The 57,671-nt window shown below is 38.5% G+C and carries 48 protein-coding genes, 1 tRNA gene and 3 rRNA genes (1 of these 52 running past the window's edge); 29 read left to right on the top strand and 23 right to left on the bottom strand.

Going from position 1 to position 57,671, the window contains the following annotated elements:
- The 5 genes in view from LVD47_RS16530 to LVD47_RS16510 are tightly spaced (at most 39 nt apart) and all read right to left on the bottom strand, a layout consistent with a single transcriptional unit that may run on beyond the window.
- On the bottom strand, nt 1-210 hold the 5' portion of the coding sequence (locus LVD47_RS16530; RefSeq protein WP_236978905.1) for a PKD domain-containing protein. It extends 1,383 nt beyond the left edge of the window; only the first 210 of its 1,593 coding nucleotides appear in the window; its start codon is at nt 208-210; its stop codon lies beyond the left edge, outside the window.
- Between the two features lie 7 nt (nt 211-217).
- Complete coding sequence (locus tag LVD47_RS16525; RefSeq protein WP_236978904.1) at nt 218-1,009, bottom strand: hypothetical protein; 792 nt, start codon at nt 1,007-1,009, stop codon at nt 218-220.
- 39 nt (nt 1,010-1,048) lie between these two features.
- On the bottom strand, nt 1,049-2,527 hold the full coding sequence (locus tag LVD47_RS16520; RefSeq protein WP_236978903.1) for a SusD/RagB family nutrient-binding outer membrane lipoprotein: 1,479 nt from the start codon (nt 2,525-2,527) through the stop codon (nt 1,049-1,051).
- A 2-nt stretch (nt 2,528-2,529) separates the two neighbouring features.
- On the bottom strand, nt 2,530-5,880 hold the full coding sequence (locus LVD47_RS16515) for a SusC/RagA family TonB-linked outer membrane protein (RefSeq protein WP_236978902.1): 3,351 nt from the start codon (nt 5,878-5,880) through the stop codon (nt 2,530-2,532).
- 20 nt (nt 5,881-5,900) lie between these two features.
- Nucleotides 5,901-6,938, bottom strand: a complete 1,038-nt coding sequence (locus LVD47_RS16510) for a FecR family protein (protein ID WP_236978900.1) — start codon at nt 6,936-6,938, stop codon at nt 5,901-5,903.
- Nucleotides 6,939-7,099: 161 nt separating this feature from the next.
- On the opposite strand from LVD47_RS16510, the gene LVD47_RS16505 reads away from it, so the two are divergent.
- The 5 genes from LVD47_RS16505 (at nt 7,100) to LVD47_RS16485 (ending at nt 10,507) form a co-directional block, all read left to right on the top strand.
- Entirely contained in the window at nt 7,100-7,729 is a 630-nt protein-coding gene (locus tag LVD47_RS16505) for an RNA polymerase sigma factor (protein WP_236978898.1), read from the top strand.
- 121 nt (nt 7,730-7,850) lie between these two features.
- Nucleotides 7,851-8,567 carry an SGNH/GDSL hydrolase family protein gene (locus LVD47_RS16500; RefSeq protein WP_236978896.1) on the top strand — a complete coding sequence of 239 codons (717 nt, stop codon included), beginning with the start codon at nt 7,851-7,853 and terminating at the stop codon, nt 8,565-8,567.
- A gap of 116 nt (nt 8,568-8,683) precedes the next feature.
- A complete protein-coding gene (locus tag LVD47_RS16495) occupies nt 8,684-8,878 on the top strand; it encodes a CsbD family protein (RefSeq protein WP_236978894.1) in 195 nt (64 codons plus the stop codon).
- Between the two features lie 30 nt (nt 8,879-8,908).
- On the top strand, nt 8,909-9,394 hold the full coding sequence (locus LVD47_RS16490; RefSeq protein WP_236978892.1) for a YciE/YciF ferroxidase family protein: 486 nt from the start codon (nt 8,909-8,911) through the stop codon (nt 9,392-9,394).
- Between the two features lie 399 nt (nt 9,395-9,793).
- The gene (locus LVD47_RS16485; protein WP_236978890.1) at nt 9,794-10,507 is read left to right on the top strand and encodes a DsbA family oxidoreductase; all 714 of its coding nucleotides are present in this window, start codon (nt 9,794-9,796) and stop codon (nt 10,505-10,507) included.
- Nucleotides 10,508-10,514: 7 nt separating this feature from the next.
- Here the strand turns inward: LVD47_RS16485 and LVD47_RS16480 are convergent, their stop codons facing one another.
- The gene (locus tag LVD47_RS16480) at nt 10,515-11,942 is read right to left on the bottom strand and encodes an aminotransferase-like domain-containing protein (RefSeq protein ID WP_236978888.1); all 1,428 of its coding nucleotides are present in this window, start codon (nt 11,940-11,942) and stop codon (nt 10,515-10,517) included.
- Nucleotides 11,943-12,040: 98 nt separating this feature from the next.
- Here LVD47_RS16480 and LVD47_RS16475 point away from each other — a divergent pair, with 98 nt between their 5' ends.
- The 18 genes from LVD47_RS16475 (at nt 12,041) to LVD47_RS16390 (ending at nt 27,084) form a co-directional block, all read left to right on the top strand.
- Nucleotides 12,041-13,111 carry a branched-chain amino acid aminotransferase gene (locus LVD47_RS16475; RefSeq protein ID WP_236978886.1) on the top strand — a complete coding sequence of 357 codons (1,071 nt, stop codon included), beginning with the start codon at nt 12,041-12,043 and terminating at the stop codon, nt 13,109-13,111.
- Between the two features lie 13 nt (nt 13,112-13,124).
- Entirely contained in the window at nt 13,125-13,571 is a 447-nt protein-coding gene (locus LVD47_RS16470; RefSeq protein WP_236978884.1) for a GNAT family N-acetyltransferase, read from the top strand.
- A complete protein-coding gene (locus LVD47_RS16465; RefSeq protein ID WP_236978882.1) occupies nt 13,561-13,998 on the top strand; it encodes a GNAT family N-acetyltransferase in 438 nt (145 codons plus the stop codon). Before LVD47_RS16470 ends, LVD47_RS16465 begins: the two co-directional genes overlap by 11 nt.
- A 1-nt stretch (nt 13,999) precedes the next feature.
- Nucleotides 14,000-14,740: an SDR family oxidoreductase gene (locus LVD47_RS16460; RefSeq protein ID WP_236978880.1), complete on the top strand. Its 741-nt coding sequence runs from the start codon at nt 14,000-14,002 to the stop codon at nt 14,738-14,740.
- A gap of 96 nt (nt 14,741-14,836) precedes the next feature.
- The gene (locus tag LVD47_RS16455) at nt 14,837-15,304 is read left to right on the top strand and encodes a cytidine deaminase (RefSeq protein WP_236978878.1); all 468 of its coding nucleotides are present in this window, start codon (nt 14,837-14,839) and stop codon (nt 15,302-15,304) included.
- Nucleotides 15,305-15,464: 160 nt separating this feature from the next.
- Nucleotides 15,465-16,724: a homocysteine S-methyltransferase family protein gene (locus tag LVD47_RS16450; protein ID WP_236978876.1), complete on the top strand. Its 1,260-nt coding sequence runs from the start codon at nt 15,465-15,467 to the stop codon at nt 16,722-16,724.
- Between the two features lie 76 nt (nt 16,725-16,800).
- Nucleotides 16,801-17,370, top strand: a complete 570-nt coding sequence (locus LVD47_RS16445) for a pentapeptide repeat-containing protein (protein WP_236978874.1) — start codon at nt 16,801-16,803, stop codon at nt 17,368-17,370.
- 80 nt (nt 17,371-17,450) lie between these two features.
- Entirely contained in the window at nt 17,451-17,633 is a 183-nt protein-coding gene (locus LVD47_RS16440; protein WP_236978872.1) for an SRPBCC family protein, read from the top strand.
- A 265-nt stretch (nt 17,634-17,898) separates the two neighbouring features.
- Nucleotides 17,899-18,180: an SRPBCC domain-containing protein gene (locus LVD47_RS16435; protein ID WP_236978870.1), complete on the top strand. Its 282-nt coding sequence runs from the start codon at nt 17,899-17,901 to the stop codon at nt 18,178-18,180.
- 1,118 nt (nt 18,181-19,298) lie between these two features.
- Nucleotides 19,299-20,552, top strand: a complete 1,254-nt coding sequence (locus tag LVD47_RS16430) for a glycosyltransferase (RefSeq protein WP_236978868.1) — start codon at nt 19,299-19,301, stop codon at nt 20,550-20,552.
- An 85-nt stretch (nt 20,553-20,637) separates the two neighbouring features.
- Nucleotides 20,638-21,885, top strand: a complete 1,248-nt coding sequence (locus tag LVD47_RS16425) for a glycosyltransferase (protein ID WP_236978866.1) — start codon at nt 20,638-20,640, stop codon at nt 21,883-21,885.
- Between the two features lie 19 nt (nt 21,886-21,904).
- Nucleotides 21,905-23,176 (top strand): glycosyltransferase, encoded by a 1,272-nt coding sequence (locus LVD47_RS16420; RefSeq protein ID WP_236978864.1) that lies wholly within the window; start codon nt 21,905-21,907, stop codon nt 23,174-23,176.
- On the top strand, nt 23,166-23,567 hold the full coding sequence (locus LVD47_RS16415) for a DUF7793 family protein (protein WP_236978863.1): 402 nt from the start codon (nt 23,166-23,168) through the stop codon (nt 23,565-23,567). Before LVD47_RS16420 ends, LVD47_RS16415 begins: the two co-directional genes overlap by 11 nt.
- Before the next feature lie 21 nt (nt 23,568-23,588).
- Complete coding sequence (locus LVD47_RS16410; protein ID WP_236978860.1) at nt 23,589-24,401, top strand: AraC family transcriptional regulator; 813 nt, start codon at nt 23,589-23,591, stop codon at nt 24,399-24,401.
- A gap of 158 nt (nt 24,402-24,559) precedes the next feature.
- Nucleotides 24,560-24,940, top strand: a complete 381-nt coding sequence (locus LVD47_RS16405) for a VOC family protein (protein WP_236978859.1) — start codon at nt 24,560-24,562, stop codon at nt 24,938-24,940.
- A gap of 76 nt (nt 24,941-25,016) precedes the next feature.
- Nucleotides 25,017-25,976, top strand: a complete 960-nt coding sequence (locus LVD47_RS16400; protein WP_236978858.1) for a hypothetical protein — start codon at nt 25,017-25,019, stop codon at nt 25,974-25,976.
- A 507-nt stretch (nt 25,977-26,483) separates the two neighbouring features.
- Complete coding sequence (locus LVD47_RS16395; RefSeq protein ID WP_236978857.1) at nt 26,484-26,705, top strand: lipopolysaccharide assembly protein LapA domain-containing protein; 222 nt, start codon at nt 26,484-26,486, stop codon at nt 26,703-26,705.
- Between the two features lie 100 nt (nt 26,706-26,805).
- Entirely contained in the window at nt 26,806-27,084 is a 279-nt protein-coding gene (locus tag LVD47_RS16390; RefSeq protein ID WP_236978856.1) for a GNAT family N-acetyltransferase, read from the top strand.
- Between the two features lie 287 nt (nt 27,085-27,371).
- Here LVD47_RS16390 and LVD47_RS16385 read toward each other — a convergent pair whose 3' ends face one another.
- Nucleotides 27,372-27,647: a hypothetical protein gene (locus tag LVD47_RS16385; protein WP_236978855.1), complete on the bottom strand. Its 276-nt coding sequence runs from the start codon at nt 27,645-27,647 to the stop codon at nt 27,372-27,374.
- Nucleotides 27,648-27,926: 279 nt separating this feature from the next.
- A complete protein-coding gene (locus LVD47_RS16380) occupies nt 27,927-28,115 on the bottom strand; it encodes a hypothetical protein (RefSeq protein ID WP_236978854.1) in 189 nt (62 codons plus the stop codon).
- A 187-nt stretch (nt 28,116-28,302) separates the two neighbouring features.
- On the opposite strand from LVD47_RS16380, the gene LVD47_RS16375 reads away from it, so the two are divergent.
- Nucleotides 28,303-28,668 carry a hypothetical protein gene (locus LVD47_RS16375; protein ID WP_236978853.1) on the top strand — a complete coding sequence of 122 codons (366 nt, stop codon included), beginning with the start codon at nt 28,303-28,305 and terminating at the stop codon, nt 28,666-28,668.
- Nucleotides 28,669-29,171: 503 nt separating this feature from the next.
- Here the strand turns inward: LVD47_RS16375 and LVD47_RS16370 are convergent.
- Complete coding sequence (locus LVD47_RS16370; protein ID WP_236978852.1) at nt 29,172-29,642, bottom strand: Lrp/AsnC family transcriptional regulator; 471 nt, start codon at nt 29,640-29,642, stop codon at nt 29,172-29,174.
- Between the two features lie 218 nt (nt 29,643-29,860).
- Between LVD47_RS16370 and mnmG the strand changes: the two genes are divergently transcribed.
- The 4 genes from mnmG (at nt 29,861) to LVD47_RS16350 (ending at nt 34,524) form a co-directional block, all read left to right on the top strand.
- Nucleotides 29,861-31,726, top strand: a complete 1,866-nt coding sequence (mnmG, locus tag LVD47_RS16365; RefSeq protein WP_236978850.1) for a tRNA uridine-5-carboxymethylaminomethyl(34) synthesis enzyme MnmG — start codon at nt 29,861-29,863, stop codon at nt 31,724-31,726.
- Nucleotides 31,727-31,738: 12 nt separating this feature from the next.
- The gene (locus LVD47_RS16360; RefSeq protein WP_236978848.1) at nt 31,739-33,091 is read left to right on the top strand and encodes a vanadium-dependent haloperoxidase; all 1,353 of its coding nucleotides are present in this window, start codon (nt 31,739-31,741) and stop codon (nt 33,089-33,091) included.
- Nucleotides 33,092-33,267: 176 nt separating this feature from the next.
- Nucleotides 33,268-33,816, top strand: a complete 549-nt coding sequence (locus LVD47_RS16355) for a hypothetical protein (protein ID WP_236978846.1) — start codon at nt 33,268-33,270, stop codon at nt 33,814-33,816.
- A 102-nt stretch (nt 33,817-33,918) separates the two neighbouring features.
- The gene (locus LVD47_RS16350) at nt 33,919-34,524 is read left to right on the top strand and encodes a hypothetical protein (protein ID WP_236978843.1); all 606 of its coding nucleotides are present in this window, start codon (nt 33,919-33,921) and stop codon (nt 34,522-34,524) included.
- Between the two features lie 23 nt (nt 34,525-34,547).
- Here LVD47_RS16350 and LVD47_RS16345 read toward each other — a convergent pair whose 3' ends face one another.
- From LVD47_RS16345 to LVD47_RS16310, 8 genes are all read right to left on the bottom strand, one after another.
- Nucleotides 34,548-36,716, bottom strand: coding sequence for a TonB-dependent receptor plug domain-containing protein (locus LVD47_RS16345; RefSeq protein WP_236978841.1), 2,169 nt, complete (start codon nt 36,714-36,716; stop codon nt 34,548-34,550).
- Nucleotides 36,717-36,742: 26 nt separating this feature from the next.
- Entirely contained in the window at nt 36,743-37,810 is a 1,068-nt protein-coding gene (locus tag LVD47_RS16340; protein ID WP_236978839.1) for a hemin-degrading factor, read from the bottom strand.
- A gap of 111 nt (nt 37,811-37,921) precedes the next feature.
- Nucleotides 37,922-38,713 carry an ATP-binding cassette domain-containing protein gene (locus LVD47_RS16335; protein ID WP_236978837.1) on the bottom strand — a complete coding sequence of 264 codons (792 nt, stop codon included), beginning with the start codon at nt 38,711-38,713 and terminating at the stop codon, nt 37,922-37,924.
- Nucleotides 38,710-39,765, bottom strand: coding sequence for a FecCD family ABC transporter permease (locus tag LVD47_RS16330; protein ID WP_236978835.1), 1,056 nt, complete (start codon nt 39,763-39,765; stop codon nt 38,710-38,712). Before LVD47_RS16330 ends, LVD47_RS16335 begins: the two co-directional genes overlap by 4 nt.
- Before the next feature lie 12 nt (nt 39,766-39,777).
- Nucleotides 39,778-40,677: a heme/hemin ABC transporter substrate-binding protein gene (locus LVD47_RS16325; RefSeq protein WP_236978833.1), complete on the bottom strand. Its 900-nt coding sequence runs from the start codon at nt 40,675-40,677 to the stop codon at nt 39,778-39,780.
- Between the two features lie 34 nt (nt 40,678-40,711).
- Nucleotides 40,712-41,977: an HmuY family protein gene (locus LVD47_RS16320; RefSeq protein WP_236978832.1), complete on the bottom strand. Its 1,266-nt coding sequence runs from the start codon at nt 41,975-41,977 to the stop codon at nt 40,712-40,714.
- A 188-nt stretch (nt 41,978-42,165) separates the two neighbouring features.
- On the bottom strand, nt 42,166-42,660 hold the full coding sequence (locus LVD47_RS16315) for a gluconokinase (RefSeq protein ID WP_236978831.1): 495 nt from the start codon (nt 42,658-42,660) through the stop codon (nt 42,166-42,168).
- Nucleotides 42,661-42,808: 148 nt separating this feature from the next.
- On the bottom strand, nt 42,809-49,051 hold the full coding sequence (locus LVD47_RS16310; protein ID WP_236978830.1) for a CHRD domain-containing protein: 6,243 nt from the start codon (nt 49,049-49,051) through the stop codon (nt 42,809-42,811).
- Between the two features lie 486 nt (nt 49,052-49,537).
- Here LVD47_RS16310 and LVD47_RS16305 point away from each other — a divergent pair, with 486 nt between their 5' ends.
- A complete protein-coding gene (locus tag LVD47_RS16305) occupies nt 49,538-51,112 on the top strand; it encodes an alkaline phosphatase D family protein (RefSeq protein ID WP_236978829.1) in 1,575 nt (524 codons plus the stop codon).
- A 21-nt stretch (nt 51,113-51,133) separates the two neighbouring features.
- On the opposite strand, the gene LVD47_RS16300 is transcribed toward LVD47_RS16305, so the two are convergent.
- The 6 genes from LVD47_RS16300 to LVD47_RS16275 form a co-directional block, all read right to left on the bottom strand.
- A complete protein-coding gene (locus tag LVD47_RS16300) occupies nt 51,134-51,958 on the bottom strand; it encodes an aldo/keto reductase (RefSeq protein WP_439652027.1) in 825 nt (274 codons plus the stop codon).
- 220 nt (nt 51,959-52,178) lie between these two features.
- Nucleotides 52,179-53,726 (bottom strand): hypothetical protein, encoded by a 1,548-nt coding sequence (locus LVD47_RS16295; RefSeq protein WP_236978827.1) that lies wholly within the window; start codon nt 53,724-53,726, stop codon nt 52,179-52,181.
- Nucleotides 53,727-54,029: 303 nt separating this feature from the next.
- Nucleotides 54,030-54,103 (bottom strand) — tRNA-Pro (locus LVD47_RS16290).
- Between the two features lie 126 nt (nt 54,104-54,229).
- Nucleotides 54,230-54,343: ribosomal RNA gene (gene rrf, locus LVD47_RS16285) — 5S ribosomal RNA — on the bottom strand.
- A gap of 81 nt (nt 54,344-54,424) precedes the next feature.
- Nucleotides 54,425-57,316 (bottom strand): 23S ribosomal RNA (locus LVD47_RS16280).
- 284 nt (nt 57,317-57,600) lie between these two features.
- Nucleotides 57,601-57,671, bottom strand: a 16S ribosomal RNA gene (locus LVD47_RS16275); the annotation flags it as partial.

Genomic DNA, 57,671 nt, shown 5'->3' with positions numbered 1-57,671 from the left:
AAAAGTCCAATGATAGCTATCTACATTTTTAGAACCATTGATAAAATCTAAAATAGCAGGAGCTTCCAATGTATCGGAATTTCCGATCTTAAAATAGGTAGTCGCTTCTCCGAAAGTGAGCATTTCTTCATCTTTCTGGCAACTATTGAAAATAATTGCACTCCCAACAATAAATAGAAGAATAAATATATTTTTGTGCTTTAAGACCATAGTCGTATCAATTTAAAATTTCAAATGTAGATTCATCCTTCACAGAAATTTCTTTCTGATTCGATATTTCAGCATTTATGTTTATCTCGGAAGTTTCTATCATTTCGCCAGATGCCAAATACGTTTTCAAGACTTCCAGGGTCGTCCAGGAACGTATAGAATCTTTACCGGTCTCTGTTAAATTTCCGGAAAAACCTCCCATATTATCAATTTCAAAAAAAGAACTGTCTGAATCTGGAAAAAGGAACAATGCATCGGTCGCATTCAATTGATTCGCAAAATAACTTTTCACTTCACTCAGGACTAAAGGATCCAGTGCATCAATCACATCTTCTCCCTCCCAAACATTGACTTGATATTGTTCAGGTATTACCCATTCCTTATTAATTATATATGATGTCTCAACGGTTTGATAAAAAGTATCAAGGGAGTTTCCCTGATTTTCAATATCTACAATGATGGATTCAGGATAAAAAAGTGTATCTCCTGGTTGAAAAAGCTCCAATTTTTTTTCAACCTGAATTGAATCAGTTGTATAATTTAATACCCAATTCAGTGATAAATCGCCCACTTTGTATCCCTCTTGTATAATCTTAACATGTGAAATATCATCCTCTACTGCCCAAAAAGTGGCAACTACACTAACTGTATCCATGGGTCGACTATCCGGTATGCTGGCCAAGGTCAAAAAGGGATAATCTTTACCTGTCAAATCTCCCTGCTCTCCTAGAACATCCCTTTTCTCGCAAGAAGCAAAAATCAAAACTCCTATCAATGGTATTAACAATCGTATATTCATCTATTACAATTTTTTCTATTAATAATCATAGCTCACTTATCATAGAGTTGATTCTTCAGCCCACCAAACCATATTCACAAGCCAGAGGGGCTCTCTAGCCCCTAATCGTTCAATTTCATTGGGATTATATATATATTCAGTTTGCGGATCATATGGAAGCCTTTGTATATATTTTCCTTCATATAATTCCAATGCATTTTCCGGATACTCCAATCCAGTATACACATCCGGATTGTAATGATACCTACGCATATCAACCCAGGTCTCGGGCTGTAAATACAGTGCAATATACTTTTGCATCATAATATCAGATACCATAAGTTCATCCGAAGATTGAACTACAGCAGGGGAATCCATATACATACCTATAGAGTCCAATGTTACTCCAAGTCGTATGAAATTATTCCTAATTCCTTGTTCATAGGCGGCAAGTGCACGGTTCAAATCTCCGGCATAAAAAGCCGCTTCCGCTTCAATAAAATTCAATTCCTCTTCTGTCATGTAAATAATTGGCGAATCATCACTAGTCCAATAACCATTATACAAATCAGCAAAATCATTTTGTGAAAGACCGCTTAGTCCTTCACTGGAAGGAATAGAATAATAATTTCCATTTTCACCAGAAGAGGTCAATTTTTTGATACGCGGATCCAATTCTCCCGACAGATTAATAGCATTCATAAAAAAGTCCGTAGACACACTGTTGTTTAAATAATTGGCAACAAAGTCCCACTGAGGTCTTGCCCGTGATGGTCCCCAAAGATTCCTTTCCCAATCATTAACCGGGTCTTCCGAATAGATATACCTGGGGTCTTTCCAATGACTATAGGCCTTGTCTACAGCCGCTAAAACCTCTTCATAATGGCCTTCGAAATTGGCCGTATGAAGTAACATTCTTGCTTTAATTCCATAGGCAAACGAAACCCAATTAGCCATATTTCCCTGATACAGTAAATCAGCAGATCCATCCATCAACCGATCTCCTTCATCAGACATCTCCATATGTTTAATCCCTTCATCCAACCATTGCCCTATGTACTCATAAACCATATCCTGATCGTCATACGTAGGATTGTAAATACCGGTAAATGCATCGTCTACAGGCATTTCACCAAAAATATCCGTTGTTGTCAAAAATGATAAAGCCTTCATTGTCAATCCTACCCCTGTGTAATTATCAGCCCCTTCTTCGCGGGCAATTTCTATCATTTTCTGTGCATTTCCAGCTACATCAAAATAATTTTTCCGCCAAAGGCCTACACGCAGTGTATTTCGATAATCCCAACGATCTTTTTGCGAAGAAGTACCAAAAATAGTAGTGACATACCTGGTAAAATATGATACTGTTTCCCCTTGTTCGTAATGCGTAGAAGCCATATTTCCCTGAATAGCGGGCAATAAATAATTAGGAGACGTGGTTTCAGGTGTATCTACAGATTCATTGATATCCAAAAAATCATCACAACTCAAAAACCCCAAAAATACAAACACATAAATATATAACTTACTGCGTATCATAATTAAAATTTTACATTCAAACCAAAAGAAACAGACCTTCGCGCAGGGACTTGATAATAATCGACTCCCATTGTTCCAGCCCCACTAGCTCCTCCTCCGTTCGGTCCTGCATTATTCACCTGTGGGTCACCACCTGAATAATCAGATAACAATACCAGGTTCTGAAGGGAAATATTCAGGGATAAATTGGAAATATTAATTCTCTCTATCCATTTATTAGGCAAATAATACGAAAAGTCAACATTTCGTAAACGCATCCAATTAACGGTTTCTACAAAATTACTACCCACTAAACCATAGTTATTCGCAAAGAACTCGCGATCCAATACTACAGATTGGGTATTGGGAACAAAAGATCCATCCTCTTGCTCAACAACACCGTCAAAAATAAAATCTTTTCGCCGGTATTCTTCAAGCATGGAATGCAACCCGTTTTGTACCAAACTTCCCCCGGTGGCATTAAGAATGTCCGCTCCCACGGCTCCGTCTATTTGAAATGACACCTGGAAATCACGGCCTATATCAAAAGTATTCACCAAACCATACCAAAGGTCCGGCTCTCTGTTTCCTATATATTGCTTTTCATTATCTATCAGAGGATAGCCCTCTTCATCAATAAGGACATCACCGGCATCATTTCTCTGGTAATCAGTTCCTATAATGCTAAATAATGGCTCCCCTAGTCGGGAACTGGCAATTGCTATGGAAGATACCTGTCCGTAGGTAACTGGGAATTCTACAAGGTCTCCAAACAATTGCGTTAACCTGGACCGGTTCCCAAAAGCATTTAATGACAACTGCCATTTTAAATTATCTGATTGAACCGGTTTTACATTCAAAGCTATTTCCATTCCCTTATTTTCTACTGAACCGCTATTTACAGTTTGCAGAATAGCTCCAGTAACCGGTGTAACTCTGGGAGTAATAATTTGATCATCACTTATCCTATTGTAATATGTCACATCTAATCCCAATCGTCCTTCAAAAAAACGTAAATCCACTCCCAGTTCCAATTCCCTTGTAATCTCCGGTTTCAGGGCAGGATTACCGGCGAAAGCCCCGTTTTTCCAACCTCCTCCAAGGCCGAGATATTGTTCCAGTGTTTGCGTTAATTTATGGGGCGGTGCATCTTTTCCAACCTCGGCATAAGAAGCCCTGATTTTACCAAATGAAAGAATATCCAGACTTGAAGGATCCAACAGTTCGGAAAAAATAAAACCTACGCTATAAGAAGGATAAAAGAAAGACCGATTAATCTCGGGTAAGGTAGATGACCAATCGTTTCTCATGGTAACACCGAGAATCAACATACGTTTATAATCAAACTTGACATCACCAAAGGCTCCAATAACCCTGCGCTGGCCAGTGTACTGACTGTTTTGGATATCCTTCAGGTTATTAATACTATGCAGATCTGGATTCTTGAACTGAGTCCCGCTCACACTGGTTCGTTCGGCATAATCAGATTGGACATTATGGCCCAGCACAAGATTAAAATTAAAATCATCAACAAAAGAGTGATCAAACTTAGCGAGAAATGTTGATGTCCATTTATTACTGTTACGGTCAAATTCTGAGATGGCCCCTTCATAGGCACTCCCAGAGGACCCCCACTGTTGTACGGATTTATAATGTTGATTGTAAAAATCTCTTCCGATTCTGTAATCCAATTGAAACCAATCCGTCACATCATAAGTAAGGTGAATATTCCCCAACATTCGGTTCATTTCGTCATTTCTGACTTTGTTATAAGCCGTCCACCAGGGATTATCGGGAATAGTAGACAAATCCCCTGAGACGGGTTGCCAGATATTTCGTTCGGAACCATCTGCATTGGTATAATTGGACATTTCATCCCACCTGGGCCATCGATACACTGAAGACAACCACCCTCCTGAAGCTCCCACAATGCCATAATTATTTTCAACATTTATCACATTGGCTGTAAAGTTTACTTTTAATCTATCAGATAACTGTGACCCCAGTTTGACAAGCATTGACCTTTTATTATAATCGGTATTCGGGACGATACCTTTATCATTGAGGTTTGAACCCGAAAGATAATATGTCAGATTATCTGTACCACCACTCAAATTCAAGTCCGCTTTAAAAACGTTTCCAGTCTCAAAAAAGTCGTTTAAATTATCATATACCACATCACTTTTTCTATATTTTGGCCCCCAGTGTGAAAAAGTCCTACCACTATATAATCCACTAAAACCCGTGGTATAAAAATCCTGTTGGTCATGCAAATTGACAACATTAGACAAACCGTAATATGAATTAAACCCCACCTTAACTTTCCCTTTTTTACCACTTTTAGTAGTAATAATTATGGCTCCATTTGCTGCATCAATTCCATATAATGCGGCAGCAGAAGCTCCTTTCAAAACGGAAACTGAAGCGATATCTTCAGGATTAATATCCGATGCCCTGTTCATGGTGCCTGACTCTCTGGCATTTGAAATGGGAATACCGTCAACTACGATCAAAGGTTGATTATTTCCATCAACGGATGTTGCACCTCGCAAAATTATCTCTGTAGCAGCACCCGGGGCACCAGAAGTAGAAGATACTTGAATTCCCGAAACCTTCCCTTCCAGGGCACTTAAGATGCTTTCTTGTCTTCCTCTGCTTATTTCTTCCGATTGCAAAGCCTGAACATTTGAAGTCAGGAGTTTTTCTTCTTTTTCAACACCAAGAGCCGTAACCACTACTTCCTCGATCATGGCAGAATTAGAAGTCATTATAAGGTCATATGTATTTCTATTGCCAATTTTCACTTCGTGTGTTTCATATCCGAGATATGAAAAGACCAATACTGCATTTGTACCCTCCACCGAGATAGTATACATACCTTCATAATCTGTTGTCACACCATTAGAAGGATTATCCTTTTCATAAATATTAACTCCGATCAAAGGACTACCATCTTCGTCCACTACAGTTCCGGATACATCAATTCTTACCGGTTGTTTTTCTTCAGACTCCTTCTTTTTTCCAATCCATGTATTCCCCAGCTCAGGTTTCTTACGTTTTATGATGTATAGCTTCGCGTTTATTTTTTGATATTCAAGTTTTTGAAGTTTAAATATTTCATTAAGTACTTTATCCATATTTCCCGAATCCACTTTAAAAGACCGCTGTAACTTTAAGTCATCTAGTACTTCTGACTCATACGTAAAACGTATTTTAAAATCCGATTCTAATTGCTCTAGCACTTTTTTCAGGGGAGTACCTTCTTCAAAGGTTATTGAAAGCCCGGATTGATTATTGCTTTCAATATTTATGGTATACCCAAAATTGGAAAAAAGAATTATTCCAAAAATCAAACTCATTATTTTATTTCTCATAGCATCAGAGATTGTATCTTTTAATGGATTCTGTAAATTTTTTCTTTTTCGAGACTAATATTTACATCAAGAGTTATCTTCAACACTTCCAGCGCTTCATTCAAATCAGTAGCAGCAATAACCCCATTAACTTTTCTTTCCTTGAGGGTATCATTTACAGCATGAAATTCCACTCCATACTGCCTTTCCAGATCTGACAGAATTTTACTCACTTTTTGGTCTTCATATGCAAAATAACCTGTTTTCCACTCTGAAAACAATTCTATATTATCCACGAAAAACTTTTTTAACTCCCCCGTTGATTTCAATGACATTTGCTCACCCGGGGCCATTGTTACATTATTAACCTGCCCTTTATCATCTGCATATTTCATCTGTACTTTTCCTTCCTCAAGGGTCACTTCTGTAATATGATCAGCTGCAACAACATTAAACGCAGTCCCTAAAACCACTATATCTGATAGCGCAGAATGAACCGTAAAATTATTTTCAGTTCGATGAGAAGGAGTCACCTTAAAAAATCCTTCCCCGTCAAGAATAACAGATCGAGCCCCATTTCTATCAAATTTATCCGGAACTTTAAGCTTTGAATATCCATTCAGAGTGACGACCGTAGAATCAGGGAGGACAATAGTTCTAATTTCACCGCTTCCGGTATGATATACCTGGTACTTTACTTCTGAAGATTGATTGGTTAAAATCAACCACGAGACAGCCACCACCAAAGCCATTGCAGCGGCTGAAGCCATACTCCATATAAATATGCTCCTTTTTGTTCTTTTGCGTTTGCGCTTGACCGGAGGTTGCATATTTTTTGCATTCGCAAATTTTTTCCATTCAAGATCAACCTGATCACTATCTAATTCATTCACCTCATAGTATCTTCCCACTTTCTTCAAAATACGTATTGCTTCTTTGATTTCACCCTCATTGGGTGGAGAAGACGCTAAATATTCATTCCAAAACCCAGCTTTTTCACCCGATAAAACCCATCGGCGAAAGGTTTCTTCTTCCAGAAAATCATTGGCTGTGTACCGATTATATTTGTTATTTTTCAAGAACTTAATTTTGTTATTTCAATCGATCTTATATTCCATACAGTCAGTAAAAAGACTTAGTGTAACCCGAATTAATATTATTTTTAAAAAAATTCATTTTCAATTTTATAATTGGATTTATTAATTTCACCCTAATACATTGTGGAAATGATAGTATAATAGTGAAGAACAAAAGTGACAATGAAATTTTAAAATCCCTGCTGACAGCCTATTTAAAAGGAGATAATTCAGCCTTTGAAAGTTTTTACAAAAAGACTTATAACGACTTTTTTACTTATGGTCTTCATTTTGAACACGATAAATCTACGGTAAAGGACCTGATTCAGAATTTCTATTTAAGGATTTACAATAATCCTGAGAGATTTATCCCTTCTGGATTGCTTAAACCATATCTAATTCGATGTTTTAGAAATTACATACTTCGTCAAAAGGCTGATGAAAATAAGAAAAAAGAACATGACAAGATTTACCCTTCGAACGCAGATGTTTCCAGTCCCGAAGAAATAATTTGTTTAAATGAAGATTTACATAATCAAAAAGAAATGGGTAAATCCTTATTAAACCTTTTAAGTCCGCGTGAACGAGAGATTATTTTTCTGAGATATTACAAAAATTTATCAGCTAAAGAAGTAGCAAAAGTTTTGGATATTAATTACCAGGTAGTGAGAAATCTAACTTCAAGAGGAATCAATAAAATCCGTGAAAGGTTTTCATCCCGGGAAGAATTAATAATACAACTTCAAACCTTTTCTCAAAATTTGATTTTATTTATTTTCTTTTGGTTCATTTAAATTCTAAAACTTTATTTTCAAGGTGATATTTTTGATCAAAGTAGTCTTTCTGGAATCAATTATTGGTTTCTGAAAATTAGACTATCTGTAATTCTTTGTAATCAGCTAAAGGGGGAAGATCATGAAGCAGAGTTTCCTAATCATAATCACATTGAGTTTTCTATCGAATCCATTTTTTTTGATAGGACAAATTGCAAATAAAGAGAGTTATCTTGAAAGTATCCGAATTGAACTCCAGAAAAAATGGCCTCAAAATCAGACTATTAACCTGGTATTCCATGGCCATTCCGTTCCTGCAGGTTATTTCAAAACCCCAACTGTGAATACATTGGCAGCTTACCCATATCAACTCCTAAAACGAATTAAAACCGATTATCCCTACGCAGTAATCAATGTAATCAATACTTCCATTGGTGGTGAAAATTCTAAAAATGGTTCCCTAAGGTTTGAATCCGAAGTACTGAAACACGATCCTGACGTCCTATTTATCGACTATGCATTGAATGACAGGGACCTAGGAATAGAAAATGCTGAACGCTATTGGCGTGAAATGATTCAAAAAGCAATTGATAAAGATATAAAAATCATCCTACTTACGCCCTCAGCTGATCAAAGAGAAGATATTCTTAACTCCGAGAGCAAATTAAATAAACATGCAAATATGATTCGCGAATTAGCAAAGGAATATCAAATTGGTTTAATCGATAGTTACGATATATTTAAATCTCAAGTAAAGAAAGGCTTACAGATAAGTAAGTTAATGTCCCAGGTGAATCACCCAAATGAACAAGGACATTTATTGATAACTAGTGCACTTTATGACTACTTCAAGGAGTAAATATTATGTCCATCCTTCCTTTTCACACTTATTAATCTTTCGTTAATCAGACCTTTCGTCAAAATTATTTAGCAACATCCAACGTCTTTAACCCATATCATCAAAATGTAAAAGTCATGGAATCATTAGAAAATAAGATCAGAGGAAACTGGAATATGCTTAAGGGTAAGTTCCAGCAAAAGTACGGTCACTTAACACATGATGACCTAAAGTATGAAAAAGGTAAAGAAATTGAGTTAATTGGTAGAATACAGAGGCGAACAGGAATGTCACATTCAGAATTCAAGAATTATGTAAATAGTATAGTATAACTGATTTTCTTCAATTTAAAATATAATGTCATGAAGAATTTAAAAGAATTATTAGAGCACCAATTGAAGGACTTGTATAGCGCAGAATTGCAATTAGTTACCGCATTACCTGAGTTTATAACCGCTGCAAATGACTCCGAAATAAAAATCGTTTTAACCAACCATTTCAGGGAAACTAAAATTCACAAAGAGCGGTTGGAAAACATATGCAGCGAGCTCAATATAGACCCTACCGGAAAAATTTGTAAAGCTATGGACGGGCTTATTCGCGAAACCTATTCCTTTATAGCAGAAGAATCTGAAGAGGAAGTTCTGGATGCCGGGTTAATTGGAGAAGTTCAAAGAATTGAACACTATGAAATAGCTGGGTATGGTACAGCAGCAAGATATGCCCGGGAACTAGGGCTATCAAATATTGCAAGGGAACTATACAAGACATTTTCTGAAGAAGAAAATGTTGATCACCTATTAAATGGAATAGCAGAAAGTCGCATAAATCAAGCAGCGATTGCATAAAATCAATAAAAATTTATAGAAACCTGATTCTGAAAAGAGTCAGGTTTTTTTTTTGATCCTATCTATAATATCCTCCTTGTTGAATAATGTATAATCCACCCTGCATTAATTTTCCAAATCATAATGTCTCAAATATTATTATAAACAAAAAGGTTGTTACAAGAGTTACCATCAAAGAAATTGTAAAGTACAGCCGACGTCTAATTCCTGTCCTATTATAATATACTTAAATTGGATATTTTGTAAGATGGAAGGATAATGATCTTGTAAGGAATAGGATGAGAGAAAATAGTTAACGAAGGTGGTCTTAGGCAGAAAGTCTGTTGAATGAAAGGCTTTCAATTAAGGTGGTATTGTATAATCTCGTTAAAATTAATAACCAAGGCAAAAAATTAAATAATGAAAGTAGAAATTTGGAGTGATATTGCTTGCCCCTGGTGCTACATTGGAAAAAGAAGATTTGAATCAGCACTGGAACAATTCCCTGAGTCTGGGAACATAGATATAGAATGGAAAAGTTTTCAACTGGCTCCTGACCTGAAAACAGATCCTATGTCAAACAATCTAAAATACCTTTCGGACAAATACGGAGTAAGTATGGATCAAGCCCGTGATATGACTGACAGGGTCAGTCATATAGCGGCTACCGAAGGCCTGGAATATGACCTGGACAATTCTAAAAAAGCAAATACTTTTAATGCCCACAGAATGATTCACTTTGCCAAAAAATCCGGTAAGCAAGGTGAGGCCAAAGAACGATTATTAAAAGCATATTTTATAGAAGGTAAAAATGTTGATGACGTGGATACATTGATCTCTCTGGGCGAAGAAATTGGCCTTGCCGCTAAAGAACTATCCAAAATACTTGAATCATCCGGGTTGTTCTCTGAAGAGGTAAAATCTGACATTGCAGAGGCACGCCAACTTGGAATCGGAGGTGTTCCGTATTTCGTAATAGATAGAAAATATGGAATTTCAGGAGCACAGGAACAAGATATATTCCTGCAAACTCTAAAAAAAGCCTACGGTGAATGGGTAAAAGAAAATGGACCATTCGCTTTGGAAACTATACAAGGAAAATCATGCACACCTGATGGGGACTGTAACATATAATATTCTTTTAAATTTGTTTTGCCAATTTTCCCAACAAATGGATTGAATTTTCCACCGTTTCATTCCATACAAGTCCATAGCTTAATCGAAAACAATTGTGGTACTGATCCTGAAGGGTAAACATCCTACCTGGGGCTATGCTAATTTTGTGCTTTATCGCAGTTTCATAGAGCTTTACCGCATTGGACTTCTTGGGAAGTTCCACCCAAAGCAAAAATCCACCACTAGGGCGGCTTACCCTTGTTCCTTCCGGAAAAGAATCACTTATAGCATGCAAATACCGGAGTGAATTGGAATGCAAAGTATTTCTCAGCTTCCTGAGATGGTTTTCATACCTACCAGTTGCCAGGAAATGAGCAATGGCTCCCTGCACCGGCGTAGTAGAAGAAACCGAATGGTACAGTTTCGTGCGAATGACTTGATCCTTGAATTTTCCCGGAGCCACCCACCCTACCCTGTACCCCGGAGCCAGGGTTTTAGATATGGAACCACACCAAAGGATTATTCCGGTTTTGTCAAATGTTTTGCAACACCTTGGCCGGTATTCTCCAAAATAAATATCTCCATACAGGTCATCTTCAACAATGGGCACATTGTATTTTTCAGCTAATTCAACCGCACGGGCCTTGTGCTCATCCGGCATACAACTCCCTATAGGATTGTTAAAATTACTTACCAATAGGATTAATTTTATAGTCTTTTCCTTCAATGTTTTTTCCAATATATCCAAGTCCATGCCTGTCACCGGATTGGTAGCTAATTCCAAAACTCTCAAGCCAAGGCTCCTGGCCAGTTGGAGTATACCAAAATAGACCGGGCTTTCTACCACAATTATATCCCCTTTCTTGGCCAGTACAGAAATGGAATAGGTTAAAGCACTCATACAACCTGCAGTAGTGACAATATCTTCTTCCTTAAGTTCACCTTCCCAGTTAATAACTCCACGTGCAATCTGCCTTCTCAATTCACTATTACCCTGAATTTTCTCATATGATGTCCCGCTATGAGGCATCCTTCGCATCGCATACACCATCGACTTGTTAATTCGCGAAATAGGCAAAAGTTCCGGAGCTGGAACTCCCAGAGAAAACAAAAGGTTATCTTCCGTACCGAGTTCTGAATAAACCCTGGCAATCAAAGCTTCGGTTGTTTCTGCTCCAAAATCACTAACAGGGTTCGACGTTTTCGGCGTAGAAGGGAATTTTTGGTGGGTATATGATACAAAATAACCCGATTTCGGCCTGGATTCAATGAATCCTTTGCCCTCAAGTTCAGAATAAGCACGAATTGCTGTACTCATACTTACTGCATGAATCCTACATATCTCGCGTATTGAAGGTAATTTATCCCCGGGGTTAAGGACATTGTTTCGTATCTGGCGTCCTATACTATTCGAAATCCTCTCAAAAAGAAACTTGTCGTCGAATTTTTTCATCTCCCATCTGTTATGGTCAAATTTAATAAAACTGTATCTGTATATTATAGATTTTTAGTATCATTTTTACACCTGATGTTTTACTCAAAAAAAACTGTATGGAAAACGCTTTCAATATCTCCGTCAAAAAATCACAAGTGGACAATACCCAACGGTACGATTTTACAAATATACAATTCGGGACCAATCCTACTGACCATATATTTACGGCCGAATATAAAGATGGAATATGGAATAATCTCCAAATTGAACCATTTCATAATTTAACACTTAGTCCACTGGCTCTCTGCTTCCATTACGGGCAAGCCGTATTCGAAGGCCTCAAAGCTTACCGTTGCACAAATGGGAATGTCAACGTATTCAGAATCGATCGGCATGCGGATCGATTCAATCTTTCCTTGAAAAGGATGAGCATGCCTGAGGTGCCAAAAGAATTGTTTATTTCCGCCATTCTTCATCTAATTGAAACAGATCGGTCATGGGTTCCTTCCGATTTGGATTCATCCCTTTACCTCCGTCCCATAGCAATTGCCACCGAACCCCGTATCGGAGTAAAAATATCTGATGAATATTTATTTGTTGTTATGGCGATGCCTATGGGGCAATATTTTTCGAAAAACCTCAAAGTAAAAGTAGAAACACAATATATCAGGTGTGCAACCGGAGGGACCGGTTCGGCTAAGTGTGGAGGCAACTACGGGGGAGCTTTTTACCCCACTGCAAAAGCAAATAAAGAAGGATTCGACCAGGTGTTGTGGACAGATGCCCAGGAACATCTTTATATCGAAGAATCGGGAATGATGAATATTATGTTTGTCATCGACGGAATACTGATCACCCCTCCCCTTTCCGGAACTATTCTAGACGGTGTCACAAGGGATTCTCTAATCACTATTGCAAAAGATATGGGCATTGCTGTGGAAGAAAGAAAAATAAGTCATAAGGAATTGGAAAGTGCTTTGCAAACGGGCAAAAAAGTAGAGGCCTTTGGCGTAGGAACTGCTGCGGTTATCTCTCCCATCGAAAGTGTCAGTATCGGTGCCAAGACTTATAAAGTAAAAATTTCTGAAAAGGGGATTCCCTTTCGTTTAAAAGAAGAACTAAAGTCTATTAGGTCAGGTAGAAAACCAGATATCTATGGATGGAATACAATAATACATTCAGTCTAAAAATTCTATACGAATGCAAACAATTAACTTCAATTATTTCGATTATTTTTTTTCTTCTGACAAAGAAATAATGCAATGGGATGTAATCCATAATTGGCTATCGAATCATTCGTATTGGGCGCAGAACATTCCTTATAAAAAGGTAAAAGCTGCTGGAAAAAATTCCTTTCCTATAGGAATATTTCATGCCAAAGCGCAAATTGGATATGCTCGAATAGTGACTGATTATACCTCTTTCGGCTACCTCGCAGATGTCTTTATAATAGAAGAACACAGAAATAAAGGGCTTTCCAAGATTCTTTTAAACTGCATTTTGAATCTAGATTGGGTGAGGGAGTTGAAAAAATTTATGCTATTTACGGATGATGCCCATGGCTTATACCAACAATTCGGGTTTAAATCATTGGATCAGCCAGAAAAATTCCTAATCATCAGCAAATCAACACCATATGAAAAATGAATTTAAACTTCAATTGGCAACTTCTGAAGAAGACATAAAAAAATGCCAACAGGTTATCCTGGAATTGCGACCTCAATTAAAGGACCGAGATATTTGGCAGATTTATCAACAACAACGAAAAGAGAATTTTCAAATCATTTATATTAGAAGAGATGAAATCGGAGTGGCATTTATTGGATTCCGCATCCAAAATATGTTTCACAGTGGAAAAACATTGTATATAGATGACTTATGCACACTCTCCTCTTACCGCAGTAGAGGTTTAGCCGGGGAATTGCTGAAGGAAGTTTTTTCCATTGCTAAAAAAGAAAAATGTGATACAGTCTCACTGGACTCGGGACACCAACGCCATGAAGCCCATCGGTTATACCTCAATGCCGGTTTCGATATTTCATCTCACCATTTCCAACATATACTCAATCGTTAATATGAAAATCATTTTAGTCACGGGAGCCAGTCGTGGGATTGGAGCTGCCACGGCCTTATTAGCAGGAAAAAAAGGATACCATGTTATTGTCAATTATCTAAACAGTAAAACAGAAGCAAATCAACTTGTCTCTAAAATTTCTGCATGTGGAGGTACTGCCACCGCTATACAGGCTAATGTAACTTCCGAAACAGAAATCCTGGATTTGTTTTCACAGATTGACAAGATTGGACACCTCACAGACCTGGTAAATAATGCAGGCATACTGGAACCACAAATGAAGTTGTCAGGTATGACAGGGGGTCGCCTGGATCGAATTTTCAAGGCAAACGTTATCGGTCCTTTCTTATGCACCCGTGAAGCCATTAAACGAATGTCTACTCGATTGGGTGGTACGGGAGGATCCATCGTCAATGTTTCCTCTCAAGCAGCAATAACCGGCGCTCCTGGTGAATACATCGATTACGCAGCATCCAAAGGAGCATTGGATAGCTTTACCAGGGGGTTGGCCAGAGAGGTAGCTTCCGAAGGAATTCGGGTCAATGGAGTTCGACCCGCCTATATACATACCGATATCCATGCTGCGGGGGGAGAACCGGAAAGGATCAAACGACTAAGTTCCCGTATCCCATTGAAAAGAGGAGGAAAGCCAGAAGAAGTCGCAGAAGCCATTTTATGGTTACTTTCTGATAGATCTTCTTATTCTACAGGTACATTTATCGAGATTACAGGAGGAATGTAAGTCTTTATCCACTTTACATTACAAAAATAATAATCAACCGAGCCAGGAACCATTTCATTCCATTTCTCCTTTATTATATTCATCAACTACTAAGCTATGGCTCACCGCACCCTTACCATCGAATACGAAGAATTCAATGTACTGGAAAAACTTCCTGAAGATGAACAAATATTAGTTCACAGAGCCCGGGAAGCCAGAAAATTTTCGCATTCCCCCTACTCCAATTTCCGCGTTGGAACTGCCATTTCCACTAGAGAAGGGCACATTGTAGTCGGCAGTAACCAGGAAACTTCAAATCACAAAAGTAGCTGCGCTGAAAGAGTTGCTTTAGACACAGCAAGTGCTGCAGGGCTAAAAAACCAAATTGCTAAAATTGCAGTCGCAGGTAATCCGGGAATTAACACCCCAGCAGCACCGTGCGGCCAATGTCGTCAGGATATAAAAGAAGTGGAAGACCTCTCAGATAATCCAATAGTAATTATCCTCGCAGGGCAATCCAAAGTCATGAGATTTGTAGGTGTATCAAATTTACTTCCATTTGCATTCGGAAATAGGGATATGTAAAAATTTTAGGAGCCATTTTAAAAGTACTAAAGAATATTAGCAGCGACCATGATCAATACAATTAGAAAGTGAAATACAATTTTATTTAATATCTTAATCCAATTATTATACATCCTTAGTTGCGCTGATAATTCAATTAGAAATCAATTAAACACCCTAGATGCACCGAATAGAATCAGAATTAAAACACAGAATTCTAATATTAGATGGAGCTTTGGGCACCATAACACAAGAATATGGATTCTCAGAATCAGATTTCAGAACGAAAAGGCTTGTCAATCATAATACTGAATTAAAAGGGAATACAGAAATACTAAATCTTTCCCAACCCGATATTATTGAAAATATTCACCTGCAATACCTGGAAGCAGGAGCGGATATCATTACTACAAACACATTTGGTGCCAACTCGATTTCACAGGCTGACTATGGACTTTCAGAATGGGTTTATAAAATCAATTTTGCAGGTGCACAACTGGGCTTAAATGCAATAAAAAAATACAGAATAAACAACGGCACCAAGCCTATATTTCTGGCGGGTGCAATAGGTCCTACTACTAAATTAGCTTCGCTCTCACCCGATGTAAATGATCCGGGTTTTCGATCAGTGGGATTTGATCAATTGGTATCTGCCTATACCGAACAAGCCAATGCATTGATAGATGGTGGTGTAGACCTATTTTTATTAGAGACTATTACAGATACATTAAATGCTAAAGCTGCTATTTTTGGTTTAATGGAATTATTTGCTAAACTGGGTCGGGAATTCCCTATTATGATATCCGGAACCATCACTGACGCCAGTGGAAGAATACTATCGGGACAAACCCTCGAAGCCTTTTTAATTTCCATATCTCATGCCCCATTGATTTCAGTCGGGTTAAATTGTGCTCTAGGTTCCAGAGAATTAATACCTTATGTAAGAGAATTACATGAAAGATGTCCCTTTTATGTAAGTGCACATCCAAATGCAGGACTTCCCAACCAGTTTGGAGATTATGATCAAAGCCCTGAAGAATTTGCACAATTAATTCACCAATTTGCCCAGGAAAAGTGGGTAAATATAGTAGGAGGATGTTGTGGTACCACACCCGAACATATTCGTATGGCCTATTTGGCTGTAAAAGATATTGTGCCGAGGAGGGGTAAAAGTAATTTGACAAGTGGGTTGCGCCAGGGTACGCCCCCATTTATAATCGATAAAATAAATAATTGGACTACGTCAACATCCAAGCCTACATTTGAATTAAAAGAATTGATGAGTATTGTTTCCTACATTGATGACAAAGAATCCTTTATGCGCTTAAAAAACAAATTTGATGCTGAAAGAAATAAATATCATCCGGAACAAGCCTTGCTTCTAAACGCCCACATTTATGGCAGATATCAGTATCTAAGGACTGAAATCGGGCAACCTTAAGAATACCACACATTCAATAAAGGATATAATTATAAAGTTGAAGTTGCATACTTTTTTGCGGATAATAGTACCGGTTATGAAAACATTTTACGAAGATGAAAATTACCAAAACAAAAACTTTTCGACCTTTCCTTTTTCCAGAGGAAAATACGACAACTGTCTGTTTGAACAATGTAGTTTTAGCCAGGTAGATCTCTCCGAATCAAGTTTTATCAATTGCGTTTTTCAAGATTGCGATTTAAGCAACGTCATTCTAAAGAATACTTCTATACAGGATGTGGAATTTATTAATGGCAAGTTATTAGGCCTATCCTTTGAAGATTGCAATGACTTTATTTTTTCCGCTTCATTTGATAATTGTAATCTCAATTTTTCATCCTTCCATAAAGTCCGGCTTACAAAAACAACTTTTACAAACTCCCAATTAAAAGAAGTGGATTTTTCACAAGCGGACTTGTCGAATACTACCATCGTAAATTGTGCACTTGACCGCGCTGTTTTCGAAAATACTAACCTGGAAAAAACAGACTTCAGGGGATCCTTTAACTACACTATAGATCCGGAAATAAATAAAATCAGAGGTGCCCGATTTTCAATTCCCGATGTCATTGGCTTACTGGCTAAATACCAGATAAAAATAGAGTAAAATTTATAGTATCCCTAACGGTTGCTTTATATAATTACAATTTGGACACCCCATTTATCAAAATAATAAATCCACTAAAAATGAATCCTATTGTAGAAGCTCAAATGCTTATCCGCCAACCAATAGCCAGGGTATTTCAAGCTTTTGTTGACCCAGCAATAACCACCAAATTCTGGTTCACAATATCCACAGGAAAATTAAAAGAAAGCGAAAAATATACCTGGAATGGAAAATGTATGGTTTATCAAAAGACATATTCGTAGTAATACTAAATGACAATAAAAATATTTCCATCGAATGGAGTGATCCATAACAACCGTAGATTTCAGATTTACATCTATCTCAGATACAAGATCATATGTAGTCATTAAAAATTGTGGATTCCATGAATCAGGTGACGATTTAATCCAGGCTATAAAAGATAATACCGGCGGATTTACGACAGTTCGAGATGGCGCAAAAGCTTTCTTGGAACACGGGATTAATCTCAATCTAATAAGAGATAAATTTCTCAATAAATAAAACTTTATGAAAAAAATTGACATTGTCAACTATATTAAATCCCCTTCGGACAGAGTGTACGAAGCCTTAACCACACAAGTAGGATTATCCCAAATCTGGACCTCCAAACTCAAAGTAAAACCCGAGGTTGGATATACTAATGTATTTGACTTCGACGAGGGGTATATTACAAAGTTCCAGGTAACAAAACTAACTGAAAACAAAAGAATCTCCTGGACCTGTACTGAATCCAATGAAGAATGGGTAGGTACCGGTGTTACTTTTGACCTAACTGAAAAAATGGTATAACTACCCTTACATTTAGCCATTTCAACTGGCAAGAGTCCTCATAATTTTTTGGATGGTGTAATTACAATTGGTTAATGTTTCTTATGAGACTTAAAAGTTATTGTAAAAATGAATCATCATTAAAGTAATCGGATACTTGGATCAAAACTTGGGTAAAATTCTTAAGAAACATACTGGAACCCCGTATCGATTATTGGCAGATGTGGGTTATGGGACACCTCATTTTGACCCTGGAATCTAAAATTAAAATTCACAAATTTTAAAAAATTTCAAGGTAACAGGAAGGGTTAACATATTATTTGTATACCGACAATCTTTAAGATAATAGCTATCCCTCGGTCCTTTCTGATGAAAATATCAGCGACGAACATGAACTATATGGCTTTTGCATGATCCCACAACCTGTCGGACCAATGGAATGTAAAGTTTAGGGGATATTAATTTCCATCCTTTGATACTAAAAAAACGCTCTTACTACACCTACTACAGGAATTTTTGTACATACGGATATCAGGAAATTAAGAAAAAAAACCATCCTTACATGAAAATATATCGTACCTCAATCCAGAAGGTTTGGCAGGACTTAATGTATAAAATACCAATGAACAATTACTGCTTTTACCTGGATCCATTTAACCTATTACTTGTGGAAAAAGGGAATTATGGACCAGAGTAGTAATTTTCCTGCCCGGGCATGGAAGTACTTCCTTACCAGACTATGGTACAACCAGAATTAAAAAAATAAAAATTAGTACTTTCGAAACTGCAGTTGTTTATCGGGTTTCACCGCCGAACTAAAGCTGTTTACAAGAATATATATGCTCCCATTCCAAATCTAATTCTCACATAAAACCATAAATAAGATTTGTATCCAAATACTTAAGAAGAAAATATTCTATTTTCAATTAAATAACAATTCCAACCATCAACAGTATTCATAAAATATTGAATTTATTCCAACATATCGAATTCGACCATAGAACACCCCCTTCTATTAACCATAAAGGTTCATCACAATATTTTATCATAAAAAGAAGTATATGAAGTAGAATTAATCCAAACTATTTTATTCTTCTTTACTTTGAAAGCGTTTTCTTCAAAACTTTAAGTTTCAATATATGAAAATAGCGCTGGTTGCATTAGGTTCCCGAGGAGATATTGAACCATTATTATCAATTGGGAAAAAACTCAAAAATAAGGGTCACCAGGTCATGTGTGTATTTCCTGATAAATTTCAACATATCGTGTTGGAAGTGGGGATGGAGTTTATTTCATTGGGAACAGAACACACGGATTTAATGTATCAGGAACATGGAAAAGAATTTTTTGGTGGAAACAGGTCTTTGTTTTCCAAATTTCTATCAGCTATCCGATTCGGTGTTGAACATTCTAAGATCGAACAATTATTACTACTCAGACAATACGAAATCATACATAGAACAAGCCCGGATATAATCATTCACAACAGATTAGCTATTTACCCATTTATTTGGGGGCTTCAGGAATCAAACAGATCGATACTGATAGAGTACTACCCTTATACTATGCATTATGTAAAGGAAAATGCAAATATATCCCTCAACATAGACCTAGGTCCTGTTCTCAATAAATTTTCCTATAAACTCTTCAACATTGTTTTATCGGGTCAAATCAAAAAATCAATAAACCAATTAAATTTACCCATTGCCAAATCTAAAAAAGAGATCCAAGAATCATTTCAATCCGGTAAAACACTCTATAATTTTTCTGAAGTGCTATTTCCAAAACCCCAATACTGGGATGACAAAGCTAAAATTATGGGGTTCCAATATCGGGATAAATTAAATAACTGGTCACCTCCGGAAAAACTTGAAAAATTCTTATCTCAACATGACAGAATAATCTTTATAACCTTCGGTAGTATGCCCAATCCCCAACCAATAGAAAAGACAAAAATCTTCATGGAAATATTCGAGGCAAATGGTATTCCTGCAATCTTTTGCACCAATTCCGGTGGCCTGGAAAAGCCTGAACAGTATAATTCCCATCTTTTTTATTTTATCAAGTCTATTCCGTACGACTGGATCTTTCCAAGGATGTACGCAGTTATCCACCACGGAGGATGTGGAACTACTCATGAAGGCATCCTTTCGGGCTGTCCAACTTTAATAATCCCCCATTTTATGGATCAATATGTGTGGAATAAGATAATATCCAATAAAAAACTAGGGCCATTGGGAACCAGTATTCGTTCCTTTTCAAGAAAAAAGGTCGAACCATTAGTTAAAGATTTGTTTACAAATGAGAAATACAAGAATAATGCTGTATTAGTTTCGAAAGATATGCTGAAAGAAAATTTCAGGCCTGAGCTATATAATTTTATATTAGAATAATATTTTGAGCCATAATTATTCAGTACGCCCAGGAAATGCATTAATCATCTAATTTAAACTTTGGAGATACGTGAAAATTCTTATCATGTCTTTAGGCACACGCGGGGATATAGAACCGCTATTAGCAATCGGTGAAAAATTGATGAATACAGACCATGAAATCACTTTTGCTTTTTCCGAAAAATTCAGACCTTCATTTGAAAATAGTCAAATACGATTTATTTCTTTGGGCGAAAAGTTTATGGAGGTCATTGATAGTCCGCTAGCGAAAAAAGCATTTGGAGGCAGTAAATCGGGAATTTTTAAATTTATTTATCATTTGCGACTTGGTTTAAAGTTTGTAAAAATAGAAAAGGATACAATTACCCGGCAATATAATGCGGTGAAGGAATACAAGCCGGACCTAATCATTCACAACAGCATTGCCACCTATCCTTTTGTTTGGTCAATGGATCATCCCGGCCAAACTGTTTTAGTACTTCCCGCACCATATTATTTTCATCCGGCAAATGACCACCCTTATTATATTTTCAGGAAAAACTATGGATATTTTTTGAATCGACTCACTTATAAAATTGCCCTTCACTCAACAGCAATCTCCCTTAAAAAAGCAATGAATATTCTCAAAATTTCAAAAAAACCTACGAAAAGAGAAATAAAGAAAAAGTTGCTGTCAGTAAGGTCGATTTACTCTATATCCAAGTCCCTCTTTTCCAAACCCAATTACTGGAATAATAACATAGAAGTATTGGGCTTTTTCGAGCGAAATAAATCGGCCGAATGGTCTCCCCCTGACGAATTAACTGAATTTCTCACAATGCACAATAAGCTATTATTGATTTCTTTTGGCAGTATGACCAATCCGGATCCTCAACTAAAAACCAAAATAATCATTGAAATTCTGGAAAAAAATCAAATACCGGCAATATTACTTACAGGCTCAGGGGGAATGATCATCCCAGATAGATACAATAAAAAACAGTTTTACTTCAGCCAAAGTCTACCCTATGACTGGATATTACAAAAAATTTATGGAGTAGTTCATCACGGGGGCTCCGGTACTGTTCATAATACCCTAAAAAATGGTTGTGCATCATTGGCCATTCCCCACGTATTTGATCAATTTGTTTGGAATAAAATCATTGCAGAAAAAAAATTGGGCCCAAAAGGCATAAAAATAGGTAAACTCAATAGACAAAACCTGGAGCCTTTAATTTTAGATCTGTATAAAAATAGAAATTATAAAAAAAATGCGGAAAAGATCTCCATACAAATGAAAGCAGAATCGTCCCCAGAACAACTAATAAATTTTATTATCAATAAATCCTCTTAATTTGCGACAAATACGCAAAATGAAAATCTTACTTTTTTCCATCGGCACCCGAGGGGACATGGAACCTTTTCTTACCATTGGTGAAATTTTGAAAAACAAGGGCCACCAGGTCATTTGTGTTTTCGCCAATCAATTTGAAGACCTCGTTCGCCACTCGGGCCTGGAATTTATTCCTCTGGGACCGGAAACACTTGACCTACTGGAAAGCAAGGATGCCAGGATTGCCTTTGGAGGGAAACAACCTAAATTGATCCGGGTTATCTCTTCCATCAAAATGGGTTTCAAATTTTTAAAAATTCGGAAAAAAATTACTCAAAAAGAATTTGAAGTTGTACAAAAAGAATCTCCTGATTTAATTCTCCATAATGCTCTAAATATTTACCCGTTCATTTGGGGATTTAGGAATAACAGGTCCTTACTTGTCAGTGCCGTGCCCTTTATTATTCATTCTGTAAATGAACATCCCTACATCTCTTTTCACACAAATCTGTCCCCATTCCTCAACAAACTATCCTATCGTTTAACCAATTGGGGCTTAGCTTATTTTATAAAAAAAGGGTATTCCTACCTTAAAATAGAAGGTAAAAAGTCCAATCGGGCGATCAGAAAAGCGGTTTTGGATCAAAAAATGGTATTTACTATTTCCACTTCCCTGTTTTCAAGACCCAGATACTGGAAGAGTAACGTGCAAATTCTGGGATTTCACGAACGCAACAAAAGTTCTAATTGGTCGCCTTCTACTGAACTAATTTCTTTCCTCAGTCAACATAAAAAAATTCTATTTATAACCTTTGGGAGTATAACCAATCCCGACCCTGAAGGTAAAACCCGGATATTCATGAATATTCTAAAACAACACAATATTCCAGCTATTATCAATACTGCTTCCGGGGGGTTGTCGGAACCATCAAAGTATAATCATCAATTATTTCATTTTACTCAATCTATTCCCTATGACTGGATACTACCTCAAGTATATGCCATTATCCATCATGGAGGCTCAGGCACCACCCATACAGCTCTTAAATATGGGCTACCTACGATGATTACACCCCATATTTTTGATCAATTTACCTGGAATAACATCATTTCGGATAAAGCTCTCGGTCCCAAAGGAATTAGTATCAAAAAAATATCGGAAGAAAATCTGGAACCTAAAGTACTCGATCTATTCAACAATAAATCTTTTAAAGAAAACGCTGAAAGAATAGCTGTATCAATAAAAAATGAGGATTATGAAGAACTACTATATCAGTTTTTAATTGAACCGGGCCTTTCACATGAAATCTAAAATTCAAAAACCGTCATCTGAGAACTTAATTATCGGAGAGATTGCAGATTATTATCTGGACAAAGAAGGTATTCTGTACTCCTATTCCAAAAAGCCCAAAAGAACGGTACAAAATATTTCTCAAAACGTCGCATTGGTAAAAAAAATTACTAACAACAAGCAAGTTCCTCTTCTAATCTATCTATGCAATTCGCCTGTCCCTGATAAAGAAGCTCGCAAATTTTCTACACAACAACTTCCTGAAATATATAAAGCTATGGCTATGGTATCAAACCCGGGATTGTCACAATTAATTATGAACATTCTATTCAAATTTAAAACACCCCCAATACCTATTAAATCATTTTCTGATGATAAAAAAGCTAAAGCATGGTTAAAGCAATTTTTGTAAGACAGCTCCATTCTTAAATTCATGAATAAATTAAATTCCATAAAAGACCTTTTCAAACCGGTCCAACCCGCTATCAAAGCCGGGCAAAACCAGGTTTCTTATATGGAAACACCTCCAGACTTCCGGCTATCTGATTTTATTTACTGTTACTGGCAATTAGCGACCCAAAAACCATTAGATAAAAATTTTATCTACCGGGTGGTGACGGATGGGTGCATTGACATACTATGGGAAGCAAATTCTCCCCATCAAAATTTCATTACCGGCTTTTCCAACCAATACATGGAATTCCAACTCGAAACAACTTTTAATTATATGGGTATTCGATTCCTGCCTACCGCCTTTCCTCTATTATTCAATCTCCCTGCTTCGGAATTGACCAACCGGTTTGAAGACTTGTATGCTGTAAACTCACTACTTTCCATGCAAATTTCACAAAGTATAGAGGGTAGTAATATCTTAGAAAGTGTGAAAACAAAATTAGACAATCTTTTTCTCCTTATAATCCGGGATCACCAGACAATCTCTGACCCAAGGTTGTTCCACTCCCTAGAGATTATATTGCAAAACAAAGGACAGGTAGGTATCGAAAAGGACCTGGAAACAGGACTTAGCACCCGGCAATTGAGAAGATTGTTCAAGTTTTATATCGGTGATTCCCCCAAAACTTTCAGTAAAGTGGTCCGATTTCAATCATTTCTCAATCAAAACCCTACCAGGAAAAACATCCGGGGTAACAAAATCTACTTTGACCTGGGGTATTTTGACCAATCCCATTTTATTAAAGACTTTAAAAACTTCTATGGATTGCCACCTTCCCGGGCATTTGATTGAAAATGTCCGATTTTTACTATTTCAGTAGTAGTCTCTGTCCTACATTTGACATAAAAGTAATCATACACAAGATGAAATATATAATCACTCTCTTTATGTCACTGACCACTTACACAGCTATTCATTGTCAAATCAATAACACTCAAAACGTTAAAAAGATGAAATTAAACGCAGGAATTATCACAAAACAATTGGAAATCACGAAGGAATTTTACACCAAAAATCTCAATTTTGGCGTCACTTTTGAAAACGACTTTTATTTACTTCTACACACCCCTAATAAAAAGTCTGAATTAGCATTTTTGCTGCCTAATCATCCTTCTCAGCATCCAATATTCCATAAGCCATTTAACGGAGAAGGTATATTCCTGACCATCGAATTGGAAAACGTAGATGAATTTTATAAGAAGATCAAAGAGAAGAATGTAAAAATTATCGTCGAACTTCGGGACGAGCCCTGGGGCGACCGCCATTTTGCCATCAGGGACCCCAATGGACTAAGTATTGATTTTGTCACATATACACCACCTCAAGAATAAAAATAAATTATTTAAACAAATACTATCTTAATTTACATTATATTAAATTAATTTAGAATCACTTTATTTCAAATAAGTGAAAATTCCAAAACTACATATTATTCTATTCCACTTCTTATCCATTGTTTTTGGCTTTTTTGTTGGAATTGGAATCGCCCTGTTAGTTAAAGCAGGGGAAAACCAAATGTTGGCTGCTGCCGCTATAGTAATAGGATATGGTATAATTACGGCTGTTATTTCCTTTATAGTATCCTTTTTCCTGGCCTCTACACAAAATCAAAAGGTCATAGTAAGCTTGAATATCCTATGGACCCTTTTTATTTCTATAATAATCCTTACAATTTTCATTCGGAGAGAGCGTCCCAGGATAGAAAATGATCAAAACAAACTTCAAAAGAAGACGCAACCGGCACTAGGTATTTCAAAGGCTATCTCATTATTCCCCACCTATTGTTGGTTAAATACAAACCTTATCCCTAATAATACAGATCTCCCAATGGGAATGGGTATTTTCAAACCAAATTTAGCCCCGGAATATAGCTTGTACTTTTATGGGAATGTAAAAGAACAAACTGTTACGGACAGTATTAGTTTTACCATAAACAATAATGGTCACATTGAGATTTCATATGCTCCACCCTGGTTACTTCCACAAAACCTTAAATTAGACTACGGTATTTTGTTATTTAAAATAAAAACGATTTACAAAAGATTTTTAGAGATTGAAGTTAATTCAAAAACTCACCAAACAGCCCTCATAAACTCCAATGCAGGAAAGGTGCTTTTATGGCCATCATTTTTACTGGAAGTCCACAGTATAGAATTGCTTCCAAGCAAAAACAACTTTATTCGATCCAGACCCTTTGAACATTCAGACAAAATAAATATCCAACACACATTACTCTTGCCTTTAGCTATAAGGGGAAATTGGATGAAGGTTCAACTAGTAGATGATAACTATACAGCATTAGGAGAAGGATGGATCAAATGGAATGAAAAAGGTCAACTATTAGTCAAATATTCATTATTAAGTTAAAATATTCTTTAATAAATTACCAATGTCAAACAGAGATAACTTTTGCTAATTTACAAAGCACTAAGGCATTATAAAACCGGGATAAAATATACCAGGTACCCCAAGATCATAATGTGCCTTTATGTAACAGAATTCGTCGTTTTACAAAGTGACTTAACAGTAATTCTGCCGTCTTATTGAACGGTATGCTTTGATTGGCCCCATTCGAAGGATTAGGTCAAAAGGTCGTTGCCAAAAAGCAACCGCATCCATAGCAATTTTGTCGAATCCGAAAATTTTCGGTATTCAACTAAAGAAATCATCCACGGCAAACATAAATGGAATCTACCGGTCCTTAATGTAACGTGAGCTCGACGAATAATTGTTCCCTACCCTGGGTTGGCACCCTGGGTTAGGTATATTTCGCTTCCCGCCGAATTCATGTCGGGACAGGCACTTCAGAGCTCTTATTTTCTCTGTCGAACTTACGTAAATTTATTATTTCCTTTATTCTTAAATTTAAACACCATGAGGTATATTAAAAGATTTATATTATTTTTCTTAATTATTGTGGCTCTAATATTTGCTCTTCAAAACTATGATATAGTAACTATATCCTTTTTGAAATGGCAAAAAGATCTCTCCCTTACATTAACCATAGTACTTACGTATATCCTGGGGGCTATTTCCGGAGGATTACTTTTCTCTATGTTTAAATCACTTGTTAAATCCGGGAAGAAAAAAACGTAAAGTTTTCGAGTTTGAGGGTCGGGTTCAGATCTTTAAAATGTAGGTTTAGAGAAATCAAAATGGAGTAAAAAAGTGATTTGTAACATAATCTTGGAAAGAAATGAAAATAAAACACGATCAAACAGGGAGCAAAGGTGCTTTTACAGCAGTTTCTAATGGATCGGAAGCCGGAAAACTGACATATAGCAAAGCCGGAAGTACCAAAATCATCCTTGACCACACCGAAGTGGGTCCCGCATTTAAAGGGCAGGGAGTAGGTAGGCAATTGGTAATGAAAGCAATAGAATATGCTCGAGGCAATCAATTAAAAATTATTCCGCTATGCCCATATGCCAAAAGTGTATTTGAGAAAACTCCTGAAATTAGGGACGTCCTGTAAGAAGATCAATAACGGTGTCAAAGCGACATGGGGAGTAAGGGTTGGTCTTTTAAGGGGGCCCTTGACATGAGCCCAATGCCGGGTTCGATTCCTGTAAGACTATATCGGTATATGCTACCATATTTTCTTAGGAAATTGCGGTGATTACAACTAATTATTCTATAATCAATTGTCTTTGCACATTCGTTTTCCCCAGCCAGATCCTTCCATCATTCAGGTTAAATTCATACCGACTTACCTGATAGGTGAGTCCGGGGAAATCGAAATGGACACGGTAACGTCCTGGCTCAATTTCTCCATAGTTTTATATAATGTAGTATAATTTCCTTTTGTTCTCCACTACGGATCAATGAGAGCCACGCATGTTTCCATTCATCTTTCGAATTGGGTTTGATTATCGGTAATTCACCGGATATCCACTCCCCGTTTTCAACATTAAAAATATTCAACCCCGCCGTAAAATAGCCGAACAACCCAACCCCCATTTTGCCCGGATCCAAATGATAATAATTAATTGAATCATCGTTACGTAACTTCAAATTTAACTCTATGCCTCCTGACATATTTCTCCCTAATGAAGTAATTTCGCAAGTGAGCCCGGCATGAAATTTATTATAGCGCTTCAGAGCATCAATAATCCTGTTGTCCTCCCGGGGATCGGATTGACCTTCTAAATGAGGATAAGATATAGGAATTACATAGTTTGGATAAAAATCAGATTAGATCATTGGTTCAAAAGGATGGTAGGAAGAATACAAAGGAATATCACCCCAGGTATTTCCGCTATATATTTCCTTTCCATCCGCGTAGATCCTAAATCCTCCTTTCAAATTTTCCCGTAGTTAAATTTCATCTTCCGGGAAGATCAAGTGACTTGAATAGTCGTAATAATCTATACTTTCATGACCAAATGCTATATTCTCACCTATCCGGATCGAGAATCCTTCCGAAGAGAAAGCATCAGAATAAGGCTTCTCGCATCCCATCAACATCAACCCAATAAACAAGGTCGCTATACTACATAATCTCATAATAATTTGGTTTTTTCTTAAAATAAGACGGGCAAAAAACGGTCAAGATTGGTCCAAATTGCCGTTTTTCAGGCAGTTAGCTATTCATTGTACAGCAAACTTTTAATTTAACTCAATACATAAAGAATTAATTTAATATTTGGAACAATTTTTGCTTTCATTTTTCCTGCAATAAGTTGTGAATGAAATGCTTAATTATATTAAAAAATACGGACTGCATATTTTTACGATTATAGTCTTTGGACTTTTGATCAGTAAGGTATTTTCAGGTCAGGATTCACTGAGTTGGACCCTTTTATTTTCTGCAATTGCCTTAAATGCCATACTCTATATGTTTGACAAAGGCATTTCCATAATAGCCTGGCTAATATGTGTATGTTGTTTGCTGGGAATGACCATGAGTTTACCAATTGTTTTTTCCTGGTTTACAAATGGCATGCCGGCCTTCTGGACTGATTCCGAATTTGTTCCTCACGAAAGCAGGTTATGGTCATTTTGTTATTTCGGAATTAGTTGTTTCTTTGGGTTATTACAGATTCAGTTTACTTCGTAATGTTTTAAAACAGAAAATTATAAAAGTTTGACAAATCTGTTTCAGCCAATAGCAAAGATTCTATAGATCATATAAATAATCAAGTAGTGAATTGATTTACGCTATTTTAACCTAAGCTCAACCAAGAGTTATTTCTTGTACTGCATTGTGCAAATCAATGCCAGAATCGACGATTTCACTTGTTTTCCTCCCAGGGTTGGCACCCAGGGTTAATTATATTTCGCTCCTTGTGCCACCTCCAAAGCAAAAGTCGGCAGGCGGTCAGAGCTCTTATTTTTCACAGTAGAACTTATATTAATATAATACTGGGTTTTAGCAAGGTTTGTAAAAAAGGTGTGATTCATTCAATCAAAGCAAATAATAGTTTCAAATAAAGCATTATTTAATATAGTGGTTTATGCCTCACTTCCTTTTACCCCACTTCTAATGAAACAAAATATAACCAGGGAATTTTTCTATTGAAGTATTTCATTCGAATCCTTTAAATAGGTCAGAATATGGCCCTACAAATCAACTTCCAGATCTAATGCCGTCGTCCGCTTTCTTGTGGACAAAGCAAACTGCGTCTTTACTCTCCCTAAATTTTCAATATTAGATAACTTATTTAAAATAAATTCATTAAACTGATCCATATCCTTAACCAAAATCTTCAATAAAAAGTCTGAATCTCCTGTGGTATGATAACATTCCATTACTTCAGGAAATACCGTAATCCTTTCCACAAATGAATTAACCTCATGCAAGTTGTGAAGGCTCAAAGAAATCTGGACAAAGGCCACCATTTTGTACCCGAGGAGATCGCGATTCAACAGAGCTACATATTTGTCTATATACCCATTTTTCTCCAGTCTTTTTATCCGTTCAAACACCGGAGTTGATGAAAGGCCCAAATTGGAAGAAATTTCTTTAATGGTCATTCGTGCATTATTCTGGAGCATCTCCATAATTTGCCGGTCGAAATCGTCTATTTTCATAATGTAAAAATAGCGAAATAATTTTGAGATAGCTGATGATGGTCTTAGAGAAGGTTGACCTGATATCGAAGAGGACATCAGTGTTGATGGGATATTGAATGGGACACTTCACGTAAACCGGTTCGCAGGCACTAGATAAATAATTAAATCCTACTTTTATATTTAAATCCATCCCGAATTTTCAGTAACTTTGCCCCTCTAAATCAAAGTTTTAGTACATGTTTCCAGAATATGATGTCATAGTAGTCGGAGGAGGTCACGCCGGATGTGAAGCAGCAGTGGCAGCAGCAAATATGGGTTCAAAGGTACTTTTGGCCACTATGAATATGAATACCATAGCCCAGATGTCATGCAATCCGGCTATCGGTGGAATTGCCAAAGGCCAAATCGTGCGGGAGATAGATGCAATGAACGGATATACCGGAATCGTTACGGATCATACAATGATCCAATTCCGAATGCTCAATATGTCCAAAGGACCAGCTATGTGGAGTCCTCGGGCGCAAAGTGACCGAATGGAATTTGCTGCCAAATGGAGACATATGCTGGAACAAAATCCCAATATTGATTTCTGGCAGGAAATGGTTACCGGAATTATTGTAAAAGACGGTATGGCCAAAGGGGTATACACATCACTTGGCCTGGAAATCCCGTCAAAATCAGTAATTCTTACCAATGGGACCTTTCTCAATGGAATCATCCACATCGGGTCCAAACAGATGGGAGGGGGAAGAGCCGGAGAGCGTTCAGCTAAGGGCATTACCGAACAACTCCGGGAATTGGGTTTTGAAAGTGGCAGAATGAAAACCGGCACCCCCCCCAGGGTAGACGGCAGGTCTTTGAATTGGGATCGTATGGAGATTCAGCCCGGGGATGAAAATCCCGGTACGTTTTCCTTTACTAAAACACCTGAACTTTCTACACAACGGCCTTGTCATATCACCTATACATCACCAGAAGTCCACGAAGAACTAAAAAAAGGATTCAAAGATTCTCCTATGTTCAATGGCAGGATACAGGGAATTGGCCCCCGCTATTGCCCTTCGATCGAAGATAAAATCGATCGGTTTGCCGAGCGAAACAGACATCAATTGTTTATCGAACCCGAAGGCCGAAAGACATGTGAAATCTATGTCAATGGGTTTTCATCTTCTCTTCCGGAAGATATCCAGTACAAAGCTTTGAAAAAGATTGCCGGATTCGAAAATGTAAAAATGTTTCGTCCCGGCTACGCTATAGAATACGACTTCTTCCCCCCGCAGCAACTGCAACTTTCCCTTGAAACAAAATTGATTAGGAATCTTTTCTTTGCAGGTCAGATAAACGGTACTACCGGGTATGAGGAAGCAGGCGGCCAGGGACTTATAGCAGGTATCAATGCTCACCTGAAGGTCAACGATCAATCCCCTTTTATACTCAATCGATACGATGCGTATATTGGTGTATTGATCGATGATCTGGTCAATAAAGGAACCAATGAACCGTATCGCATGTTTACCAGCAGGGCTGAGTTCCGCATTCTTCTGAGACAGGATAACGCCGATCTCCGTTTGACACAAAAAGCAGCTGATATCGGAATGAAAAATATGGAAGACCGGCTCTTTTCCGTTCATGAGAAACAAAATGCTATCCATAAAATCGAAAGATTTAGTAAGGACTTTAGTGTCGATCCCGGATTAGTAAATCCTTATCTGGAATCCATCGGGAGTGCCCCTTTGCATCAGAAAATAAAACTCCATACCGTAATTTTACGGCCGAATGTATCCTTTGAAGATATAAGGAGATACCTTCCGGATGCTGACCGCTTCCTGGATAATTTTTCAAAAGAATATATCGATAGTGCTGAAATTGAAATGAAGTATAGCGGATACATTACCAAGGAGCAAGAACAAGCAGATAAACTAAAACGATTGGAACAAGTGCAATTGGGCACCGGCATTAACTATGAAAACATTTCATCCCTTTCTTCCGAAGGCCGGGAGAAACTCAAACACATAAAACCGTTGAATATAGGACAGGCAAGTAGGATTTCCGGTGTGTCACCAGCCGATATATCTGTACTTCTTGTACATATGGGAAGATAGAAAAATAATATAATGATAAAAATTGGGCCAATATTGTTTCTTGGACTTGTACTGGTACGTTGTACTCCCGACCACCAAGTATCTTCAATACAGGTAGACAATACCCAACTATTTCACAAGTCTGTCAAGCAATTAACGGATATCATTGTATATGATGTTTTTTCTCCGCCAGTAGCTTCCCGGGTATATGCATATCCCGCAATTGCGGCCTATGAAATCATTCAACAGGCATCTCCCACATTAACTTCCCTGGCAGGGCAAATTAATGGACTTACAAACATTCCACCCATAGATTCTACCACACAAATCAATACTTCCATTGCAGCTATTGAAGCCTTTACACTTCTCGGTCGCCAACTGGTATTTTCAGTAGAAAAAATGGATGCATTCCGGGATTCATTTCACAACGCCTGGTTGGAAATAGGCATAACACCAGGCCAACTGGAAGCTTCCCAAAAATATGCCAGGGAGGTAGTACAACATATTAATTCCTGGATGGATAAAGATTTCTATAAAGAAACCCGTACTTATCCCAAATTCAATATTGACGATAAAGATGCCTCAAGATGGGAACCTACCCCTCCCGCTTATATTGATGGTATAGAACCACACTGGAACAAGATACGGCCTATGGTCATGGATTCCGCCAGTCAATTTATCCCCCCTCCCCCTCCTCTCTTCAGTATTGAACCAGGTAGCGACTTTTACAAAGAGGCCATGATAGTTTACGATTCCGTTAACCAGATTGAGAAAGAATGCTATGACATTGCCAAATTCTGGGATTGTAATCCATTTGTTTCCCACCAAAAAGGCCATGTAATGTCCGCAACCAAAAAAATATCCCCCGGAGGGCACTGGATAGGTATTACAGGTTTGGCATGTAAGAAATCAGGTCTTGCAATTGATAAAACCATAGAAGCATATACACTTGTCTCCATAGGTTTGTTTGATGCTTTTATAAGTTGCTGGGATGAAAAATACCGCTCCGATTTAATCCGACCAGAAACCTATATCAATGAGTATATCGACGAGGATTGGAAACCAATATTACAGACTCCTCCTTTCCCTGAACACACAAGTGGTCACAGTGTCGTATCACGGACTTCTGCAATCCTTTTGACACAAATATTCGGGAACAACTTTGAATACATTGATACCGTAGAGGAAGAATTCGGACTGCCTGCACGCTCATACGATTCATTTTTGCAAGCATCCGAAGAGGCAGCTATCAGTAGACTGTACGGAGGTATCCATTACATGCCCGCCATTACTGAAGGCATCAAACAGGGAGAGAAAGTTGGAAAACTTATAATTTCCCGGGTCCATACCCAAAACCAACCGATCAATATGAGTACAATTCAATAATTCTATACCAGAATAAGCTATCCGGCTTTTATATTTATTCGGAAACAATTAAGCCTATAATAAAAATATCCTCTACAAGTTCTTGCTTTGTCGATGTATGTTAAATAAATTAAAAAATATCGATTTAAATTAGAAATCACCCTTTTTATTCCGTTTTTCAATAAAACCAAACAACAATGCTTTTATTTTGCAGGAACATCTTTCTACTTTTACTTCCCATCTTTTTATTTTTCAAGTCCAATGCCCAGGATTCTCCTGCAGCCATAAAAGAAATAGGATTTGGCACCAACAATTTTGATAATTTTTCAATACAATTCCGATGGGGTAATGAAGAAAAGTTAAAACGAATTTCGGGAAATCTGGACTTCGATGGAAGATTAGATCCCGTTATTGAGAATAATGGCTATGATTCTCAACTCGGATTTCATTTTAGTTCATTTAAACTTTTACCGTTAAAAGAAAAAATAGGTTGGTTTTACGGCTGGAAAGCAGGTATTAATGCAAACTTTGACCACAGTAAAAATCAAGAAAATGTTTATGTTGTATACAGAAGTAATACTCTAATTTCTCCCAGGGTCGGAGGAATTTTAGGAATCTATTACAAATTCACACCTGAACTGGTATTATATGGAGAACTGAACCCTAATATTTATTATAGATATACAATTAATACCACTAAGCGTACTGGTCCTTCAATTCCTGAACAAAAATCAAAAAGCACTTAGCATGGCTATGGGTTATCAGGCGTCAACAATTTTAATGTCATGCTTACCCTGGTATATAGATTTCTGTCAACAAATTAACTCACATATTAAACACTAACTATTATGAACCACTTATTTACAACATTGTCTTATTTATTCTTTGCCCTGGTACTTTCTATATCCCTCAATGCACAGAACGATCCAAGCCCTGTAAAAGAATTAGGTATCGGGTTATCTGGCTTAGATGATATTTCCCTTCAATATCGATGGGGAGATGAAAATAAACTTCATAACCTGGCAGGAGGCATTGGGCTTACCTTTGTATCATCCAATTCCTACGCTTCTGAATTGAACTCAATGCAATTTTCAGGGACTTACAGCATCTTACACCTAAACCCTATCAACCAAAACTTTGGATTTGTGATAGGCCCCAGTTTCGGAATAGGAATAAATAAATCAAGTAGTGAAACGTCTTTTACCAATAGCAGACGTTCAGTTTTTAGTTTTGGTCCCAGAGTAGGTGTAGTATTAGGTGGCTATTGCAAAGTAAATAGTGAATTTTATATATACGGAAGTATTAATCCAAATTTATTTTATAATTACGTTGATACTAACTATAACAGCACTGGAGACCCCGACAACAATTACAATTCATTCGGCATTTCCGGCCTCAACAATTCCGGTGCAATGCTAACCCTGGCATACCGGTTTCAAAATGGGACAAAATAGAAGTATTTTAATGAAGAAAAGGGTTAAAACGAAGTCTCAAACCGATAGTTCAATTTCAAGAAAAAAGACCGTCCCCAATTGACTACACGGTTTCCCGACACAGAAGAATGTCCTCCTCCCGAACCACCGGAAAGAGCTACTGATTCTACATCCAAAAGGTTTTTCACGCCAACGGACAAAAACAATTGATCGGAAAAGAAATTTCGACTCACTGAAGCATTAACCATATTCATACCACCGATAAAACCCTCCGATATCTCATCGTTTTCATTGAGATAAAATTGCTGTTGTTTGCTCGTCCATTTTTGTGAAACGGTAAAGTCTGTCATAATTAAAGGCCAATAAATACTCGCATTATTCTGCCATTCATACAAATTCGTAAACCGCTGTGTAGAATTTTCAGAACTAAAAATATTGTACAACCGGGTCAAAGCCCCTCCGGATCGCAACTTAAAATTCTTACCTAACTGATATTCGACTTTGAGGTTCACCCCATGGGTTTCATATTCCTCAAGGTTTCTATACGTATATTTGGCTGCTTCGTATTCTGCCAGAACAATACGGTCTTCGATATTATTGTTAAACAATGTAGTAGATACTTCTACTGAGTTTTGCCCCAAAAGCCAACTACCTTCCACATCAATAGAAAAATTAGTCGAAGACTCCGCCATTAGATCGGCATTTCCCAAAATGTGATGATTTATATCTATAAATCGAAAAATCATTTCTTTCAAAGAAGGTGCTCTGAAGCCCTTGGCAAATCCAGCCCTTATATTCCAATGCTTATTGATTTTCCACAATGCCTTCATGGAAGGAATGATGGGATGGTCAAAACGCGTATTATTACCGTAGCGTAAATTACCCGAAAGCGTGAGCTCATCAAAAGGATTGTATTTCATTCCCAACCACCCCGCTAAATTCGAGATCATTGAAGTAGACCCGTTCCCTTCTATTGATTCCAAACGATCTCCTTCAGCAGTTTCCCGCAAATATTCAACCCCAATTTGAGTACTGAGTTTATTTTTAGTGTTCCAGCTCAATATATTCCGGCTTAAAATACTTGTATACCCGGTTGTGTCATGGCTTCCCTCCACCTCAGCTTCTAATCCTTCATCAAAATCTTTTCTATATGTGACAAGATTCCTGTCGTACTGGTTAAATGCATTAGTTGATGTCAAATAAGCTTTACTTCCTAAATATCCTTTCATAGAAACCGAATGATCTGATCGCCTTGTAAGATATTGATCATCAAATGAATAGGGCTTAAATTGAGGACGTCTGACCTGCCCAAAACTCTGTACCTTCTCATCAAAATAACGGAAAGAGTACTGAAGCGAAAAAGAATCACTAAAGTTGTACTTCACAACAGCATCTCCCGAATACTGCCATTTGGGATTCCACGGATACTTCTTTGTTTGATAGGTGTTCCCATCAGGTAATAGAACTTCTTGAAGAAGTCTTAGACTATCCTCATCAGCAATCTGGCTGTGATACCTCCGACCACTCGCTGAAACATACAGGCCTCCTACATTTGTACCCAGGGACAATGAATTATCCAAAACGCCTACTGATTCAGCCATATTTCGCAATTCCACCTGTAGGTCCGAAAGCTGTGATGTTCTCGATATTATATTTATGACTCCGCCTGAGGCATTACTTCCATATTGTGAAGACATGGCTCCTTCTACTACTTCAATTCTTTTGACCCTATTCATCTGAATCTGGGATAAATCAATATTACCATCCAGTCTTCCAATAACCGGCACACCATCAATCATAATCTGTACATTTTCTCCACTGATACCCTGTATCGTAAGACCACTTCCCAAAATCAGATCTGTATTCACTTGCATATTGAGTTGGGTAGTGAGTACTTCCGCTAAATTGACCATTCCAAGCCTTTTGATCTCTTCTTCCTCAATAACCTTCACGTTGTGGACGGCATTTGAATAATGAGTGGGTTCGTACTGAGCCGTAACCACTACTTCATCTATATCAAGCTTCCAAAGAGTACTATCAGCCCCTTCCGGTAAAGATTGTTGTCCAATCAAATACTCGGGAGCCAAAATAATCAAAATCAATATTCCTCTGATAAACAAACAAAATAAATAATACTCTATACCGTAAGCTTGCCTACAGTCAATAGCCCTTACCTGTTTGAGTTTATTATAATATTGGTAATTATTGGTCATCTTGTATTGGTATATCTATCCCCTGCTTATTTTACAGATGCCCTGGAAATTTCTGCCATTAATTTCCTCCAGGATTCTAACTCGGGAATTCCGGGTTTTCTTTTTCCAAAGAAATAAGTAATCAATTGGCCCTCCTCATCAAACAATTCCAAACTGGTAACAATACCATCTTTTGTAGGTTTTTTGACAATCCAGGTTTCAGATATATCATTCGTTTTCAGGTGTAAATTAAATTTACTATCTAATACATTGTACCAGTCCCCAAAAACTTTGAGGTTCTTTACTGGTCCCGAATGGATTTGTACACAACCTTTACTATGTACAAAGCACATAATCGGAACTTTTCTTTCGGCCGCTAATTCCAACATGCGAACAACTGCATCCTTGTCTACTTTTTCTGTCATTCCTTCAGGGGCGATACGAACAGCTCTGGTTCTGTTCAATTCGTACTTTTTCAACATTCCAAAAAAATCGTGGGTATCCTGGAGATTTTTCCAATCGTTTTGGAAGGCTTCTATATCGACATCAGACGTTTCATCCGCTGAATCCTCCAAATTAATCTCATCTATTTGTTCAATAACTAGAGGATTTTGGTCATGAGCGATATATTTTTTTACTAAAGAGTTATATGCATCCAGATCAGAATCGGGAGTGGAAAATATTTTATGGACAGCTTCACCTTCTTTATTAAAAAATTGGAATGAATACAAATCCGCCATCTTCCCCCTTCGCATAATAACTGCCAATCCATGAACCCATTGATTCATAAAAAAACGGAGATCAATATCCTCATTTACTGCTACGCCCATATTCCCTTCACCCCCATAGAATGAAATGTTATTGTAAACACCTTTTCTTTCATGTACGCAAGATTCATTTCGAGTCAGTGCCATGACATACCCCATAGTATGTATCTCTTTCAACAATTCCCTCCAATCGCCATCCAGGACGATTACATCTACATGGGGATTGTTAAGTGTAAGTAATTCAGCTTCTGAAATACCCAATTGATTGGCCAAACTACGATTTCGTAATTTGGGATTTTCACTTTTCAATTGAACCGATTTTTCCCTTAGTTCGTTTAATGATTTCATTTCAATTATTTTTACTGCTAAACCTGAAAAATTTATCCACTCTTAAACCATGAAAAAAAATATTGTAGGTCATCATCATGCTTTCTTTGACAAACAAAATCCCATTTTCTATCATGATGGTAAGGTTGTGATATGTGGACACCCAAACAACGGGTGTTTCTGAATTATTGACTTTATACCCAAGGAGGATTCTATGTGGGTTTCTTTAAAAACTTCCGTTGGACTACCCTTATGGGTGATCCTGCCATTTTTCAGTATAATGATCTTATCTGCAAATTGAGCAGCCAAATTCAAATCGTGCAAAATGGCAAAAACACCAATGCCCTTCTTTATCGTTAATTCTTTTACCAATTGTAATATTTTGAAGGAGTGTTGGATATCTATAGAGGCGGTTGGTTCATCCAGGAACAAGTATTTGGAATCTCCTTGTTCACATTTGTCATCTAGCTGAACCAGACATTTGGCCAAAAGAACTCTTTTTTGCTCTCCCCCGGACAAACTGATAAAATCTCTGTTGAGGAATGACCTCATTCCTACCTCAGTAAGGGCATTATGAATGAGTTCCTTTTTTTCAATATTGGATATTTTTCGTTTGATAGGATAGCATCCCATTTCTACTAATTCTTTTACCTTCATAGGAAATCCGAGAGAAAATTTTTGGGAAAGGACAGCCCTTCTGACTGCCAAATCCTTAAGGTCAAAATCATATAATCTTTTTCGATCCCAGACAATTTCACCTTTACTTAATTTTTCTCTGCTGGTAATAGCACTTAGCAAAGTAGTCTTTCCCGCGCCGTTCATTCCAAGAACGACGGTAAATTGAGAAGGCCGTATCGAAAACGATACGTCTTCTATGATCTTTCGATTTCCTTTCACAACGTCAATACCCTTTATCTCTATCATATCATCAGTCTTTCCTGGTTGGTCCGCATTAACAGCCACAAGAAAAAAGGTCCTCCAATTAATGCGGATAAAATACCAATAGGTAATTCAGCCGGAGCAATTATAGTCCTGGCAAGATCATCAGCCAGGATCATAAAAATAGCACCTCCCAGTGCTGAAGCCTTCATTAAAAATCGATAGTCCGCCCCCTTTAATATCCTTATAAAATGGGGGATAATTAACCCTACAAAACCAATAATTCCACTCATGGCAATGCAAACACCTACGACCAAAGAAGTCAATAAAATGATACCGGATTTTACTTTTTCTACATCAACACCCAGATATTCCGCTTCATTTTCCCCTAATAGAATTGCATTTAATGATACCGAAAATCGGTCCAGAGCAAATGATCCCAATAAAATCACAGGCGCTGCTATGAACAACTGTCCCCATGAAGCACCACTGAAACTTCCCAGTGTCCAGAATGTTATATCCCGTAATTGCTGTTCGTCAGACAAGTAAATAAAAATTCCGGAAACTGCAGCAGCTAATGCCGAAAGAGCTATTCCCGCCAGTAGCATTGTCACAACAAAGGTTTTACCACCTCGTTGTGATAAAAAATATACGATATAAGTAGATATTATACTTCCACCAAAGGCAAAAATAGCCACAACCGATTGCTGTAAAAACTCGGGAATAAATGCCATTATTGATCCCATCATTACCAGGGCAAAAACAGCAAAAAGCATTGCTCCGTTGGTAATCCCTATTAGCGAAGGATCTGCCAGCGGGTTCCTAAACAAGCCCTGTATAGCCGCTCCTGTAATGGCCAGCCCGGCCCCTGTAATTCCTGATAACAGGATACGGGGCAATCGAATTTGAAACAATAAGAATGTATTGACACCAATCAATTCGTCCTGAGATTTACCCGATGAAACCAATGCAGCTTTAAAAGACTTGATAATATCTGAAGCGGGGACAGAATATGCTCCTACAAAAAGCGAAAAGCAAATAACAGCTAATAGTAAGACTACCATACCAACCAAAACCGTATTTGCCTTAATATTCATAGCTCACTGAATTTAAAGTTCTTTTGTATTTATCTTTTTAGCTAACTCCAGTGCCGCCTTCCCCACCCTGGGGCCGAATCCGGTAAGATAATGGCCATCCATGGTGACTACCCGATCATTTTGATATGCAGGTGTCTGGGAAATACCCGGAACCTTGGAAAGCCCTTCTTTTCCATTGAGACTGGCGAGCCCGGAATCAAACATAAGGATGACTTCAGGAGAAGCCTCTAACAAAGCCTCGGGAGATAAAGCCCGGAAATTTTCAAAAGACGTGATGGCATTCTCACCTCCGGCTAATTCAATAATCGCCTGGGCTGAAGTATTTTCTCCAGCCACCATCAAATTCCCCCCGCCCCTGGCATAAATAAACAGTATAGAAGGTTTATTCTGCTCATTGATTAGGTATTCACTCAATGCCGTGCTATCTGATATCAACTCTTTTCTTAGTTCATTTATCTCCTTTTCATCAATGGGGATAAACTCTTTTATTTTTTCTGCTACATGCACAGCATTCATTAACGTATACTTGGTCTTTACAGAAACAATTTCTATCGTTGAATTTTCTAGTTGACTGAAAATATCACTCTGTTTTATTTGATCCTCTTCCATAAAAATCACATCCGGGTTTAATCCCAGTATCCCTTCAGCATTCAACTGACTTATATGGCCTAGCTTTTCAATTTGATTTGCTTCCGGGGGATATGTACTGGTCACATCAATACCTACTATCTTATCACCATACCCAAGTTCAAATAATAATTCTGTGAGAAAACCACTCAAAGATACGATTCGCAAATCTTCCTCCTTATCCAACCCTACCACATCTGTACTCTCTCCACCAGAACTGCCTGAAGGCTGGCAATAGGTAAGTAAAAGAATCATCCCCGCTAAAGCCAATAATTTTATTCTCATATTCAAATGGTTTCGATTTAAAATCACAGCTTTACTATTTAACAACAAAAGGTTTGGTAAGAACACTTTCTCCCATTCTTACCATTAAATAATGCATACCCGATCCACTATTGACTTCAGTCGTGATACGATTTGGTCCTTGTCTGATTTGTACTACCTGATTACTTAAATTCTGACCAACCGAATTGTATATTGATACTGTTGCATTGTGTATAGTTCTTTTTGAATCAAATTCTAATGTCAATTGTCCACCCCTGATAGGATTTGGAAACAAATTTGTGGATTTCACAAACGATGGTACCAAAGCATTATTAGCTAAGACTTCAATAAAAGTCTTCTCAAAAGTCGATGTACCAGTAGTGTTATCAAAGTCCAGGAATTGAATTTTCCAAATGCTATCATTTGCAGTCTTTACAAAATAGACCAGATCCTCAGGAACAGAATAAGCTCCGGCATTGAAATCATATGATTTCCAATCATAACCAATGGTTTCAAGATCTGTAGATAAACTATCTGCATAGCTATCAAAAGATACAGTCTCAGGATCTACTCCCTGCGCTTCAGCAACCTCAACCCCTGCATTAATCAAAACTCCGGTAACACTGTACTGTAATATGATCCCTGGACCAGCAACTAACGGAGTAACATATCTCGTAAATTGTAAATCCCATTCTTCGGGTTCTACATCCAAAGCCGCCTGATCTTCCAAAGAATAATATGCCAATGTCTTGCCCATATAGTCAGATGACGCTACACTATCTATGACCTCATTTTCTCCATCAAGGTCAGCATATGTAAATTTATATTGACTATTGCTATATTCATTAATCAGCAATTTTTTGTACACCCCTGACCTTAGTTTTACAATAAAAACTCGGTTACCTGTTAGTATATGGTTCGAGGGACTGTAAAGTCCCCAACCAAAGTCAAAAACATCAGATGTATCAGCAGCTTCATTAAAAGCCCCCTGGCCCCATGATACACTACTATTGAATAGAGTATCCGAGATCATTGTAGTGTCAGCTCCTGCAAAATCCAATGTGTCAATACTATAAAGGCTTACCGCTGTGGCATCATCTGCTCCACTAACAGATTCATTGATCAGAACACCAACACTGCGATTGGCAACGGAAAATGCAATATCCCATTGAGTATAATCAACAGCAGTCTTTTCACCTGAAGCCAGGTCATAATAAACTGTTTGTGTATAGTTGGTTCCCTGATCGATTTGCTCAATTTCCTGGGAAAATACAGGCCATGTACATAGTAGCAAAAATAAAGTGTAAATATTCGTATTCATATAATTAAGTTTATTTGGACTAAGTCTTATTAAATACAAATATATAACAAAACTTCATTCCACAAAAAAGATGGGATAAAAAAATACCTGCAACTCTTTTGCGTACAAACTTTTAACATATGAATTTTGATAATACGGCCAGGTGTCTTTTCTCAAATACCGGGCGTCAATTCACCCCACAATAAAAATTATTTTAAAAGGAATTGATCTAATTGTTGCTTTATACCCCCTAGTGATTCACTGGTATCAACAATCCAACAATTTTCAGGAATTTCTAAAAGATCAAATTGTGATCTCAATAGTGAAGGAGGCATAAAGTGCTCCCTGGATTGCATCCTTTGGTAAATTGTAGTATAGTCACACTTCAACCACACCCATTGAAAACAATCTCTAGGAATACCGCTAATTAAAATCTCGCGGTAAGAAGCTTTTAGTGCTGAACACGCAAAAACAACATTTTCTCTTTCAATTTTCTTCTTTACAAAGGTGTTAATATTCACTAGCCAACCATACCGATCTTCATCGGTGAGAGGCTTACCGGAAGTCATCTTTTGAACATTGGCTACAGGATGGAAGTGGTCACCATCATAAAAGGAACAATTGAACTTTTCTGCAATCATTTTACCAATTGTAGTCTTCCCACTGCCAGATACACCCATGATATACATTATAATACCGCTCATACTAGCCTACAATTAATTAAAATTATTACATGCAAATTGAAAATAAAATTACAATATACGTAACAAAAAACCCACTTTCCAAATCAATGAAAAGTGGGTTAAAAGCTTAATAAAAAGCTAAACATCTACTATAGCTCCATTCCAGGGACTATTTTTTCAGGAATTTTTTAGAATGTACTCCATCCCTTCCGATTACTCGAACGAAATAAATTCCTGATGACAAACTGCTAACATCAATATAATCTACATCAGATGCATTATTAATTTGTCTAACAACATCTCCCTGGTAATTGATAATTGAGACCCTAAGTGAGCTTATTTCCTGAGGGCTTAATGTTGGAAATTCCAAAGAAACATAATTTGCTACAGGATTTGGAAATACTGATACCTCAACTTCATCAGGTACAGGTTTTAGTCCGGTTGAATCCACTCCGAATCCGCATTCCAATAACTCCTTGATAATCTGTCCGCGTAATTCACCGCCGGGGTTATTCTCCGTATGGATATTCACATACGTCTCGCCCATTCGAACCAACTCTGCAAACTCCGAGGTCATTGGCGTGGCACTCGAATCCGTGAAGTATAAAAATGCCCCGTTGTTCATAAATGCATCACTGAAGTTTAAAATCACATCTCCGTCTTCGCCCATCACCCCATTGTGTATGTGCGATCCTGCAAAATCCGAACTCAATTCATTCGATACTACCATCAAATGCGCTTCGTCCATCCCGCGGTTGAAGGCAAATATTCCCGAGCCACTCACCGAATCAGCCATTACCGGTGCATTCACCTGCTGGTCCGGGCATATATTAAAGGCATACCCGTCTCGAGCCAACCGGTACAATTGACCTCGAACCTCGCCAGCCGGAAAGGCCTCCGTGTGTACATTGATGTAATTGTCTCCCGACAACATCGTATTTACCAAATCCGCACTTACTGATGCGTCTTCTCCCTGGATCGTCCAGCCGTCTATACCGTCCGTCAGGTTCAATACCACATCTCCTGATACTCCTAACTCTCCTGAGTGAATATGTGCTCCCGTAATCGGGCCCGTCAATGACGAGGTCTGTACCCAGTAATCTACCGTCTCCAGTTCCGAATCCAGTACAAACAACCCTAAGCCTATCCCGTTGTTATCCGCCGAGGGGGCTTCCTGACCGCCTGTCATCCACGTATCTATCACTACCCCATGCGTCGGTGCTAACTGCGCTCGGATCTCTCCGCCAGGGTTCGCTTCCGTATGTACATTCAAGTAGATCTCGCCTGCGTTCAACGCTTCTATATAATCTCCTGCTTCTATCTTGATCTTGATCGACTCTCCGATCACCAAATCCGTCAGGTTCTCTACAACATCACCGTTCTCTCCCGCTGAACCCATGTGCAAGTGCGCACCCGTAATCGGACCGGTTAATCCGCTCCACTGTGCATTCAATTCCAATATGTTCGTGTTCGGTGTATAGTGCGCCGTTACCAGTCCGCTCGCATCCGCTTCTACCGACGGTACTTCAGAAGAACCGCTCATCCAACCCGTATAACTGTGCGGTGCTTCCAGCGATAATTGCCCACGCAATTCTCCACCCGGATTATTCTCCGTATGTACGTTCACATACAAGTGGCCTTCCAACAACTTCGTCATCAAACTGTCCGTAATCTCAAAACTCTGCGTAATCCGGCCGTTCGTATAACTGTCGCTCATATTGATCAATACATCGCCGTTCTCTCCCGAAGGTGCTTCGTGTATATGCGCACCTGCAAAAGAACTACTCAATCCACTTACCGTCACATTGATCGTTCCCATGGTGCGGTCTTCATTGAAATGGACCGTCGCAACGCCTACTGCATCCGTCTCTACCGACGGTACTTCCGCGCCACCTGTCAACCGGGATGTGACCAGTATGTCACTGCCAAATCCCGGATCTTCTACTACTATCTCTGGTTGGTTCACCGTATCCACTCCGACTCCGCATTCCAATAACTCCTTGATAATCTGTCCGCGTAATTCACCGCCGGGGTTATTCTCCGTATGGATATTCACATACGTCTCGCCCATTCGAACCAACTCTGCAAACTCCGAGGTCATTGGCGTGGCACTCGAATCCGTGAAGTATAAAAATGCCCCGTTGTTCATAAATGCATCACTGAAGTTTAAAATCACATCTCCGTCTTCGCCCATCACCCCATTGTGTATGTGCGATCCTGCAAAATCCGAACTCAATTCATTCGATACTACCATCAAATGCGCTTCGTCCATCCCGCGGTTGAAGGCAAATATTCCCGAGCCACTCACCGAATCAGCCATTACCGGTGCATTCACCTGCTGGTCCGGGCATATATTAAAGGCATACCCGTCTCGAGCCAACCGGTACAATTGACCTCGAACCTCGCCAGCCGGAAAGGCCTCCGTGTGTACATTGATGTAATTGTCTCCCGACAACATCGTATTTACCAAATCCGCACTTACTGATGCGTCTTCTCCCTGGATCGTCCAGCCGTCTATACCGTCCGTCAGGTTCAATACCACATCTCCTGATACTCCTAACTCTCCTGAGTGAATATGTGCTCCCGTAATCGGGCCCGTCAATGACGAGGTCTGTACCCAGTAATCTACCGTCTCCAGTTCCGAATCCAGTACAAACAACCCTAAGCCTATCCCGTTGTTATCCGCCGAGGGGGCTTCCTGACCGCCTGTCATCCACGTATCTATCACTACCCCATGCGTCGGTGCTAACTGCGCTCGGATCTCTCCGCCAGGGTTCGCTTCCGTATGTACATTCAAGTAGATCTCGCCTGCGTTCAACGCTTCTATATAATCTCCTGCTTCTATCTTGATCTTGATCGACTCTCCGATCACCAAATCCGTCAGGTTCTCTACAACATCACCGTTCTCTCCCGCTGAACCCATGTGCAAGTGCGCACCCGTAATCGGACCGGTTAATCCGCTCCACTGTGCATTCAATTCCAATATGTTCGTGTTCGGTGTATAGTGCGCCGTTACCAGTCCGCTCGCATCCGCTTCTACCGACGGTACTTCAGAAGAACCGCTCATCCAACCCGTATAACTGTGCGGTGCTTCCAGCGATAATTGCCCACGCAATTCTCCACCCGGATTATTCTCCGTATGTACGTTCACATACAAGTGGCCTTCCAACAACTTCGTCATCAAACTGTCCGTAATCTCAAAACTCTGCGTAATCCGGCCGTTCGTATAACTGTCGCTCATATTGATCAATACATCGCCGTTCTCTCCCGAAGGTGCTTCGTGTATATGCGCACCTGCAAAAGAACTACTCAATCCACTTACCGTCACATTGATCGTTCCCATGGTGCGGTCTTCATTGAAATGGACCGTCGCAACGCCTACTGCATCCGTCTCTACCGACGGTACTTCCGCGCCACCTGTCAACCGGGATGTGACCAGTATGTCACTGCCAAATCCCGGATCTTCTACTACTATCTCTGGTTGGTTACGCGGCTCCTCCATTTCCTGAGGAACTCCTGCACGATCAATTGAAGATGCGCCTGGAAACTCTTTCGAATAGTATGGAGCAAAATTCCCTGAGCTTTCAGGTACATCAAATGCTAACACTAAGCCACCTGATTTTGCTCTTTCAGCCACATAAATTTCATTTTCTTCTGGGTCAAAAGCTACATCAACCGGATTACCTAAATGAGTTTTGGAACCAGAGATCCTGATTTGTTCACCTGTACGGATAATATTATCTGCCGAAGCTTGTTTAAAATTATGTATTATCACCAGCGCTCCATCCGAATCACTTGCAGCGCTTCCTATATCTGTAAGAACCATTACATCTGATTGAGAATCATAAGTAATACCATGTGTCCGAACCAGGTCTTCAATGATATATTCTTCGGTTGGCTCTACTTTACCTTCCCTGTAATTAAAGAAATTTTTAATGTATGCAATTTTATTGGAATTATCTTCCACAGCATACATATGAGGACCGTCCAGTGTAATTCCCCAGACATTAAAGTCAACATCATACGTTTTAAATAGCCCAAACGTGGTAGGACTTACAACATAAATATAGAGTTTATTTTCAAAATTATTTTCGGCACTGGCATCCTGTGCCACTACCAACCTGTCACTATGTGAAGCCAATCCACGTCCATTGGTAAAATCCTTTAATGAATGTCCTGTATATCTGGGGTTTTTACCTTCATCCAAACTTTTGTTAATGTCACTATAGGCTACCAATCTATTTGCTGATCTATTAATTTGATACAATGCATCTTGGCTCCTATTGAAATATAGTCCATCTGCGTCATCGCCCTTTACTTTGAAACTATTCATTTCCAACATGTTATTATTAAACACATCGAATGTACCAACCGTCCCTTCTGTGTTGGAAGAAACAAAAAACTGAGAGATTTTAGCCGGAGCTTCGACCTCTTGATCTTCTCCAGCAAAATATACCGCAGATGCTCCCGCAAACTTTTTCGAGTAGACCGGAGCAGAATTCCCTGAGGTATTTGGAGTTCTGAATCCTAAAATTTGGCCTCCCTGGTTGGCCCTTTCAGCGATATATATCATTTGATTTACAGCATCAAAAGCGATGTCTACCGGATTACCCAATTGGGTTTCGTCGCCTTCCACTCTCATTTGTTCATCCAGTGAAATCACGCCATCCTGAGCAGCACTAGAAAAATTATAAATAATCACAAAGGCTCCATCTGAGTCACTTCCAGCATCACCCACATCCGTCAGGAACATTGCATCTGAAGCAGCACTGTAGCTGATTCCATGAGTTCGAACGATACCTTCGATTTCATATACATTTGATGGACTGATAGAATCTCCTGACTGTGCAAATATATTTCTAAATTGCAATAACCTATTGGAGTTATCTTCAATAGCCCAAAGGTCAGCATCTGCTAAGTGGATTCCCCAAAGGTTTTCACTTACGTTAAATTTTTGATCAAAACTTAATTGACCTGAAGAGATGGAGTAGATAATTAATGCGTTTTGGCTTTCATTTGCATCACTAGCATCCTGAGCAACCACCATACGATCATTTGAAGCGGCAATCTCTCTTCCGTTGACAAAATCGGATGAAGAGGTATATTCAAGAACAGGATCTTTATTAAAATCCAACATTTTATTTACATCTGAATAGGTATTAACTACATTTTCAGTTCTATTTAATTGGTATAATAAGTCTTCCTCCCAATCAAAATAAATACCATCGGCATCCATTGCCTGGCTTTTCATTTTCCTTGCTTTAATATTATTCCAATTAGAAACATTGAGAACATTAATGATAGGCTGGGTATTGGAAGAAACAAAAAGTTGACCTGTTCGCTCTTCTGGCAAGACTAAATCACCAGCAAATGAATGAAGGTTTACTGAAGAAGCTCCTGGAAATAAATCGTCATAACCTGGAGCAAAATTACCCGAATTGGTGGGCATTTCAAACCCTAAAAATTGACCTCCTTTATTGGCTCTTTCTGCCACATATATCATATTGAAGGCAGGGTCATATGCCACATCAACCGGATTCCCAAGATGAGTATTATTTCCGTAAATTCTAATCTGTTCATCTCTTGAGATATAATTATCATTGCTTGCAGAACTAAAGTTATGGATTATAATCAATCCTCCATCATTTGCACTTCCAGCATCACCAATATCTGTCAGGATCATCAAGTCTTCTTTCTCATAATAGGTTATCCCATGCGTCCGGGTCAAGCCCTGCACCTCATATATTTCATCGGGGTCTACATTACTACGGTCTCTATTATTGAAAATACTTTTAAAAAATGCAATTTTATTAGAATTGTCTACAACAGCGTATAAATCATTTCTGTCCAATGTAATTCCCCATAAATTAATATCCACGGAATAAGTTTTTTCATAACCAATTCCCCTTGGCTTTACGCTATAGATTACCAATTCATTTTCATCTCCGTTAGCAGGAGAAGCGTCCTGTGCTATAACCATACGATTATTGTAGACGGCTACTTCTCTACCGTTTTCGAATCGAGAGAATGACCGGGAAGTCAGCCTTGGAGGTAAGTCTCCATTTTGGAAACTTTCATTTACATTACTATAGGCGTCAATGACATTTTCAGACCTATTTAACTGATAAATCGCATCATTTTTGGCATCATAATAAATTCCATCTGCGTCGTCGGCAAAATTTTTAAAACCCCATTTAAAAATTGATTCGTCCGTAAGAATGGAATAAATTCCAACCCTTGACATGGTATTTGAAGACACGAATACCTGGGAGACAGGGTCATTTACATCGGCCATCGGGTTTTGAAAATTCATTGTAGGTTCTCCATCTGGTGGTGACTCTCCAAAGAGTACTCCAGGTGAAAATCCACTTAAAATAATAAGCGAATAAAAAATTAGGTGTAGATGCTTCATAAGTAAATATTTTTTGATTAAAAGATATTCTGTCAATTAAAAGACATCACACCTACGTAATAGGTATTTATATGGATTTCGAAAAATGGTATTTTTTCAAAAAATGTTTTAAAAAAAAACCAATATTACCTCTATTTAAAGCTAGAATTCAAAGATTATAGCCAACGAAGTGTGCTCACAATATTATTATCCTTAAATTAACCTGAGTTTGACGAATGGTTATAAGTTCAGAGGAAGTGGAAGAGGAATATACAAGACAGTTTGATAAAGTTTTTCGGGCAAACACAAAAGGATGGAACGCAGTAAATTCATCTTGCCAATCCAGGCTTTTGAATTGGGAATATGGATTAACTACTTGAAGAAGGCCATCTCCTTCCTGTTCTCTAGTGATCTGAATCCTAAAAATTTCGGATTCAGGTTAAATTAATATTCCATTATGAAATCGGGATATAAGAGAACGTTTATTACAATGTATAATATGCTGATATGATAAAAAAAATTGCTACTACAAAACGAGGAAAATCCAAATTATTAAATCGAAGAAATTTTATCCAGAAAACTTCAGCTGCAATATCGGGAATGGGATTGATCGGTCCTTTCCCATTTATACAGTCTTCAGCAGATACATTCGACGAAATATTTTCATTAGGTGTTGCTTCTGGGGATCCACTTCCTAGCAGCGTAGTAATATGGACTCGACTGGCTCCTAAACCGTTAGAAGGGGGTGGGATGCCAGCAGAAGAGGTAGAAGTTAGGTGGGATATTTCTACAGATAAATCTTTTGATTCTATCCTTGTATCAGGAAATTTTATAGCCGTCCCTGAATTGGGACACTCCGTTCACGTGGAAGTATTTGGCCTGGAACCATCCAATCACTATTTTTATCGCTTCAAAGCGAAAGGCCAAACGAGTCCAGTTGGAAAAACAAAAACTGCACCGCCTTATAACGCAGATTTAAAAGAATTAAACTTTGCATTTGCGTCCTGTCAAAACTATCAAAGCGGATTCTATACAGCATATGATCATATGATAAAAGAAGATCTTGACGTAGTATTTTTTCTTGGCGATTATATATATGAGGGTGGTAGTAATACGAATTTTAGAAGCCATCTACCACAAAAAGAAACCACATCTCTTGAAGACTACAGGATCAGATATGGTCAATATAAAAGTGACCCATCCCTTAAAGCCGCACATGCAGCATTTCCCTGGATTGTAACTCCTGATGATCACGAAGTAAAAAATAATTGGGGCGGTGAAGGCCCTCCTTATGAAAATAATGATACATTCCTTACCCGAAGATCTGCAGCGTTTCAGGCATATTATGAACATATGCCTCTTAGAAAGAGTGCCATTCCAATGGATATGAATATCCAATTGTACCGAAGGTTTAATTTTGGTAACCTGGCAGAATTCAGTGTTTTGGATACCAGACAGTTTCGTACAAACTTTGCATGCCAGGATGGTTGGAAAGCAGGATGTGGAGAAAGGATGGATCCCAGACGCACAATGCTTGGGTTTAATCAGGAAAATTGGCTTTTTGAAAACTTAAGTCGTTCTTCGTCCCGATGGAACATACTCGCGCAACAAGTACAAATTGCGGAAGTAGGGAGGAAAATAGAATCAAAAGTCCAATATAATATGGATAAGTGGAGTGGATATGTTGGTACAAGAGAAAGATTATGGGATACTATCCGTTACCACGATGTTTCCAATTTTGTGGTACTGACAGGTGATTCCCACAAAAACTGGGTCAACGATTTACTCACTGATTTTAATGATCCTCAATCCCGGATTTTGGGAACCGAATTTATGGGCACAAGTATTACATCAGGAGGGGACGGAATGGAAATAAACGAAGCCGGGGAGAAAATTATGAATGAAAATGCTCATGTTAAATTTTATAATGCACAAAGGGGATATGTACGATGTAAGCTAACCCATGATGAAATGCGGACCGATTTCAAGGTAGTACCATTTGTGTCCAAACCCAATGCGCCTGTTAAGACCCGCGCAACCTTTGTAGTAAATAATGGGATAGCAGGAGCCGTACAATTATAGCAGTATAAAATCCTGACAGGATCACAATGAATAAAAGTAATTAACCATTTTTTCCCTTTCATCTCTGTCCGGCAATAACCCAAAGCCAGCTCCCAGATTATCCAGAGCATGTCGGGGATTGGAAGTACCGGGTATGACGCATGTTACAGCCGGGTGCCCCAAAATAAATTTTAGAAAATACTGCCCCCAACTATTGATTCCGTATTCTTTTGACCATTGGGGTAAGGGTTTATCTTTAACATGTCCAAACAAAGAACCTCCTTCATACGGGCTATTAATAATCACGGCAACCCCCGAATCCTGACAAGCCTCCAGTAAAAATTTTTCCGCATTACGATCTCGAATCGAGTAATTGAACTGCACAAAATCAATTGGTTGGGAACGGACAATTTCTTGAAGTTGCCTGTGTGAAGAATTGGTATAATGCGTAACTCCAATATATCTGATTTTTCCATCTTCTTTCCAATTCAATAGAGTATCAAGATGTACTTTCCAATCCACCAGATTGTGAATTTGCATAAGATCAATTACCTCTCTATTCATTCTGGAAAAAGATTGAGTAATCTGTTCAATACCTGATTGTTTTCCACGGGTCCATACTTTTGTTGCATAAAAATAATGATCGGGATACCCTGATCTTTGCGTTAATTCTCCCACTACTTTTTCCGCGCGTCCATACATAGGGGAACTATCGATTACTTTTCCACCCTTTTTATACATGGTTTGTAGTACCTGAAACAGAGGGTCCCTATCAGATGCTGATTTTCCCACATCAAATTGCTGCCAGGTACCCAAACCTACTGCAGGAATTCGTTCGTTGGAAGAAGGGATGGTACGATTCAGTATACTCTCTGAATACGCATTATCAAGAATAGTTTCCATAAAATAGGTGGATAAAGTAGATTGTAAGGCAGCAATATTTAACCCTGCAAGTCCCATTATCTTTATTACATCCCTGCGAGTAGTACTAATCTTCATAACTATTGAATATACAAAATTAATGCAGGATCATACCAAACCAAGAACCCCCTTTTGAAACTAACTATCATTCAATAACAGGTATAATTCATTCCTTTCCATTGCCCACAATCGTATTAATAATCCCATCCTCAATATTATCCCATAAATATTCAAAAAAAGAATGAGTAGGGTCTCTTACAATATCCATATTCCCATGCCGGTAACCAAGGCTGTCAACGGATGAATTCTTACTAATAAATAATTTCCCCAAATTGGATATAATTGAATTTACCCGAAAACCATCTCTTTTTAAAACCAAAAATTCAAAATCTTCATATTTCATTTTAATATTTCCTGAAGATGTAAACATGTCACCGTTTAAATCAAAATACATTTCAGACAAATACCCCCTAATCTTAAAATCTGGTTCCAAAAACGAATTTATACTTTCACCGCGGAAATTAAATACAGATCCCTCAGCTGAAAACTCATCATTTGGATTATTGACATAAAAATTCCAGTACAACCGGATATCCGCATGTCCCATAAAATTTGAACTTGCAGATATGGTCGTTTCCTCATTATTGGCAACTGTATTTGAAAGATTATTAATATCACCGTTTACGTTCTCAAAATAAAGCCTGTTTTCATTATTACCCAGGCTATCTGTTTCACTATACTCAATAAATCCTTCAGAAATATAAACGGAATCGATGTCAATTTGGATGGGCAAATTTCGAAGTAGTGTAATATGAAGATCAACTGGTTCTTTTTTGTCAGAAACATTCTGATTTCTCAACATACTAAGTGAAGCATGATTTATGCTCCATTTATCACCTTCAGCTTTGAATGAATTGTTAACTAAATTTACTTGAAAGTTTTCAATACTCATATTGGGTATTGAAAACAATATCTGATTCCGTTCATCCTCCAATACCTTGGATAAACCCGAATTATTATTATTTGAAATATAATCAAGAGTATGCACAGTAATTCTTCCCTCTCGGTATGATAAACTATCAATACCTATATGTTTATTGGGGCTAAAATTATAAAAAGAATAACCAGTGGTACACTCAATTTCGGAATATTGAGCAGGTACTCCTTTTATAAGTTCTTTCAAATTCCCTTTTATATTAAATATTGAAATATTGAGATCATTTACTTCCATTTGAACACTATCCTTTCCTCCTTTCACCAACTGTACAATACCATTATCCAAATTTAATGCTTTCAGGGTAAATGGGATTGAATCAAAGTTTACTTTACTATCTGATATAGTCATACCAGTAGAAACAATATCTTCATACTTTATGAAAATTGGTTCCTCAAAATACCATTCATCAAAATCTATATGTCCCGTAGTAAGATAGGATCCATATCGGAAGCCCTTTACCTTCATTTGTTTACTGAACAAACTTAATTGGATAAATTTTAAAGAATCATCCAGAATTTCAATATTAAGATTATTTAGAAAAACACTACCTGTAAACAAATTAATTGACAAATCATCATAATCAAGGATAATAGCAGGAGCCCTTATTTCATCCAGAAAAATTACAATCCTATTCTTTATCCAAAAATGTAGGCAGATTAGAGATACTACAACTACTATCGGAACCAAAATGAACCAGCGTTTTGATTTATTTATCATTTCCAACTTTTACAACCCTTAATCAGGAATAAGTCCTACTCTGAAATATGATTTTAATAAATATAAAACCAAGATGAAAGAAAAGATAGCTAAAAACTTGTATTACCAAACACATTGGTCAACTAAGGCAAAATATTTAACCTTCTCATGAATACAATTTCACCTTGTCTTCTTAAAGCAAGAAAAGGATTTCACTGAGGAAGGGAAAAAATTCACCTTTTAAAATTGCTCCAATGGAGTATCCATTTATACTACATAAAAAGTAAAAGCCCACCTATGTTCAAAGAACTTAGATGGGCTTTGTCGGGATGACTGGATTCGAACCAGCGACCCCACGACCCCCAGCCGTGTGCGCTACCGGCCTGCGCCACATCCCGAATATAAGGATTGCAAATATACAGTTGATATTGTAAAAAGTATAATTTAAACAGTAAAAAGCAATGGTTATTAGACAAAAAAAAAGCCTAAACAGATTGACTACTGTTTAGGCTTAAAAGTAAAAAAAAAGGCGGCGACCTACTCTCCCACCCATATAGGGCAGTACCATCAGCGCTGAAAGGCTTAACTTCTCTGTTCGGAATGGTAAGAGGTGGGACCCCTTCGCTAAAACCACCTAAAGATCTTAATACACCATTTGTGTATATATATTTCTTGAATTCATTAAAAAAACAAGAGGAAAGAGTAGAATAAATATAAAAAAAAGGAAGCGTTCGGGTAATTAGTACTACTTGGCTCCATACATCACTGCACTTCCACCTATAGCCTATCAACGTAGTCGTCTACTACGACCCTAAAGGAATACTCATCTTAGAGATGGCTTCGCACTTAGATGCTTTCAGTGCTTATCCATTCCGTACATAGCTACCCTGCAATGCGACTGGCGTCACAACAGGTACACTAGAGGTACGTCCAACTCGGTCCTCTCGTACTAGAGTCAGACCTCTTCAATATTCCTGCGCCCACAACAGATAGAGACCGAACTGTCTTGCGACGTTCTGAACCCAGCTCGCGTGCCGCTTTAATGGGCGAACAGCCCAACCCTTGGGACCTTCTCCAGCCCCAGGATGCGACGAGCCGACATCGAGGTGCCAAACCTCCCCGTCGATATGAGCTCTTGGGGGAGATCAGCCTGTTATCCCCGGAGTACCTTTTATCCTTTGAGCGATGACCCATCCATGAGGGATCACCGGATCACTTTAGCCTGCTTTCGCACCTGTTCGAGATGTCTCTCTCACAGTCAAGCGCCCTTATACTAATACGCTCTTCGTACCATTACCAACGGTACTGAGGGCACCTTTGCGAGCCTCCGTTACTTTTTAGGAGGCGACCACCCCAGTCAAACTACCCACCACACAATGTCCCCTGCTTTTACAAGGTTAGAACCAAGATATAGAAAGGGTGGTATTTCAAGGGCGACTCCACAGCCACTAGCGCGGCCACTTCGCAGTCTCCCACCTATCCTGCACATTCTATATCCTAGACCAATGTGAAGTTGTAGTAAAGGTTCACGGGGTCTTTTCGTCCCGTTGCGGGTAATCGGCATCTTCACCGATACTTCAATTTCACCGAGCTCGTGGTTGAGACAGTGCCCAGATCGTTGCACCATTCGTGCAGGTCGGAACTTACCCGACAAGGAATTTCGCTACCTTAGGACCGTTATAGTTACGGCCGCCGTTTACTGGGGCTTCAGTCAAATGCTTTGTCCGAAGACTAACATCCTTCCTTAACCTTCCAGCACCGGGCAGGTGTCAGACCCTATACATCGTCTTACGATTTTGCAGAGTCCTGTGTTTTTGCTAAACAGTCGCCTGGGCCTATTCACTGCGGCTCTAATTAAAAACAAGAGCGCCCCTTCTCCCGAAGTTACGGGGCTAATTTGCCTAGTTCCTTAACCACGAATCACTCGAGCGCCTTAGAATACTCATCTCGACTACCTGTGTCGGTTTATGGTACGGGCTGTATATATCTGAAGCTTAGAGACTTTTCTTGGAAGTATGCTTGGGACCACTATCACCTCACCCAGAGGGTTTGGTGTACTATCGTATTTCAGTTCACTAGCGGATTTGCCTACTAGATCAACACCTACGTACTTCAAGGCTGTATTCCGTCACAGCCCGGGTCTTACGCGACTTCGTCCTCCCATCGCAATATATACAGGTACCGGAATATTAACCGGTTTGCCATCGGCTACGCCTTTCGGCTACACCTTAGGACCCGACTAACCCTGATCTGATTAGCATAGATCGAGGAAACCTTAGTCTTTCGGCGAATGGGTTTCTCACCCATTTTATCGTTACTCATGCCTACATTTTCTTTTCTACACACTCCATCATTTCTCGCGAAACAACTTCAGTATCTGTAGAATGCTCCCCTACCACTTATACAATTGTATAAATCCAAAGCTTCGGTGGTATATTTGATGCCCGATTATTTTCCGCGCACAGACGCTCGACTAGTGAGCTGTTACGCACTCTTTAAATGAATTGCTGCTTCCAAGCAAACATCCTAGCTGTCAATGCATCCGCACCTCGTTCGATTCAACTTAATATACACTTAGGGACCTTAGCTGTTGGTCTGGGTTGTTCCCCTCTCGGCTATGGACCTTAGCACCCATAGCCTCACTGTTGCTGTAGTGACATGGCATTCGGAGTTCATCAGGGTTTGGTAGGCGGTGAAGCCCCCTAGCCCTATTGGTAGCTCTACCTCCATGACACTCTCCACAACGCTGCACCTAAATGCATTTCGGGGAGTACGAGCTATTTCCGGGTTTGATTAGCCTTTCACCCCTACCCACAGGTCATCCAAAGACTTTTCAACGTCTACTGGTTCGGTCCTCCACCCCGAGACTATCGGAGCTTCAACCTGCCCATGGGTAGATCACCCGGTTTCGCGTCTACCCCCACTAGCTGTCGCCCTGTTAAGACTTGCTTTCGCTACGCCTACTCCGCTGAACGGATTAAACTGGCTAGTGAGGAGTAACTCGTAGGCTCATTATGCAAAAGGCACGCCGTCATTCCATATAAATACAGAACTCCGACCGCTTGTAAGCGTATGGTTTCAGGATCTTTTCACTCCCCTTCTTGGGGTTCTTTTCACCTTTCCCTCACGGTACTGGTTCACTATCGGTCTCATGAAAGTATTTAGCCTTACCAGATGGTGCTGGCAGATTCATACAGGATTTCTCCGGTCCCGTACTACTCAGGATACTAATTAATTACAACTAAACTATAAATACAGGACTATCACCTTCTATGGTTGAACTTTCCAGAACATTCTCCTTATTAGTTATAATCGTATATTAGTCCTACAACCCCGACCTGATAAACAGATCGGTTTGGGCTAATTCGCGTTCGCTCGCCACTACTTGCGAAATCACTATTGTTTTCTCTTCCTCCGGGTACTTAGATGTTTCAGTTCTCCGGGTTAGCAACGCCAAAGCGTCGTCATGTCTTCAACATGACAGGTTTCCCTATTCGGACATCTACGGATCAAAGATTGTGTGCATCTCCCCGTAGCTTATCGCAGCTTACCACGTCCTTCGTCGCCTTCATGAGCCTAGGCATCCTCCATACGCCCTTATTTGCTTCCTATTCTTCGAGTTATTCAGTTTTCAATGAAATTGAAAAAAATTTTCAAATTAAATTTGAAACGCTTATACTCTTTCCTACTTGTCAAAGAACTCTTTAAAAATTATCTTTTTATCGACCCTCTTCGCAATCACTATTGCTAAAGGGACGGCAAATATACGTCAGTTTTTTAAAACTGCAAATATTTTTCTATTTTTTTTAAAAAAAAGATTGGGAGAAAAAATTTTGCTGAGCCAAAGGATAGAATGTATCTCATTTTCTGTAAAACAGAAAGAGATCTTACTCGAAAAAGAGGTATTCCAGCCGCACCTTCCGGTACGGCTACCTTGTTACGACTTAGCCCCAGTTACCGGTCTTA

Source organism: Membranihabitans maritimus, assembly GCF_021729145.1.
GTDB lineage: Bacteria > Bacteroidota > Bacteroidia > Chitinophagales > Saprospiraceae > Membranihabitans > Membranihabitans maritimus.
Note: the sequence above shows the minus strand (reverse complement) of the source record. Positions and strands in the feature narration are given on the sequence as shown.

Excerpts from the sequence above, each read along its gene's own strand:
- LVD47_RS16330 (WP_236978835.1), bottom strand. The coding sequence starts at position 39,765 with ATGAATATTAAGGCAAATACGGTTTTGGTTGGTATGGTAGTCTTACTA.
- LVD47_RS16520 (WP_236978903.1), bottom strand. The coding sequence starts at position 2,527 with ATGATACGCAGTAAGTTATATATTTATGTGTTTGTATTTTTGGGGTTT.
- LVD47_RS16295 (WP_236978827.1), bottom strand. The coding sequence starts at position 53,726 with ATGATAAATAAATCAAAACGCTGGTTCATTTTGGTTCCGATAGTAGTT.
- LVD47_RS16405 (WP_236978859.1), top strand. The coding sequence starts at position 24,560 with ATGAAATTAAACGCAGGAATTATCACAAAACAATTGGAAATCACGAAG.
- LVD47_RS16435 (WP_236978870.1), top strand. The coding sequence starts at position 17,899 with ATGAAAAAAATTGACATTGTCAACTATATTAAATCCCCTTCGGACAGA.
- LVD47_RS16335 (WP_236978837.1), bottom strand. The coding sequence starts at position 38,713 with ATGATAGAGATAAAGGGTATTGACGTTGTGAAAGGAAATCGAAAGATC.
- LVD47_RS16370 (WP_236978852.1), bottom strand. The coding sequence starts at position 29,642 with ATGAAAATAGACGATTTCGACCGGCAAATTATGGAGATGCTCCAGAAT.
- LVD47_RS16450 (WP_236978876.1), top strand. The coding sequence starts at position 15,465 with ATGCACCGAATAGAATCAGAATTAAAACACAGAATTCTAATATTAGAT.
- LVD47_RS16460 (WP_236978880.1), top strand. The coding sequence starts at position 14,000 with ATGAAAATCATTTTAGTCACGGGAGCCAGTCGTGGGATTGGAGCTGCC.
- LVD47_RS16425 (WP_236978866.1), top strand. The coding sequence starts at position 20,638 with ATGTCTTTAGGCACACGCGGGGATATAGAACCGCTATTAGCAATCGGT.
- LVD47_RS16320 (WP_236978832.1), bottom strand. The coding sequence starts at position 41,977 with ATGAATACGAATATTTACACTTTATTTTTGCTACTATGTACATGGCCT.
- LVD47_RS16325 (WP_236978833.1), bottom strand. The coding sequence starts at position 40,677 with ATGAGAATAAAATTATTGGCTTTAGCGGGGATGATTCTTTTACTTACC.
- LVD47_RS16340 (WP_236978839.1), bottom strand. The coding sequence starts at position 37,810 with ATGAAATCATTAAACGAACTAAGGGAAAAATCGGTTCAATTGAAAAGT.
- LVD47_RS16525 (WP_236978904.1), bottom strand. The coding sequence starts at position 1,009 with ATGAATATACGATTGTTAATACCATTGATAGGAGTTTTGATTTTTGCT.
- LVD47_RS16490 (WP_236978892.1), top strand. The coding sequence starts at position 8,909 with ATGAAGAATTTAAAAGAATTATTAGAGCACCAATTGAAGGACTTGTAT.
- LVD47_RS16355 (WP_236978846.1), top strand. The coding sequence starts at position 33,268 with ATGCTTTTATTTTGCAGGAACATCTTTCTACTTTTACTTCCCATCTTT.
- LVD47_RS16410 (WP_236978860.1), top strand. The coding sequence starts at position 23,589 with ATGAATAAATTAAATTCCATAAAAGACCTTTTCAAACCGGTCCAACCC.
- LVD47_RS16465 (WP_236978882.1), top strand. The coding sequence starts at position 13,561 with ATGAAAAATGAATTTAAACTTCAATTGGCAACTTCTGAAGAAGACATA.
- LVD47_RS16375 (WP_236978853.1), top strand. The coding sequence starts at position 28,303 with ATGCTTAATTATATTAAAAAATACGGACTGCATATTTTTACGATTATA.
- LVD47_RS16445 (WP_236978874.1), top strand. The coding sequence starts at position 16,801 with ATGAAAACATTTTACGAAGATGAAAATTACCAAAACAAAAACTTTTCG.
- LVD47_RS16415 (WP_236978863.1), top strand. The coding sequence starts at position 23,166 with ATGAAATCTAAAATTCAAAAACCGTCATCTGAGAACTTAATTATCGGA.
- LVD47_RS16385 (WP_236978855.1), bottom strand. The coding sequence starts at position 27,647 with ATGTCAGGAGGCATAGAGTTAAATTTGAAGTTACGTAACGATGATTCA.
- LVD47_RS16495 (WP_236978894.1), top strand. The coding sequence starts at position 8,684 with ATGGAATCATTAGAAAATAAGATCAGAGGAAACTGGAATATGCTTAAG.
- LVD47_RS16440 (WP_236978872.1), top strand. The coding sequence starts at position 17,451 with ATGAATCCTATTGTAGAAGCTCAAATGCTTATCCGCCAACCAATAGCC.
- LVD47_RS16350 (WP_236978843.1), top strand. The coding sequence starts at position 33,919 with ATGAACCACTTATTTACAACATTGTCTTATTTATTCTTTGCCCTGGTA.
- LVD47_RS16420 (WP_236978864.1), top strand. The coding sequence starts at position 21,905 with ATGAAAATCTTACTTTTTTCCATCGGCACCCGAGGGGACATGGAACCT.
- LVD47_RS16360 (WP_236978848.1), top strand. The coding sequence starts at position 31,739 with ATGATAAAAATTGGGCCAATATTGTTTCTTGGACTTGTACTGGTACGT.
- LVD47_RS16430 (WP_236978868.1), top strand. The coding sequence starts at position 19,299 with ATGAAAATAGCGCTGGTTGCATTAGGTTCCCGAGGAGATATTGAACCA.
- LVD47_RS16315 (WP_236978831.1), bottom strand. The coding sequence starts at position 42,660 with ATGAGCGGTATTATAATGTATATCATGGGTGTATCTGGCAGTGGGAAG.
- mnmG (WP_236978850.1), top strand. The coding sequence starts at position 29,861 with ATGTTTCCAGAATATGATGTCATAGTAGTCGGAGGAGGTCACGCCGGA.
- LVD47_RS16485 (WP_236978890.1), top strand. The coding sequence starts at position 9,794 with ATGAAAGTAGAAATTTGGAGTGATATTGCTTGCCCCTGGTGCTACATT.
- LVD47_RS16305 (WP_236978829.1), top strand. The coding sequence starts at position 49,538 with ATGATAAAAAAAATTGCTACTACAAAACGAGGAAAATCCAAATTATTA.
- LVD47_RS16515 (WP_236978902.1), bottom strand. The coding sequence starts at position 5,880 with ATGAGAAATAAAATAATGAGTTTGATTTTTGGAATAATTCTTTTTTCC.
- LVD47_RS16395 (WP_236978857.1), top strand. The coding sequence starts at position 26,484 with ATGAGGTATATTAAAAGATTTATATTATTTTTCTTAATTATTGTGGCT.
- LVD47_RS16345 (WP_236978841.1), bottom strand. The coding sequence starts at position 36,716 with ATGACCAATAATTACCAATATTATAATAAACTCAAACAGGTAAGGGCT.
- LVD47_RS16380 (WP_236978854.1), bottom strand. The coding sequence starts at position 28,115 with ATGAGATTATGTAGTATAGCGACCTTGTTTATTGGGTTGATGTTGATG.
- LVD47_RS16390 (WP_236978856.1), top strand. The coding sequence starts at position 26,806 with ATGAAAATAAAACACGATCAAACAGGGAGCAAAGGTGCTTTTACAGCA.
- LVD47_RS16470 (WP_236978884.1), top strand. The coding sequence starts at position 13,125 with ATGCAAACAATTAACTTCAATTATTTCGATTATTTTTTTTCTTCTGAC.
- LVD47_RS16480 (WP_236978888.1), bottom strand. The coding sequence starts at position 11,942 with ATGAAAAAATTCGACGACAAGTTTCTTTTTGAGAGGATTTCGAATAGT.
- LVD47_RS16475 (WP_236978886.1), top strand. The coding sequence starts at position 12,041 with ATGGAAAACGCTTTCAATATCTCCGTCAAAAAATCACAAGTGGACAAT.
- LVD47_RS16455 (WP_236978878.1), top strand. The coding sequence starts at position 14,837 with ATGGCTCACCGCACCCTTACCATCGAATACGAAGAATTCAATGTACTG.
- LVD47_RS16310 (WP_236978830.1), bottom strand. The coding sequence starts at position 49,051 with ATGAAGCATCTACACCTAATTTTTTATTCGCTTATTATTTTAAGTGGA.
- LVD47_RS16500 (WP_236978896.1), top strand. The coding sequence starts at position 7,851 with ATGAAGCAGAGTTTCCTAATCATAATCACATTGAGTTTTCTATCGAAT.